The sequence below is a fragment of the Vibrio sp. HS-50-1 genome, from assembly GCF_024747315.1.
Taxonomy (GTDB): Bacteria; Pseudomonadota; Gammaproteobacteria; order Enterobacterales; family Vibrionaceae; genus Vibrio; species Vibrio diabolicus.
In genome coordinates this window covers 461371-519041 of sequence record NZ_JAMPZF010000024.1, presented here as the reverse complement: position 1 = coordinate 519041, position 57671 = coordinate 461371, and the positions used below count along the sequence as shown (strand labels likewise).

The 57671-nt window shown below is 44.7% G+C and carries 45 protein-coding genes (1 of these 45 running past the window's edge); 23 read left to right on the top strand and 22 right to left on the bottom strand.

Annotation, left to right across the window (positions count from 1 at the left end; all coding sequences use genetic code 11):
* A protein-coding gene (locus tag NDJ01_RS11985; RefSeq protein WP_047100723.1) for a GGDEF domain-containing protein crosses the window boundary here: on the bottom strand, positions 1–1100 show its 5' portion. Its footprint begins 238 nt before the window's first position; 1100 of the gene's 1338 nt are visible here — the first part of the coding sequence; the start codon lies at positions 1098–1100; its stop codon lies off the left edge, out of view.
* A 336-nt stretch (positions 1101–1436) separates the two neighbouring features.
* Between NDJ01_RS11985 and NDJ01_RS11980 the strand changes: the two genes are divergently transcribed.
* Positions 1437–2261: a DUF2797 domain-containing protein gene (locus tag NDJ01_RS11980; RefSeq protein WP_005377984.1), complete on the top strand. Its 825-nt coding sequence runs from the start codon at positions 1437–1439 to the stop codon at positions 2259–2261.
* Positions 2262–2351: 90 nt separating this feature from the next.
* On the opposite strand, the gene NDJ01_RS11975 is transcribed toward NDJ01_RS11980, so the two are convergent.
* Together NDJ01_RS11975 and NDJ01_RS11970 are read right to left on the bottom strand one after the other, a co-directional pair.
* Positions 2352–3587, bottom strand: coding sequence for a cysteine desulfurase-like protein (locus NDJ01_RS11975; RefSeq protein ID WP_047100724.1), 1236 nt, complete (start codon positions 3585–3587; stop codon positions 2352–2354).
* Positions 3571–4227 carry a 2OG-Fe dioxygenase family protein gene (locus tag NDJ01_RS11970; protein ID WP_005377989.1) on the bottom strand — a complete coding sequence of 219 codons (657 nt, stop codon included), beginning with the start codon at positions 4225–4227 and terminating at the stop codon, positions 3571–3573. The genes NDJ01_RS11975 and NDJ01_RS11970 overlap by 17 nt, the downstream gene beginning before the upstream one ends.
* Positions 4228–4586: 359 nt before the next feature.
* Between NDJ01_RS11970 and trxB the strand changes: the two genes are divergently transcribed.
* The 3 genes from trxB (at position 4587) to NDJ01_RS11955 (ending at position 9151) form a co-directional block, all read left to right on the top strand.
* Positions 4587–5546 (top strand): thioredoxin-disulfide reductase, encoded by a 960-nt coding sequence (trxB, locus tag NDJ01_RS11965; RefSeq protein WP_005377991.1) that lies wholly within the window; start codon positions 4587–4589, stop codon positions 5544–5546.
* Positions 5547–5649: 103 nt separating this feature from the next.
* Entirely contained in the window at positions 5650–7437 is a 1788-nt protein-coding gene (locus NDJ01_RS11960) for a heme ABC transporter permease/ATP-binding protein CydD (RefSeq protein WP_046874822.1), read from the top strand.
* Positions 7430–9151, top strand: a complete 1722-nt coding sequence (locus NDJ01_RS11955) for a heme ABC transporter ATP-binding protein/permease CydC (RefSeq protein WP_258586742.1) — start codon at positions 7430–7432, stop codon at positions 9149–9151. The genes NDJ01_RS11960 and NDJ01_RS11955 overlap by 8 nt, the downstream gene beginning before the upstream one ends.
* 97 nt (positions 9152–9248) lie before the next feature.
* On the opposite strand, the gene NDJ01_RS11950 is transcribed toward NDJ01_RS11955, so the two are convergent.
* From NDJ01_RS11950 to NDJ01_RS11940, 3 genes are all read right to left on the bottom strand, one after another.
* Positions 9249–10580, bottom strand: a complete 1332-nt coding sequence (locus NDJ01_RS11950; protein ID WP_258586741.1) for a D-serine ammonia-lyase — start codon at positions 10578–10580, stop codon at positions 9249–9251.
* Between the two features lie 83 nt (positions 10581–10663).
* Positions 10664–11758 (bottom strand): 3-phosphoserine/phosphohydroxythreonine transaminase, encoded by a 1095-nt coding sequence (gene serC, locus NDJ01_RS11945; RefSeq protein WP_258586740.1) that lies wholly within the window; start codon positions 11756–11758, stop codon positions 10664–10666.
* 138 nt (positions 11759–11896) lie between these two features.
* Positions 11897–13165 carry a DUF945 family protein gene (locus NDJ01_RS11940; protein WP_170891332.1) on the bottom strand — a complete coding sequence of 423 codons (1269 nt, stop codon included), beginning with the start codon at positions 13163–13165 and terminating at the stop codon, positions 11897–11899.
* A gap of 186 nt (positions 13166–13351) precedes the next feature.
* On the opposite strand from NDJ01_RS11940, the gene NDJ01_RS11935 reads away from it, so the two are divergent.
* From NDJ01_RS11935 to NDJ01_RS11925, 3 genes are all read left to right on the top strand, one after another.
* Positions 13352–15292 carry an ATP-binding protein gene (locus NDJ01_RS11935; protein ID WP_053807505.1) on the top strand — a complete coding sequence of 647 codons (1941 nt, stop codon included), beginning with the start codon at positions 13352–13354 and terminating at the stop codon, positions 15290–15292.
* Complete coding sequence (locus tag NDJ01_RS11930) at positions 15289–15786, top strand: response regulator (protein WP_012841921.1); 498 nt, start codon at positions 15289–15291, stop codon at positions 15784–15786. The genes NDJ01_RS11935 and NDJ01_RS11930 overlap by 4 nt, the downstream gene beginning before the upstream one ends.
* A gap of 289 nt (positions 15787–16075) precedes the next feature.
* Positions 16076–16624 (top strand): hypothetical protein, encoded by a 549-nt coding sequence (locus tag NDJ01_RS11925; RefSeq protein WP_005393208.1) that lies wholly within the window; start codon positions 16076–16078, stop codon positions 16622–16624.
* 191 nt (positions 16625–16815) lie between these two features.
* Here NDJ01_RS11925 and NDJ01_RS11920 read toward each other — a convergent pair whose 3' ends face one another.
* On the bottom strand, positions 16816–17403 hold the full coding sequence (locus NDJ01_RS11920) for a TfoX/Sxy family DNA transformation protein (protein WP_005393210.1): 588 nt from the start codon (positions 17401–17403) through the stop codon (positions 16816–16818).
* 369 nt (positions 17404–17772) lie between these two features.
* Here NDJ01_RS11920 and NDJ01_RS11915 point away from each other — a divergent pair, with 369 nt between their 5' ends.
* The 5 genes from NDJ01_RS11915 to NDJ01_RS11895 all read left to right on the top strand — a co-directional run bounded on the left by NDJ01_RS11915 (position 17773) and on the right by NDJ01_RS11895 (position 23482).
* The gene (locus NDJ01_RS11915) at positions 17773–18693 is read left to right on the top strand and encodes an HDOD domain-containing protein (RefSeq protein ID WP_048626253.1); all 921 of its coding nucleotides are present in this window, start codon (positions 17773–17775) and stop codon (positions 18691–18693) included.
* Between the two features lie 152 nt (positions 18694–18845).
* On the top strand, positions 18846–19751 hold the full coding sequence (locus tag NDJ01_RS11910) for a lysine exporter LysO family protein (RefSeq protein WP_145474200.1): 906 nt from the start codon (positions 18846–18848) through the stop codon (positions 19749–19751).
* Positions 19752–19957: 206 nt separating this feature from the next.
* Complete coding sequence (locus tag NDJ01_RS11905) at positions 19958–20470, top strand: hypothetical protein (RefSeq protein ID WP_012841922.1); 513 nt, start codon at positions 19958–19960, stop codon at positions 20468–20470.
* 199 nt (positions 20471–20669) lie between these two features.
* On the top strand, positions 20670–22316 hold the full coding sequence (gene panP, locus NDJ01_RS11900; protein ID WP_145474202.1) for a pyridoxal-dependent aspartate 1-decarboxylase PanP: 1647 nt from the start codon (positions 20670–20672) through the stop codon (positions 22314–22316).
* Positions 22317–22627: 311 nt separating this feature from the next.
* Positions 22628–23482, top strand: a complete 855-nt coding sequence (locus NDJ01_RS11895) for a MurR/RpiR family transcriptional regulator (protein ID WP_005378021.1) — start codon at positions 22628–22630, stop codon at positions 23480–23482.
* Positions 23483–23559: 77 nt separating this feature from the next.
* Here the strand turns inward: NDJ01_RS11895 and NDJ01_RS11890 are convergent, their stop codons facing one another.
* On the bottom strand, positions 23560–24804 hold the full coding sequence (locus NDJ01_RS11890; protein WP_145474204.1) for an iron-containing alcohol dehydrogenase: 1245 nt from the start codon (positions 24802–24804) through the stop codon (positions 23560–23562).
* Positions 24805–25181: 377 nt separating this feature from the next.
* On the opposite strand from NDJ01_RS11890, the gene NDJ01_RS11885 reads away from it, so the two are divergent.
* Together NDJ01_RS11885 and NDJ01_RS11880 are read left to right on the top strand one after the other, a co-directional pair.
* Entirely contained in the window at positions 25182–25448 is a 267-nt protein-coding gene (locus tag NDJ01_RS11885; protein ID WP_005378026.1) for a GrxA family glutaredoxin, read from the top strand.
* A 174-nt stretch (positions 25449–25622) separates the two neighbouring features.
* A complete protein-coding gene (locus tag NDJ01_RS11880; protein WP_145474206.1) occupies positions 25623–27305 on the top strand; it encodes an aspartate:alanine antiporter in 1683 nt (560 codons plus the stop codon).
* A gap of 76 nt (positions 27306–27381) precedes the next feature.
* Here NDJ01_RS11880 and fabV read toward each other — a convergent pair whose 3' ends face one another.
* The 8 genes from fabV to NDJ01_RS11840 form a co-directional block, all read right to left on the bottom strand.
* Positions 27382–28584 carry an enoyl-ACP reductase FabV gene (gene fabV / locus NDJ01_RS11875; RefSeq protein ID WP_006742624.1) on the bottom strand — a complete coding sequence of 401 codons (1203 nt, stop codon included), beginning with the start codon at positions 28582–28584 and terminating at the stop codon, positions 27382–27384.
* A gap of 174 nt (positions 28585–28758) precedes the next feature.
* The gene (locus tag NDJ01_RS11870) at positions 28759–31041 is read right to left on the bottom strand and encodes an acyl-CoA dehydrogenase (RefSeq protein WP_258586739.1); all 2283 of its coding nucleotides are present in this window, start codon (positions 31039–31041) and stop codon (positions 28759–28761) included.
* 71 nt (positions 31042–31112) lie between these two features.
* Complete coding sequence (locus tag NDJ01_RS11865) at positions 31113–31748, bottom strand: TetR/AcrR family transcriptional regulator (protein WP_258586738.1); 636 nt, start codon at positions 31746–31748, stop codon at positions 31113–31115.
* 722 nt (positions 31749–32470) lie between these two features.
* Entirely contained in the window at positions 32471–33622 is a 1152-nt protein-coding gene (gene nhaA, locus NDJ01_RS11860; RefSeq protein WP_006742626.1) for a Na+/H+ antiporter NhaA, read from the bottom strand.
* Positions 33623–33951: 329 nt separating this feature from the next.
* Positions 33952–35076 (bottom strand): lipocalin-like domain-containing protein, encoded by a 1125-nt coding sequence (locus tag NDJ01_RS11855; RefSeq protein WP_046874817.1) that lies wholly within the window; start codon positions 35074–35076, stop codon positions 33952–33954.
* Complete coding sequence (locus tag NDJ01_RS11850; RefSeq protein WP_005393229.1) at positions 35076–37529, bottom strand: ABC transporter permease; 2454 nt, start codon at positions 37527–37529, stop codon at positions 35076–35078. The genes NDJ01_RS11855 and NDJ01_RS11850 overlap by 1 nt, the downstream gene beginning before the upstream one ends.
* Positions 37510–38181, bottom strand: coding sequence for an ABC transporter ATP-binding protein (locus NDJ01_RS11845; RefSeq protein WP_005393230.1), 672 nt, complete (start codon positions 38179–38181; stop codon positions 37510–37512). Before NDJ01_RS11845 ends, NDJ01_RS11850 begins: the two co-directional genes overlap by 20 nt.
* Positions 38182–38368: 187 nt before the next feature.
* Entirely contained in the window at positions 38369–39745 is a 1377-nt protein-coding gene (locus NDJ01_RS11840) for an MATE family efflux transporter (RefSeq protein WP_005393232.1), read from the bottom strand.
* A 95-nt stretch (positions 39746–39840) separates the two neighbouring features.
* On the opposite strand from NDJ01_RS11840, the gene NDJ01_RS11835 reads away from it, so the two are divergent.
* Positions 39841–41319 (top strand): SDR family oxidoreductase, encoded by a 1479-nt coding sequence (locus NDJ01_RS11835; RefSeq protein ID WP_258586737.1) that lies wholly within the window; start codon positions 39841–39843, stop codon positions 41317–41319.
* Here NDJ01_RS11835 and NDJ01_RS11830 read toward each other — a convergent pair.
* Complete coding sequence (locus NDJ01_RS11830) at positions 41276–41860, bottom strand: NapC/NirT family cytochrome c (RefSeq protein ID WP_145474212.1); 585 nt, start codon at positions 41858–41860, stop codon at positions 41276–41278. The two genes, NDJ01_RS11835 and NDJ01_RS11830, sit on opposite strands and share 44 nt — an antisense overlap.
* Before the next feature lie 22 nt (positions 41861–41882).
* Positions 41883–42506: a c-type cytochrome gene (locus NDJ01_RS11825; protein ID WP_145474214.1), complete on the bottom strand. Its 624-nt coding sequence runs from the start codon at positions 42504–42506 to the stop codon at positions 41883–41885.
* 452 nt (positions 42507–42958) lie between these two features.
* On the opposite strand from NDJ01_RS11825, the gene NDJ01_RS11820 reads away from it, so the two are divergent.
* The 3 genes from NDJ01_RS11820 to NDJ01_RS11810 are packed head-to-tail and all read left to right on the top strand — an operon-like array spanning position 42959 to position 48249.
* Positions 42959–45223: an OmcA/MtrC family decaheme c-type cytochrome gene (locus tag NDJ01_RS11820; protein ID WP_145474216.1), complete on the top strand. Its 2265-nt coding sequence runs from the start codon at positions 42959–42961 to the stop codon at positions 45221–45223.
* Positions 45224–45276: 53 nt separating this feature from the next.
* Complete coding sequence (locus tag NDJ01_RS11815; protein WP_145474218.1) at positions 45277–46257, top strand: DmsE family decaheme c-type cytochrome; 981 nt, start codon at positions 45277–45279, stop codon at positions 46255–46257.
* A gap of 9 nt (positions 46258–46266) precedes the next feature.
* Positions 46267–48249 carry an MtrB/PioB family decaheme-associated outer membrane protein gene (locus NDJ01_RS11810; protein ID WP_258586736.1) on the top strand — a complete coding sequence of 661 codons (1983 nt, stop codon included), beginning with the start codon at positions 46267–46269 and terminating at the stop codon, positions 48247–48249.
* A gap of 86 nt (positions 48250–48335) precedes the next feature.
* Here NDJ01_RS11810 and NDJ01_RS11805 read toward each other — a convergent pair whose 3' ends face one another.
* From NDJ01_RS11805 to rsuA, 3 genes are all read right to left on the bottom strand, one after another.
* Positions 48336–48995: a DUF2913 family protein gene (locus tag NDJ01_RS11805; RefSeq protein WP_185090757.1), complete on the bottom strand. Its 660-nt coding sequence runs from the start codon at positions 48993–48995 to the stop codon at positions 48336–48338.
* Positions 48995–50197, bottom strand: coding sequence for a Bcr/CflA family multidrug efflux MFS transporter (locus tag NDJ01_RS11800; protein ID WP_005393240.1), 1203 nt, complete (start codon positions 50195–50197; stop codon positions 48995–48997). The genes NDJ01_RS11805 and NDJ01_RS11800 overlap by 1 nt, the downstream gene beginning before the upstream one ends.
* 427 nt (positions 50198–50624) lie before the next feature.
* On the bottom strand, positions 50625–51326 hold the full coding sequence (rsuA, locus tag NDJ01_RS11795) for a 16S rRNA pseudouridine(516) synthase RsuA (RefSeq protein ID WP_033905117.1): 702 nt from the start codon (positions 51324–51326) through the stop codon (positions 50625–50627).
* 121 nt (positions 51327–51447) lie between these two features.
* Between rsuA and NDJ01_RS11790 the strand changes: the two genes are divergently transcribed.
* From NDJ01_RS11790 to rplY, 5 genes are all read left to right on the top strand, one after another.
* Positions 51448–53199, top strand: coding sequence for a DEAD/DEAH box helicase (locus NDJ01_RS11790; protein WP_012841929.1), 1752 nt, complete (start codon positions 51448–51450; stop codon positions 53197–53199).
* A 95-nt stretch (positions 53200–53294) separates the two neighbouring features.
* On the top strand, positions 53295–53720 hold the full coding sequence (locus tag NDJ01_RS11785; protein ID WP_012841930.1) for a PepSY domain-containing protein: 426 nt from the start codon (positions 53295–53297) through the stop codon (positions 53718–53720).
* A 76-nt stretch (positions 53721–53796) separates the two neighbouring features.
* Positions 53797–54456: a response regulator transcription factor gene (locus tag NDJ01_RS11780; RefSeq protein WP_005378073.1), complete on the top strand. Its 660-nt coding sequence runs from the start codon at positions 53797–53799 to the stop codon at positions 54454–54456.
* Positions 54446–55795, top strand: a complete 1350-nt coding sequence (locus NDJ01_RS11775) for an ATP-binding protein (RefSeq protein WP_031780334.1) — start codon at positions 54446–54448, stop codon at positions 55793–55795. The genes NDJ01_RS11780 and NDJ01_RS11775 overlap by 11 nt, the downstream gene beginning before the upstream one ends.
* 284 nt (positions 55796–56079) lie before the next feature.
* Positions 56080–56358 carry a 50S ribosomal protein L25 gene (gene rplY / locus NDJ01_RS11770; protein ID WP_005393245.1) on the top strand — a complete coding sequence of 93 codons (279 nt, stop codon included), beginning with the start codon at positions 56080–56082 and terminating at the stop codon, positions 56356–56358.
* A 147-nt stretch (positions 56359–56505) separates the two neighbouring features.
* Here rplY and NDJ01_RS11765 read toward each other — a convergent pair whose 3' ends face one another.
* Positions 56506–57021, bottom strand: a complete 516-nt coding sequence (locus NDJ01_RS11765; protein ID WP_031780335.1) for a GNAT family N-acetyltransferase — start codon at positions 57019–57021, stop codon at positions 56506–56508.
* Between the last annotated feature and the right edge of the window lie 650 nt (positions 57022–57671).

Sequence of the window (57671 nt, the reverse complement as noted above, 5' to 3'; positions counted from 1 at the left end):
TCAGGGCAAAATACGACAAACTCTTCGCCGCCCCAACGAACGAGTCGATCGTCTGAGTAAATAGAAGTCGCTACCACCATGACAAATTCGCGCAATATGTCATCCCCCATTTGGTGCCCAAATTTGTCGTTCACCTTTTTAAACTTATCCAAGTCCAAATAGAGAATACTGAAGGTGTTATGCCCCCAGCGAACCTGACGAGATTGTTGTTCCAGCCAGTGTTGCACAGCATATCGGTTCATCGCGCCCGTCAAAGCATCTCGATGCGCTAACTCTGCAAACTCATAGTTTTGAGCTCGCAAAGTATTATTCACCTTTTCCAAATGACGGTGACGCTTTTGCGCTTTTTCATAAGCCACTCTATTTTTTCGTAACTCATGCAGAGAAAAAGCCAGTCCAAGCGCCATCCAAGAGATTAATAATGCATACAACAATGTTTCTTGCGCAAGGTAAGCGCCTTCAAACTCAATTTTATCAATCACAATTCTATGTTTACCAAGTGCCGCACCAGACCCAGTTGCAATATCAATACGTGTGATGTTTGAAAATTCAGGTGCAGAGTGTTCAATCGCGACTCCGTTATCTGCTAACCACCAGGTCATCACCTGAAGATTTTTAATCGGAATTTCGACAATATCGCTCGAACCCGACGGAGAAAACTGCATGCCATTATATTTAATGGTGTACTCGTCGTCCGGCTTGGAATACTCAGAATTATAATTGCGAAGATACAAACGTAGGTCGTGGCTAGGGTTAGCCCCTATTCCTGCCTCTTCATATCGCACCTTCAATCGAATCGTATGGTAGTTGGAAAGGTCAATACCCTGTGTTGGCGTTGCTGAATCGGTATAAACCGAGATTCCGCAATAAGGCCAAGCATACGAGCTCTGCTTTAGTTCACAGCTAAGAACTAGGCTTTGCCGATCGTATGTGATATCTGCCTCACTCGCACCTCCTTCACTGACATCTTTAGTTGCATAGATATTGAAATGCTCAGGTGTAATGGTCAGCTTTCGCGTATCGCCAAGCACACTATAAAGGGCAACCAAACTGATAGTGCAAATAGAAAGAGCAAAGATAAAGTTATGGATCCACTTCATGGGCAAGTGACCTGCTGAGATTATATACAATACGTGAGGTTCAATAATTTCAAAAAATGAAATAAAGGTGATTTATCAAGAAATAAAATCACTTTTTCATTCAATTCTTAGTTTCGACACATAGTAACGGATTTTGAACCGTTATCACGTTTTAAAATTTCTAAAAAATGCAGCCCAACTTCTATTTGCGAAGCATTTCACAGCCATAACTTTTAGAAAATAAAACACGATGCATAATAATTTAGTGCAAGACATTTACTTTAAAGCTCCTGTCAACCCTGCATCTCTTCTCCACTTCAGTATATACTGTGCAAAAACACAATAATGAGTAATGTCATGTCATTAATTGCAACTGGCACGCTAAACAAAATGCGTGCTTCTCTGGACGGTGCCGTCAACTACCGTCTTCCTGTCGGTGAGGAAGAGATCGACTTAACTCCGTTTCTGGGTAAAACGCTCACACTGACTCACACTGGCAATATTTTTTGTTGCTCATGTGGAAAGAAAACGAAAAAGAGTTATTCGCAAGGCCACTGTTTTGTATGCATGAAAAAGCTAGCAAGCTGCGACATGTGTATCATGAAGCCAGAGACCTGCCACTACGATCAAGGGACTTGTCGCGAACCACAATGGGGTGAAGAGAATTGCATGGTGGATCACTTTGTCTACCTGTCCAACACATCCAGCTTAAAAGTTGGTATTACTCGTCATACTCAAATCCCGACTCGTTGGATTGACCAAGGCGCGACTCAGGGCTTGCCAATTTTTAAAGTAAAAACTCGCCATATCTCCGGTTTAATTGAAGTTGAACTGGCGAAACATATCGCAGACAAGACCAATTGGCGCACACTGCTAAAAGGTGACGGTGAACCTATGGCATTGCAGGACCGTTTTGCTGAGCTATTGCCTTTAGTCGAAGAGAAAATTGCCGAGATAAAACAGCAATTCGGCGAAGATGCCATTGAAGTATTAAACGAAAGCATTACCGACCTTAGCTACCCGGTACAACAGCACCCAACGAAGATCACTTCGCATAACTTCGATAAAAACCCGGTTGTTACTGGCACTTTGCAAGGCATCAAAGGTCAATACCTCATCTTTGATACCGGCGTTATTAATGTAAGAAAATTCACTTCCTATGAAGTTGAAGTTAGTGAGTAATCGCTTGCAGAACGCGTTGATTCAAATAAAAATGAAAAAAGCTCGAGTTTGACTCGAGCTTTTGTTTTTCTATTAGGAAGAAATCGTTAGTTATGCGTCAAGGATGCTTTCTAGCACATCGAATAACATATCGACTTCTTCTATTGTGTTGTAATGCATACAACCAATTCGCACTACACCACCCGATTCTTCTAAACCAAGTTGACGAACTAAGCCCAACGCATAAAAGTGACCATTCCATACACAAATGTTATGTTCACCCAGTGTTTTCGCGATGAACTCTGGAGAATATCGGTCAAACGTTAGCGCAAAAGTTGGCGTGCGGAGTTGGCTATCTTCCTTTGCGATACCGAATAGATTGACACCATCTAATGCATTCAAACGCTGCAAGAAACGCTCACTCAAGCGCTGCTCATGTTGTTCATACAGTTGGTAGCTTTGCTCCAATCGTTGGCGAAGAGGTAAACCGACTTCACCAAATTGAGCCAGATACTCAACCGCAGAAACGACACCAGCAAGACCTTCAAAACTTTGCGTTCCTATTTCAAATCGACCAGGGCCTATATTAGTGGCAGGCTCGACTTTGTAAGGGCGAATACTGTGGAGCCACTGATCGGCTATGTAAGCAATACCAACGTGTGGTCCGAAAAACTTGTAAGCTGAGCAAGCTAAAAAGTCACAACCTAACGCTTGAACATCAACCAAATGATGAGGCGCATAATGGACGGCATCCACATAAACTTGTGCCCCAACATTGTGCGCCATGCTGACTACTTGCTGTACATCCACAATAGAGCCCGTCGTGTTCGATGCATAAGTCACAGCGACAAGGCGCGTTTTATCAGAAAGAAGGCGGCTTAAATGCTCCATATCCAGCGTACAATCTTCTTCGTTGATACGAACTTGATGAACCGTAACGCCTTTATCTTCTGCCGCTTGCTGCCAGCTGGATACATTTGAATAGTGATCCAAAGCGGAAACAATGATCTCATCTCCTGCTTGCCAATCTCGACTAATCGCGCGACTAAGCTGAAAGGTTAGTGAGGTCATATTGGCACCGAAGACAATATTGCCAGATGAAGGGGCATTAAGTAGAACCTGAGCCGACTCACGCGCATTTTGCATTACGTCAACGGTCACTTGGCTAGAAAAATAATGCCCGCCTAAGTTAGCGTTGAAACGACCTAAATACCCTACCATGCTGTCTAGTACTGATTGAGGCACTTGTGAGCCACCTGGACCATCAAAAAACGTCACGGGCTTGTCGTTGTGGTATTGAGCCAACGCCGGAAATTGCTCTCTGATCTGATTAAGATTGAAGTTCATTACGCTTATCCGTAGCAGTGAGTACAAATACATCCATATGGCCCGCTTCGTCATCAATAACAGAGCGGATTGGGCACGCGTTATGCCACAGCTTGCTATCAGCCAAGATTGCGACCTCTCCGGTTTCTAGCACTTTACGGAAAAATGGGGCTTGGTTATGGCTGCTGTACAGCATGATGTCGCCACCGATGATGTTATGGCGTCCCACACCAACCATTGCAATGTGATCAAAACCGTCTTGGTGCACACCTTCAGGTGCTACTTGGGTTTCTTCTTCCAGTGCCCTGATACGGATTTGGTGAATTTCTATTTCTTGACCGTTTGGCAGATGATTCGCATTGACAAACAATTCACACATTTCTCGAAAGCCATCGCTGGTAAGAATATCCTTCTCAATTGGCTCGAATTGTCTTACAACATCACCTTGAAATCGGTTGATATCAGAGGATTGAACAAAGCTATTTTTATTTAAGTCGATGACTTTGCCGTTATCAAAACCAACCACAGAATAACGTCGTAGTCGATACTGACCATCTGCATGTTCGGTACGAGGCAGTTCTTCAAACGATGGGGAAAGCTGCTCAATTGCTGCCATGCTGAGCTGTGTTAAATGTAGAGTATTCTCACGTGAATGTAACATCATTTGCTCCTTTAATGAGGCACATTAATTAACATTTAATTTACACACTAGGTTACGCAAATATTCTGCAATTACCAGCTTTTAACGTTGATAGCTTCAACAAAACGACAAAAACAACATAACAAACCAAATTAAACCACAAAAACAGAGTCATGTTTCAGTTTTACGCTTTGACAATATTTGAAACTAGACTTCTCTACTACGAATAGAATTTTATGCTAGAAGTCAACGTTCTCTATCAATATTTAGTGGGTTCTAATCTATAACCAATTATTCGATCACAATCGTTGTTTATGCTTTTAAAGCACTAAGAATTTCCATACAATCGAGGGAAATGTTACGCCCTTTTTGGAGCCATAATGAGCGACGTAAAACACTGTAAATTATTAATTCTTGGTTCTGGTCCTGCAGGATACACAGCTGCCGTCTACGCAGCGCGTGCAAACTTAAACCCTGTGCTTGTGACGGGAATGCAACAAGGTGGTCAGCTAACCACCACAACTGAAGTTGAAAACTGGCCAGGCGATGCTGAGGGACTGACAGGTCCAGCATTGATGGATCGCATGAAAGAACACGCCGAGCGTTTCGAAACTGAAATCGTATTTGATCACATCAATGAAGTAGAGCTATCACAACGCCCATTTCGTTTAAAAGGCGACTCAGGTGAGTACACTTGTGATGCCTTAATCATATCTACCGGCGCATCAGCAAAATACCTTGGCCTTGAGTCTGAAGAAGCATTTAAAGGTCGCGGCGTTTCTGCTTGTGCAACCTGTGACGGTTTCTTCTACCGTAATCAGAAAGTTGCAGTTGTGGGCGGTGGTAACACGGCTGTTGAAGAAGCGCTATACCTTTCTAACATTGCGTCAGAAGTTCACCTGATCCACCGCCGCGATTCATTCCGCGCAGAGAAGATCCTTGTGAAACGTCTGATGGATAAAGTTGAAAGCGGTAATATCGTTCTTCATACCGATCGCACTCTCGATGAAGTACTGGGAGACGATATGGGCGTAACGGGCGTCCGCATTAAAGACGTGAACAGCGGTGCGACAGAAGATATCGATGTAATGGGTGCATTCATCGCAATTGGCCACCAGCCAAACACACAAATCTTTGAAGGCCAAGTAGACATGAAAGATGGCTACATCATCGTTCAATCAGGTCTTGAAGGCAACGCAACACAAACTAGTATCGAAGGTGTATTTGCAGCTGGCGACGTAATGGACCACAACTACCGTCAAGCGATCACCTCTGCAGGTACAGGTTGTATGGCTGCATTAGATGCTGAACGTTTCTTAGACTCACTTGGTGACAAATAACTTTTCACATTTGTGTCATATCCTTAAAGCCCAGCGGTATTCCCGCTGGGTTTTCTTTTGTATACTACCGCCTCATTAAAACAATTATCATTAAGCCTTCACGATGGATAAGAAAAAGCAAAGCAGCTTGAATAAGTGGCTGAAGCAACAAAGTAAGTTAGCCAAGCGCTGGCTTATGATTGCGATAGGCCTAGGCGTACTTTCAAGCGTGTTTTTATTGGCTCAAGCAGCCCTGCTCGCCTCCATTCTGCACCAGTTAATCATTGACCAAGTCGACAAAGCCGACCTCATTTGGCATTTTGTTGGGCTCGGTGGCACGGTTATCGGTCGAGCTGCTTGTACCTGGGGTCGAGAGCTTGCCGGTTACCGTTGCGGGGAGCAAATTCGAGTTTATATTCGCCAACTCATTTTAGATAAAGTTCATAAACTTGGGCCAGCTTACATCAAAGGCAAACCTGCTGGCAGTTGGGCAACGCTCATCTTAGAGCAGGTAGAAGATATGCAAGATTTCTTCTCACGCTACTTGCCTCAAATGTCATTATCGGTACTAGTGCCTTTCATCATTTTGGTTGTCGTATTCCCAGTAAACTGGGCAGCAGGCTTGATCTTCCTGGTCACTGCACCACTAGTGCCTATTTTCATGGCACTGGTTGGGATGAAAGCCGCAGAAGCAAACCGTAAAAACTTTAAAGCAATGCAGCGTTTGTCGGGTCACTTTTATGACCGCTTGCAAGCAATGACGACCATTCGCTTATTCGATAGAACAAAATCTGAAACTGAAACTCTTAAGGGTGCTTCGGAAGTCTTTCGTACTCGTACCATGGACGTTCTGAAAATCGCGTTTCTATCTTCTGCGGTTTTAGAGTTTTTCACTTCCATTTCTATCGCAATTACCGCCGTCTACTTTGGCTTTAGTTATATCGGAGAGCTCGATTTCGGCTACTACGGCACTGGTGTTACGCTGTTTGCTGGTTTGTTCATTCTGATTCTTGCGCCAGAGTTTTATCAGCCATTACGTGATTTGGGCACTTTCTATCATGCGAAACAGCAAGCGGTTGGCGCAGCAGAAAGCATTGTCGAGTTTCTGGATTTAGAAGTCGATCAAGTCAAAGATGGCACCCAAGCGTTAGATAAGAGTAGTCCCATCCATATTGAAGCGGACGAGTTAACCATTTTTAGTCCGGAAGGTAAGCAGCTCGCAGGTCCCCTATCCTTCTCTCTTGAAGCCAACAAAAGTACGGCTTTAGTTGGACCAAGTGGCGCAGGTAAAACAAGCTTGGTCAACACCATCCTCGGTTTCATGCCTTATCAAGGTAGCTTGAAGATTAATGGTTGTGAATTGTCACAACTGGATCTAGCCACATGGCGAGAGGCCGTAAGCTGGATTGGTCAAAACCCGATGCTATTACATGGCAGCATTCGAGATAACGTCACGTTAGGCAAACACAACATTCAAGATGCCGACGTTCATTCTGTTTTGAATGACTCTCATGCTGCTGAATTTGTTGAAATGCATGGGTTGGATTACCCGATATCTGACCGCTCTGGTGGTTTATCTGTCGGCCAAGCCCAGCGTTTAGCGTTGGCTCGCGCTATGCTACAAAATGGTCGTTTTTGGTTATTAGATGAACCGACCGCAAGCTTAGATGCTCGTAGTGAAAAACTCGTCATGGAAGGCATTAACAAGTACGCACATGCCACAACGAATTTGATGATTACTCACCAGTTGGCACCTTTACAAAGCGTATCGCAAATTCTTGTTATGCAGGACGGCCAGATTGTTCAACGTGGTGATTACGACACACTGTCGACAGAAGATGGCTTATTTAAAGACATGTTGGAAGCGAACCTCGCACAACGTGAAACAGACAAGGGGAACTTAGATGCGTGATTTACTCCCTTATCTAAAACTCTATAAGAAACATTGGTTTGGTCTTTCTCTAGGTATGCTATTGGCATTTCTGACCTTAGCTGCATCTATTGGCTTATTAACGCTATCGGGTTGGTTTATTTCAGCCGCAGCGGTGGCAGGCTTGACGGTTGCTCGTGAAACCTTCAACTACATGTTACCAGGTGCCGGGGTACGCGGCGCTGCAATGGCTCGAACCGCAGGTCGATGGGGAGAACGTGTCGTTAGCCACAATGCAACGTTCAAGTTACTTACCGATCTACGTATCTTCTTCTTTAAGAAACTTGCACCACTGATTCCGGGTAGTGTCTCTACGATGCGTGATGCTGATCTGCTCAACCGCCTAGTGGCGGACGTAGATGCGATGGATCACGTTTATCTTCGACTTATCAGCCCTGTCGTGATTGGTATTTTTGGGATACTAAGTTTAACGGCTGTCCTGGCATTTTTTGACTGGCATCTCGCCCTGCTGCTTGGTTCGATTCTTACCGTCATGTTGTTTGTATGGCCGGTGCTGTTCTATAAACTGGGTAAAAACAATGGCGAGAACCTCACTCATCATAAAGCGCAGTTGCGAGTGGCGACTCTGGACTGGCTTCAAGGCTACAGCGAACTGAGTATCTTTGGAGCAGAAGAGCGTTATCGCAATCTCATTCTAGAGAAGCAAAAGCAGCTTTTGTCTAATCAGTTTGTGAACGCGAATTTAACGGGCATGGCTTCAAGCCTGCTTATGCTTGTGAACGGTCTTACACTGGTTGTGATGCTTTGGTTTGCTGCAGACGGCGTAGGAGGTCGTGCTCCTGATCCTTGGATTGCGTTGTTTGCATTTGCAACGATGGCAAGTTTTGAAATTTTGATGCCTATTGCGGGCGCGTTCCAGTACCTGGGTCAAACGTTGACTTCTGCTCGTCGTTTAAATGAAGTAATTTTGGCTGAACCTGACGTTGTCTTCCCTGAGCAATCAAAATATAAAGACACAACGTTAGACATTGAATTCGACAACATTGACTTCACTTACCCTGACGGTCAGCAAAAGGTGCTGAAAGACTTGTCACTCTCACTACCGTTGGGCACTAAAACAGCAATTGTAGGTCAAACAGGTTCAGGTAAATCAACACTAATTCAGCTTCTTTGTCGCTACTGGGATGTTAACCAAGGTGAAGTTCGAATCGGTGGTACAAGACTGCAAGATTGGAGCGAGTCTGACCTGCGAGAAGCAATGACAGTGGTCAGTCAACGCGTTGATGTACTGAATGGAACACTGCGTGACAACTTACTTATGGCAGCTCCAGAAGCAAGTGATGAGCGACTGTCTGAGATTCTTCAAAAAGTCGAACTTGGTGGCCTTCTTGAAGCTCCAGGGTTAGACGCTTGGTTAGGCGACGGTGGTCGTCAGTTATCTGGTGGAGAGAAACGCCGAATCGGTATCGCTCGCGCATTGCTACGTGATGCGCCAATCCTACTCTTGGATGAACCAACTGAAGGTCTCGATAAGCGTACGGAACAGAAAGTGATGGCGCTTTTCAATGAGCACTTTGCTAATAAGACAGTGGTATTCATTACACACCGACTTATAGAATTAGAAAGCATGGATAGCATCTGTTTGATGGAACAAGGTGAGATCATCGAGCAAGGCGATCATCCAACGCTACTCGCTCAGAAAGGTCGTTACTACCAGCTATTACAGTCTCTATAATTCGATATTCAGTGACGAGAAGGGCTCATCAAACGATGAGCCCTTTTGTTATTCCTGTATTGTTAATTGCCTAGTTAAGTACGTATACAGAGCTGATTTACCGACCTGATTTTTTGAGATAAGCCGCCATTTCATCTTCCGGAACCATCCCTCCACCTGTTGCCCAAACAAGATGCGTTGCGTTTCTGAGTTTTTCTTCGTCAAATTGCATTCGAGACTGATAAGCATGATTATACGAGACGTGCACTACCCCAACCATACCTGCTAATGCAGAAGGCTCTAGATTAATGCCTTCTAGTTCACTTAACTCACCCAAGTGGTGATACATACGAGCATCATCAATGGTGTAAAAGCCATCAATTAGCCTTTCCATCGCTCTACCGACAAAGCCCGACGCACGCCCTACTGCCAATCCATCAGCAGCGGTCATGTTGTCGATACCCAAATCTTGTACCGCAATCTCGTCATGCAAGCCGGTATGTACGCCCAACAACATGCACGGAGAGTGCGTTGGCTCTGCGAAAATACAATGAACATGATCACCAAACGCGACTTTCAAACCAAATGCCACGCCACCTGGCCCACCGCCAACACCACAGGGTAGATAAACAAAGAGCGGATGATGCTCATCAACCACGATTCCCAAGTCATCAAACTGCTGCTTTAGACGCTCACCCGCAACAGAGTAACCTAGAAACAACGTCTGCGAGTTTTCATCATCAATAAAGAAGCAGTTAGGGTCTTGCTCAGCTTCTTTACGACCTTGCTCAACGGCAACACCATAGTCTTGCTGGTACTCCACCACTTTGACGCCATGTGACCGGAGCTTATTTTTCTTCCACTCCCGCGCATCAGAAGACATGTGAACCGAGACTGAAAAACCAAGCTTTGCACTCATGATGCCAATGGACATACCGAGGTTACCCGTTGACCCAACCGCAATACTGTACTGCTTAAAAAACTGCCGAAACTCATTGCTGAACAATTTGCTGTAATCATCGGTTTCGCAGAGTAAGCCAGCTTCAAACGCCAACTTTTCTGCATGGGTCAGCACTTCATAAATGCCACCTCTCGCTTTGATAGAACCAGAAATTGGCAGATGACTGTCTTTTTTGAGCATTAAACGGCCCAATATTGGCGTGTCGTATTGCTGCTCCAAACGCACTTTCATCTTAGGAACATCCACCACAGAAGACTCAATGATGCCATGCGAAGCTTCCGTTTCGGGAAACGCTTTCATCAAATAAGGCGCAAATCGTGCTAGCCGTTCACTCGCAGCTTGAATATCTTTCTCATCTAGCCCCACATAGGGCAAACCTTCTGCTAAAGAGGTTATGTTTGGGTTAAACCAGCAAACCTCCTTAAGATCGATAAGTGGCGCCAAGAGTGGGAACTGCTTGATCAGCGCTTCAATATTCGCCTTGGTCATTTTACCTTCCTGGAGTGATGTGAGTTGAGATAAACAAAAGCGCCGCAATTGCGACGCTTTAATGAATAACAGTGAATTTGATTTTATGCGTAGTTTTTCTCAAACTCTTGCATAAAATCGACTAACGCTTGTACACCTTCTAGCGGCATGGCGTTATAAATGGAAGCTCGCATACCACCAACGGCTCGGTGCCCTTTTAGTGATTTCAGCCCTTTGGCATCGGCTAGTTCAAGGAAGGTTGCATCCAGTTCAGGTTTCGCAAGTTGGAATGGCACATTCATCAAAGAACGGTTTGCTGAGTGCACGCCATTACGGTAGAAATCAGACTGATCGATGTAATCATACAGTAGTGCGGCTTTAGCGCGGTTCACTTGCTCGATCGCTTTTACCCCACCCTGCGCCTTCAACCATTTGAAAACTAGGCCAGACAGGTACCATGCAAAGGTTGGTGGCGTGTTGAACATTGATTCTTTCTCAGCCAGAACAGTGTAATCCAAGATACTTGGCAGTACCTGCTTCGCCATACCTAACAAGTCGTCGCGCACGATAGCGATAGCAATGCCTGAAGGACCAATGTTTTTCTGAGCGCCCGCATAAATCACACCGTATTTCGATACATCAATCTCACGAGAAAGAATCGTCGAAGACATGTCAGCGACGATTGGCTTGTCAGTGACAGGAAGATCGTTAATCTCGATACCGTCAATGGTTTCGTTTGGACAGAAATGCACGTAAGCCGCTTCTGGAGCAATTTTCCATTCGTTTGCAGGTAGAACGGCTACTTTTCCGTTGATTTCTGTTTTTGCATCAAATACGTCTGGTTCGCAGTATTTCTTCGCTTCAGCTACCGCACTTTCAGCCCAATAACCGCCGTCGATGTAAGTTGCCGTCTCGACATCACCAAGTAAGTTTAGAGGAACAGCAGCAAATTGAGCACGAGCACCACCTTGGCAGAACAGCACTTTATAGTTGTCCGGAATATTCAGAAGATCACGTAAATCTTGCTCGGCTTCTTCTGCAACTTTGATGAACTCTTTGCTTCGGTGGCTGATTTCCATGACCGAAGTACCAAGGCCTTGCCAATCGATTAGTTCCTGTTGTGCTTGCTGCATAACTGCTTTAGGCAGACCTGCTGGCCCTGCACTGAAGTTAAATACGTTGTCCGTATTTTGTTCCATGATGCTCATTGCTCCTGCTATGTAAATATTACGAAATTAATATCACGTTTTCGCAGCGATAAAAACAAGAAAAGAGGTCTTACGACCTCTTTTTAAAGACTAAGCGTTAAATTGGATTAATTCCGCAACAATACTTGGCTACTGTTGTTGCATCAAGGCAGGCATAAGTAGCGCCACTAATGGGAACTCATGTCCATTTTCGAACTTCAATTTGCCTTCACCGATTTCTGCTTTGAGTTGATAACCGCCCTCTACTTTCTCGATCAACTCCATGATGAGCAGCTCATCAATTCCTTCTTGAATAAATGGGTAGTGCGTCACTAATTCGTCAGAGAAGTAAGTGCTGAGCTCACCAGTAGTCGCCGTCATCAACTTCATTGGGTCTTGAGTAATGTGGTCAGTACCTTCAGGAATGGATAATTGCCACTCGTTATGGAACTTACCGTCACCAAACGCAAGTGAAAGCTCATTCACGGATAAATCAAAGCCTTTGCTAAACAGCGTGTCAACATGCGGCAATAAGCTCGCAATTTCCTGCTCGTCTAACATTGGAGAGCTTTGATAGATAGACATAATTTGGTCAAATGACTGGCTATCCACATCTGCAATTGAGAAATCCAACTTAAAGTTATCGACATCCGTACCATCAGTTAAACGCAGTTTCTTAGCATCTAGGTTCAGCTGACTGTTCAGCTTATCACCAGACTCATTCATCGTAGTGTTGCCGCGGTAACTTGCATTCTCAATCAAAAAGACAGGCGTTAAGTTCGAATCAACCACATCCAGCTTCTCTAGAGAAAAAGATTGCTCACCCAGCCAATAGCCTTTTGCTTGCTTACCTTTACCCTGACCTGTCAATGCATTCAGATGAAGCTCTTCACCGTTTTCAAAATCCACTTGAACAGAAGGAACAGAAACTTGGTAATTGAGATCACCCAATACCGTCACATCCCCTGTCACTTTTGCAGGGCTTGTAGAAACAGAAACACCTTGCGCTTCGTTACGATAATGCCAACTGTCTAGGTCAAGGGTGAATGCCGTATTGCCATTTAGTTGAGTCTGACTATGCATCGTGAGAGGCAAAAAGTCATTGTCCACCAATTTTGAATCTGCTGTTAGGCTTGTTAGACCGTGGCTTACATCACTGGTTACGTCAAACGTCGTTGGCATACCATCACGCTCTAGCTGCGTTTTAAGCTCAGTATCAACAACTGAATAACGAGTCAGCACGACTGAAGACAAATAGCCACGCTGATACTCAACCACCTCGCCTTTAATCATTTCATCATTCATATTGGTAATACCATCTTCAATGATGGACTGACCAATTTGTCCGACAGCCAATGGCCAACACAGCGCTAATGAGATAGCACCACCAATGGCGCCGATTTTTTTAAGATTTTGCATAACGTCACTTATCAGGTATTTTCGGTCAGTCTACCCCAAACCACCTGCGGAGAAAACATTGAGACAAATCAGACTATTGATGCTTATTCTAGTCCATTAATCAGGAATCATACTTGGCTCCCACTCATCATGTCCTTTTATTGTTAAAGTTTGCGTGGCGAAGTTTTAACCGGAGCTAAAACATCTGTGAATCGTTATGCTGTGTTGTGTCTCGACAACAACCCAATCAGTGCTGAACAGTTTCGATTGGAGCTGTCTGCCTTCTCAAGTAAGTTTGATATTTTTTCTGTCGAATCGATAGAAGAGGCTCAAAGCGCTTTAGAGTATCTAGAGGAAAGAGAGCAGACTGTTGCTTTAGTTATAGCGAGCCATCACGCTCATTTTAATGGCGTGGATTTTCTTATTGGTTTAGACCGGATGCCGCATACCGAGCAAGCAAGAAAAATTCTTATTAGCTGCTCTTCTGATATAGAGGCAATTCTCACTGCCGTTAATGAGGGCAGGCTCGACCACTGCCTCACTAAACCTTTGCCAGATCACGTCTTATTTAACACAGTGCAAAAAGAGCTGACCCAATTTATATTGCGAAACGGTAAAGAAGACCTGCTAAGTTACAGTCAGATATTGGATCATCACAGCTTGTTGCGAGCGCACATCAATAATCAGATGAGCCATTATCAAGCGGGCTTTTTACACGACTACCACTCGATGTCTGATGCCGAGTTAGCCGAGCAAGTGATCTCCGCTCTCCAGCAGTTTTTCAAAGATAACGACGAAACAAGAGCGTGCCGTACATACTCACCTGAACACTTATTAACCGTGGAAGGCGAGCCAAATAGCTTTTTGTGGTTTATTACCGATGGTGAAGTGGCTCTGTACAAGCGCGATGAACAAGGCATGCAGCGAGAGGTTGTACGCCATAACAAAGGTAATATTGTCGGAGGCATGTCGTTTGTTACTGGGGAATGTTCTTTCTCGACAGCCCTAACGCTGACAAAAACAGAGGTCATCAAACTCGATCGCAACGTATTCAATAAAGTGATGCAAAGCGACTCAAACTTGCTGCCTCTTTTTACAAACTTGCTTTTACGCCACTTCAACCGCCGATTACAAAGAAGCATCAACACCAAGCTGCAACTTCAAAAAACGCTCGAATCGCTGGAGTCTGCCCACCAGCAACTCATTGAAAGAGAAAAAATGGCGATGCTCGGCCAGTTGGTTGCGGGCGTGGCGCATGAACTAAATAATCCGATAGCAGCGATATTGAGGGGCGTAGAGAATTTAACGCATACGCTTGCACGATTACTTAACGAAGTACCCAGTTCCGATATACAAATCAAAGGCATTGAGTTACTGAGCAAAGCTCAAACCGCAAAACCCGCTTCAACCGCAGAGCTCAGATCACGCGTTAAAGCACTTAATCATGCCCTTCCAGACCGAACACTGGCTAAGAAAGTGGTGAACCTTGGGCTAGAGTCAGATCACGAGTTACTCACTCAACTAACGAAAAAACAGCAAGTGTCTTCTCATGTTCTCGATACTCTTGAGCAATACCACAAAGCAGGTTCCACTCTTCGCTCGATTAACGTCTGTGCTGCGCGAATTGCAGATATGGTGAAAAGCCTTAAAGGTTACGCACGCTCAGATGATGAGACCCAGCACTATGCTGATATTCATGAAGGTATTGAAGATACCTTGGTGATCTTCGAAAACAAACTAAAAATGCATCAGGTTTCCACTGATTATGCGGATTTACCTCCTATCCTTTGTCAACCAATCGCACTCCAACAGGTATGGACGAATTTGGTCTCTAACGCCATTGATGCATTTCCGGAAAAAGGCGTTTTAAAAATACAAACACGTCTTGCAGAAAAAGATCATACACATTACGCCGTTATCTCGTTTGAAGATAATGGGTGTGGCATTCCTGAATCGCAAAGAGATGCCATTTTCGAGCTCAACTTCACGACGAAAAAAGAAGGCAACTTTGGTTTAGGCATTGGGCTGTCCATCTGCCAGCAAATCGTGACAGCACATAAGGGATGGATTGACGTCGAATCAGAGCTCGACAAGTTCACACGAATGACAGTCTGGTTACCAGTCATCGAAAAAGGAGATGAAATATGACCAAGTATTTAATTTTATGTGTCGATGACGAACGAGAAGTCTTGGATAGCGTACTCCAGGATCTCGCTCCCTTTGAGGAACATTTTATTGTCGAGGGAGCGGAATCAGTCACTGAAGCAAGGCAAGTGATCGAGGAGATGGCGGAAGAGGAAGTTCAGCTTGCGCTCATTTTATGCGACCACATTATGCCGGAGCAAACTGGGATTAGCTTCTTAATCGAACTCAGTCAAAATGGTGACACAAAAGCGGCCCGCAAAGTCTTACTTACAGGACAAGCCGGCTTAGAAGACACCGTTGAGGCCGTCAATAACGCAAGTCTGGACTATTACATAGCCAAACCATGGAGAGGTGAAGAGTTGAGAAAAGCAATCGTGTCTCAGCTTACTGCTTTTATGATTGCAAATGATGATAACTTATTATCTTGGACTCAAGTCCTTGATTCTGAGGCGATCCTCAATGCCATGGCTGAACGCAGAGCAAGCTTCGGCGAGTAATATGCGTGGCTCTAGCTTGAATGTCACCAAAGCCAGCTGATCCACGTTATTTCGCGCAATAGCGCGAGTATGGAAAAGCATCACTATTTATCCGATTGATGCTCTTAGACGTTATGTATATGGCGTAGTTTTTGCTTAAACCAACTAACTATTAAGTTAATTGACAAAACATCGACACATTTTTGTTGGTCGTGGACCTTCCTTTTTATTATGATGTCGGACAAATCAGATTACGGTTCAAGTGGTTACTTGAATCCATGGAAATAATGAACAAGGTTTATCGTTAGTTATGCGTAAAACACTATTAGCCGCTGCCTTACTAGTGGCATCAAGCCATGCCCTAGCCGCAAACGACCGCAATGCGCCAGCAACTATGAGCAACTTTAGCTACGACTATTTCGAAGCACGTATTGGCGCAAGTCCTGTGACATTTGGTGCTGGATTCAGCAAATCAATTCACCCTAACGCACATGTTATTGCTCGTATCGACTCTGAGTTTGAAAGTGATTTTGACTCAGCCGCTGGTTTTGGCTTTCATTCGCCACTAAACAACTGGGCTGACCTTACAGGTGAAATGCTAATGCGCGTTGTACAACCTTCAAGCGATAGCAGCACTGACGTAGGTATGGAACTGAACTTAGGTGTTCGTCAATGGTTAGGTCCTCAATTAGAAGTAGGCGGCAAAGTCGGCTACGTATCTATTGATAACGATGACGACTGGACCGGTGCAGCATACGCTCGTTTCCACTCAACTGAGCTTTTCTCTCTAGGTGCTGAAGCGCGTATCAACGACTTTTATGGTGATCAGGTAATGTTCACCACGCGTTTTAAGTTTTAAGATTTGTGCTTTAAGAAAAGAGCAAATTAAAAAACAAAAACCGAGGCCCATGCCTCGGTTTTTTTGTCTAATCTAATGACTAACTCAATGAAGTGGTCAAAAACTTCAATGTCCTTTTTCCGCTTTCAACACTTGCCTTTACGACCCGCTAACTCCATCAAAACGAGTCAATCATCGTGTGTTTAGCTTGCTTACTCACACAGCGCCAATAACTGCTTTTTACGCGGCTCTTGAATCAGTTTCCAATGAACACCGTCAGTTGCACCAGCGAATTTCCAAAGCAACTTAACATCAACGTCATTGCCATAAGCCACTTTAACTTTGTTGAAGACTTTTACAGGTCCAAGTTCTAAAAAGGTTTCTACGTCATCAACACCTGCTTTCTTGACCATTCGCTCAAGAGTTAACTGCATATTTGGCAGATCTCTCAAACGTCTACTGGCAGAAGACTTTTGATATTTTCGTTCCTTAATTGAGTATTCAATTGATTTTTGTACCAGTTCATCGAGCCCTGCATATCCGGATTCAAATAAATCTGTTACGTCATAATAATTTACGGTTGCCGTCGTCTGTTTTTTGACGTGCTTATATTTTTCGCAATTCAGTTGAGTAAACACTTCGTCCAATCCATTACCACCACGTAAGTAGCAGCAATCATTGCTGACAAGCGCAAACATAGCATCATCGGTGAATAAACCGATACCACCGAACATAGAACGTTTTTGATACTCACTAAAGTTGCGTACATATTTAAAAAAAGCTTGGTCTGTCATGTCCATTGACCTCTTTAATCTGAATAAATTACCCCGATTAGCGATGTCACCAGATAAACAGCAGCTTATAGCGAATTATAAATGTCGATTTGTTGGCGATATTTTTGTGAGTTGTGCTCACCAACTTGCTTAATCATACTTAACGTTGAAAAATAAGTTAGGACATAGGTCACATATAAAAAAGTATATATTCGGCATACGTGATTAGTTTCACACTTATTATTCATGTGGTGATATTTTTTTGACGCACGGCATGCCCAAAACACGCCATCATTATGATCTCGCTGGCAATTACGAGCACGTGATACGCATTTAATTGATAAAGAATACGCTGTAAGGGTACACTGTACGAAAGATCTCAAGTACAGCGTCACAATGGAACATTTATCATTTTTTTGGCTGCCAAATAATAAAGATAAGCTTATAAACGCACTGGAATCCGAGTTTGCTCAGCTGGTAGAACAGTCCATCTCAACGGGTAAGATTTCATTACCCCCTATTCCTGATGTCGTGCTTAAAATTCAGCAGTTATGTGTCGAAGAACACACCACTATTTCAGATGTTGCTAACTGTTTGTTAGAAGATCCCGGCTTGGCGGCGGTCGTTCTGCGAGTAGCAAACTCTGTAATTTTCAATCGCAGAAACATTACCTGCAACGACTTAACTACCGCGGTATCTCGCCTTGGTATACTGCGCGTGCGTGATATTGTTACCGCACAAGCGATTGAACAACTTAAACATTCAGTAAATTTAACCAAAGAATGTAATGCCATCTTGGTGAAAAGTGCAGCGGTATCCCGAGAACTCGGTGCCGTCATGGTGATATTGGTTCAATCGTTTCGTAAACACGAGCCAGGTACTTATGGGCACTTGGAGCAAGAAAAAGCATTGCTGGTTGGTCTGCTAGCCGATATCGGTTTGTTTTGTCTAATTAACGAGTACCACCTTTACTTAGATAGAGGCAATTACCTAGATCCTGAAATTGCGTTGCAAATCTTCCAAACTCGTTGTTCAGCAACAAGCAAGCTGGTGCTCGAGCGCTGGGGATTTGACAATGACTTTAGAGAGGTCTCCTCAAACGAGAAGTACGAGCAAACGCGACCGGAAGTAAGTTATTTAGACATTGCAAGAATCGCGCATCACCTATTGATGTTCCGCAATCATGATGAACGCATTGATGAACACGAAGTTGAATTCAACTTAACAGGTGCAGAGGTCTTGTATGAACTCAGCAATATGAGTGATACTGACTTCAATGACCAAATACGTGCAGTGCTAAGTGCTAGCGGCTTGTAATTTATCGTTTTCTCACACCTAATTCGCGATAAACGATTCGCTCAAGGCTGAGCAGCGTTTGGTATTTGGTGAAATATCTCTCTAATTTCAACCGATAAATAATTTGATTTATGTGTGTTGGTATTATCTCAAAAAAGGAATCATAGAGCTTTATGTTCTCAGGGATGCTATTTATTTTCGCTCCACTTGTTGTGGGGTATCTAATTCCTATATCTCGAGCCTCGTTACTGGAGAAGATCAATCAATCAACGTCCTACCTTATTTACGTCATTTTGTCGTTGATGGGACTTAGCCTAGCAGCGCTCGATAACTTAAGTAGCAACTTACAGAGTATTCTCCTCTATGCGAGTACTTTCTTTTTATGTTTAAGTACCTGTAATCTGTTGGCGCTGCCTATTATCGATAGGTTTATTCCTCTCCAGACCAATCAGAATCAAAAGAAGCTGCCGCTATCCTCGATGGCTTTAGAATCAGTAAAGCTGATTGTTGTCGTTGGTGGCGGGCTAGTAGTTGGTCTGCTGTTACCCATCGATTTAAGTTGGGTGGATACAGCGAGCGAATGGATACTCTTCCTGCTCCTATTTTTTATTGGTATTCAGCTTCGCAATAGTGGTCTTACTCTTCGCCAAATTCTATTAAATAAACAGGGTATGGCCATTGCGGCAGTTGTGATCGCAACATGTATGCTTGGTGGCGTTATTGCAGCGATACTTTTGGACCTTCCTATCTATCAAGCCCTCGCGATGGCTTCAGGCTTTGGCTGGTATTCACTCGCAGGAATTTTGATGGGAGACGCTTTTGGCCCCGTGTTTGGGGGGGCATCTTTCCTGATCGAATTGATGAGAGAGCTGGTCGCGCTGGTAGCCATTCCTCTCTTTATTCGTAGCTATCCGTGCACAGCAATTGGTTATGCAGGGGCAACAGCAATGGACTTTACCCTACCTGTTATTCAGACTACAGGTGGTGTGCGTTGTGTCCCAGTTGCCATCGTTAGTGGGTTTATTTTGAGTTTACTGGTACCAGTTATGATGCTTTTCTTTGTATCACTTGCTAGCTAGATCTCAGGTTTTCGCTTTAACATCCATTACAATACGGCAAAAATTCAAATACCCAGTTAACGTCAAAGTGATCAAGATTTTGGCAATAATCCGCTTTCTTTTTATCAATTAGCCCAATGATTTATCACGACTAAAGAGAAAGAAGGGTGAAACATCAACTTATGTGCCTTGCGTTAATAAAGGGATAACAACCAGAAGGAAGAAGAATGAAACGCTTTGTCGTTGCAGCGCTCCTCGCTACAAGCTCAACTTTTACGTTTGCCGCAGATCAACAATGTCTTGCAAGCAAATACGACGGCTATGTTGATGCCTCACTACAGTGGTATCAAGATCTTGTTGATTTGACGGTTACCCAGTATCCAGATCTAAAAGAAGTTAGCCAGTGGTTCTTGGACGGCCGTAAACATCACTTTGAATTAAACCGTGAAGCGGTTCACTATTTTCTAGAGAACGATCCTAGCCGTGTTGCAACAGAACAGCCAATCGAAGCATGGCTAAAATTGGAACAACACGACGTTAAGCAGCTAGCAAGCCGAAGTGATAAGTTAGGTGAAGTCGCAAAACAAACGTTTAGTGACCGTCAATCGACTAACCATCCAAAAAACTACGAACTCCGTTCAGCATTCGCCGACCTGCTTAGCCATCCACAACAAATTGATACCGCGCTTAATAAGTACAATCAGTCAATAGAGAAGATTGAAAAGCAGAAGTGTGATTAATTAATCGTTGAGGATGCTCGAAAACGCCGAGTGTTTTAACACATTAAAATCAACGATTTTTTAATGCGAAGATTGTAGCCCTCACCTAAAATTTTCATTTCAGCAACATGGGTTTCAACAATTAAAACGGGACTTTGCGCCCGTTTTAGTTTAGATTGTGCCGCTCGCATTACCAAAATAACTACAAAGATTCTTTGCTATGGTTAAGGAACAAAAAACCGCTGACGTTAGCTTTGAGAGCTTGCTAAAGATCTTCACTGTCCCAGAAGGTCCTGACTCAACGTTAACCAAAATTGACGAGAGCCTCTCGCGAAATCTAAATCAATTTCTTCGTGAACACATCGTGGCAGAAGAAAAGCCTTTACGCGAAATCGAAAAAGACTTTTCTTCTGCTCAGATTCCTGAGCAGCCAGAGTTCGTGTCAGATCATACAGAACACTTACTCGACACTTTGGTGTCGCACTCCGTTCACACTTCTTCACCAAGCTTCATTGGTCATATGACATCGGCGCTGCCTTATTTCTTGATGCCACTGTCAAAGATCATGATCGCCTTAAACCAAAACCTGGTAAAGATAGAGACTTCTAAAGCCTTTACCCCGCTTGAACGTCAAGTTTTGGGCATGCTACATCGCTTGATCTATGGTCAGAGCGATACGTTTTACGATCAGTGGATGCATAGCGCAAACCACTCATTGGGCGCATTTTGCTCCGGCGGTACCATTGCCAATATCACTGCACTTTGGGTAGCACGTAACAAGGCGTTAAGAGCCAATGGTTCATTTAAAGGCGTTGAGAAAGAAGGCCTATTTAAAGCCATGAAGCATTATGGCTACGATGGCTTAGCGGTATTGGTGTCTGAGCGTGGTCACTACTCCCTTAAGAAAGCAGCCGATGTACTAGGTTTAGGTCAAGAAGGCTTGGTTGCGGTTAAAACGGATGCCAACAACCGTATTATTGTCGACGACCTTAAAGCGAAAATTGTTGAACTAGAGAAACAAAACATCAAGTCTATTGCTGTTATTGGTGTAGCTGGTACAACAGAGACAGGTAATGTCGACCCGCTACCTGAAATCGCAGAAGTCTGCCAAGCTCACGGTTGTCATTTTCATGTGGATGCCGCATGGGGTGGCGCAACACTTATGTCTAATCACCACCGTCACCTTCTTAACGGTGTGGAAATGGCAGACTCAGTAACCATTGATGCGCACAAGCAACTCTACATCCCGATGGGCGCTGGTATGGTTCTGTTCAAAGACCCTGACGCAATGAAATCCATAGAGCATCACGCTCAATATATCTTGCGTAAAGGCTCAAAAGACCTAGGCAGTCATACATTAGAAGGCTCTCGTTCAGGCATGGCAATGTTGGTCTATGCCGCAATGCACATCATCAGCCGCCCTGGCTATGAGCTGCTGATAGACCAAAGCATTGAAAAAGCTCGCTACTTTGCGGATTTAATCAAGCAGCAAGATGATTTCGAGTTGGTTTCTGAACCAGAGCTTTGTCTGCTCACATACCGCTACTTGCCGCCATTCATCCGTGAGGCATTAGCAAAAGCGGAAGGTTCACAAAAAGAACAACTGAATGAACTGATTAATGAATTAACACAGTTTATTCAAAAGCGTCAGCGCGAAACGGGCAAATCGTTTGTTTCACGTACAAGACTGAACCCAGACCAATGGCAGCGCATGAACACGATTGTGTTCCGAGTGGTTTTGGCTAATCCGCTGACGACCAAAGAGATTTTGAGTTCGGTGCTTGATGAACAGCGTGAAATCGCCAAGCAAGCACCAAATTTGATGGAAAGAATTCAGCAGGTGGTCACTAATATCCAATCGTCTTAATGGCCCGAGAGAGTTACATCAATTTGAAATTTTTTTTCGTTTTGATGTAACTCAAACATCATTCTCGTGCGACTGGCGCAACAAAACATCGATTACACATCCAATTCTGTAGTTTTTACAACATTTTGTTTGAGGCCTGTCAAATTCTCACTAAATAGTATCCGTTATTGGTTTAGACTGATTGAAGATCAGGTTTATACTGATTCTATGGCGCTGGTTGTTTTCGTTAACGCCCCACTCTACTCTGGAATCTTCGTGTTTCCTTTCGTTAACAGAGCCAGCGAGTTGTTCTCTATACCCTCGTGAACACTATGAATACATTAGAAAAAATTCAAAAAAACCTGGAGAATTTCAGTAAGTCAGAGCGCAAAGTTGCGGAAGTAATTATGGCGTCTCCACAAACTGCAATTCATTCAAGCATTGCAACGTTGGCTAAAATGGCTGATGTTAGTGAGCCCACTGTAAACCGCTTCTGTCGTCGTCTGGACACCAAGGGCTTTCCAGATTTTAAGCTTCACTTGGCACAGAGCCTAGCCAACGGTACCCCTTACGTTAACCGTAACGTGGAAGAAGACGATGGCCCAGACGCGTACACCCATAAGATTTTTGAATCGACCATGGCGTGTTTAGATGTCGCGAAAAACAGCCTAGATCCAATGCAAGTGAACCGTGCGGTCGATTTGCTAACGCAAGCGAAGCGCATTTCATTCTTTGGCCTTGGTGCTTCATCCTCTGTAGCCCGAGACGCACAAAACAAGTTTATTCGCTTTAACATTCCAATTACTTGTTTTGAAGACATTGTCATGCAGCGCATGAGTTGTATTAACTGCAGTGATAATGATGTTGTGGTTCTTATTTCTCACACAGGTCGAACGAAGAGTCAGGTCGAAATAGCAAACCTTGCTCGTGAAAACGGCGCGACGGTCATTGCGATTACAGCAAAGGACTCACCGCTAGAAAAGGCAAGTTCACTCGCTATTACGCTTGATATTCCTGAAGATACCGACGTCTATATGCCAATGGCGAGTCGAGTTGTACAGATGACGGTGATTGATGTACTTGCAACTGGCTTCACACTTCGCCGTGGTACAGGTTTCCGTGAGAACCTAAAACGCGTAAAAGATGCGTTGAAAGACAGTCGCTATGACAAGCTAAGTCAGTACTAAGTCCTGCTGTTTAGTGAAAGATTTAATAAAGGGGAGCTCTACGCTCCCCTTTTTTCAATGTGCTTTAGATCAATACATCAACCCAAGTCGTTCACACTCGATAAGTCCGTTCTTGATTCAAGCACTTCTACAGAGCTCACGTGTTGTGTGCTCTCTGCCACACACTCTCCACTGCAATCACAGACTTGCTGCAATATGTATATCAAACGTTCCTGATTAAGGGGTAGCGGGTTGCCTTTGATCGCCATCGACTTAAGCGCATCGTTCGCCACTTGTTCAAAAGAAGTTTGGCATACTCCGAATTGGCCAAGTAACGGCAACGCTAACTTATCTAACACCATATTTACCCAAAGAACCCCATCGTGCTCATTCGCGTTCGCACGATCGGTAACCAGTTGGGCAAGTTTACGATAACGATTTATCACATCATTCCTACCAGCGAGCTTCGCGGCGTTAATATTTTCCTGCATCACGTGCGGTGCAAGACGCGCCGTGATCACGCTGTGGGGAGCATCTAACTTACCTCCTAACGCCGACGCAAGCCCATGCGCAGCACCTAATTTGGCATTAGTAATGGCCATGCCACCGAGCAACGCAGCGAATGATAAATCCGAGCGAGCCTTATGATTATCTTGCTTACAAGCAGCAATCACTGAACGGCTTAAACGACGAAGTCCCTCTTCGCACACCATATCTGTAAGAGGGTTTGGCTCACCACACACATACGCTTCCATCAAATGAGTGAACGCATCCATCGCGCCACGCCCGGATGTGTATTGATCGGTTCCATAAGTGAGCGTCGGATCCACAATGGCAACGTCTGCCAGCATATCAGGGCTTCGAAGACTCACTTTCACTTTATCTTGTCCAGACTTCAACACCGCATTTCGAGTCACCTCTGAGCCCGTGCTTGATGTCGTAGGAATTGCAATAAAATGAAGAGGTTTTGCCTTTAATGGTACGTTTCTTCCTACCACTTCGACGTAATCGTAAACATTGCCTTGATTAGGAATAATAGCGGCTAGGGCTTTACCCATATCGATGACACTGCCACCGCCAATAGCAATCACCATATCAGGCTGGAATTTTCTACCGAGTACCGCGGTCTCTTCTACCATTGTGATATAAGGTTCGCCATTGATTGCTACGTGTTGGTAACGCATATTTTGAGCTTTAAGGTAGTTAATGATGGGCGTGGCTCGTTGGGTGTCCTTCCCAGTTACCAGCAAAACACTGTAGCCAAATTGGTTGATAACGGATAATGAAGACTGAAGTGCACCTTCACCAAATATAATCCTTGTTGCAGTCATAAACTGAAACATACACATCCTCCCAAAATAATATACCCAAATAACCTCTTGCCCTCTGATTTAACACTTATGTAAGAGTTGAAGTCATTTGCGTATAGCCAGAGTAGATTGCTATGTTTTTGAATAAAAAAAATTGACCAATTCCACCTTGCCATCATTAACCCCTTAAAATGTATGTTTTTTATGCGTCACTTCACATACTTTAGAGCCATAGAATAAGGGAGCGCGTTTAGTTTTTATTCGATAGATTTCACCTATAGAACCAAGAGGTAATTGCCGCTTTATTTCCGTATCTGGATCGGGCATAGTTACTGCAACAAAAGAGAGCGCACTCAGCCGCTATGTTTTGTACGCTTTCAAAAAAGAATAGATTTAGGAGAAATAAGATTATGTTCGTTGTTATCTTTGGTCGCCCTGCATGTCCTTTCTGTGTTCGTGCAAAAGAACACGCAGAAACGCTAAAAGCGAAGCGTGACGACTTCAACTACCGTTACGTTGATATCCATGCTGAAGGCATTTCTAAAGCAGATCTTGAGAAAACAGTTGGTAAACCAGTTGAAACTGTTCCTCAAATCTTTATCGACCAAGAGCACATCGGTGGCTGCGACGAGTTCGAAGCATACGCGAAAGAGCACCTAGGTCTATTTGACGAATAATAAAGACAGTTTTTAAGAAAGCCGCTTCATGCGGCTTTTTTATTATTTTTCAGTTGGTTATTACCTTACGTCAACTAATGGTAAAACCTAAAAAAATTCACTTATCTTTTTGCTATATTTAGTTACAATTCGCAATTCTTAATCTTTTTGGCACACACTTTACCGAGCCACACAGTGAACATAGACGTCGTATACCTTCTTGAGCAAAACCCTATCCTTCTAATCTTCGTCGTATTAGCCATTGGCCTTGCCATCGGAAAAATCCGATTTGGCAAATTACAACTAGGCAACTCCATAGGCGTTCTAATTACCTCGTTGGTAATGGGTCACCTTGGCTTCTCATTCAATGCAGAAGCATTAACCATTGGCTTCATGCTGTTTATCTATTGCGTTGGCATTGAAGCTGGACCAAACTTTTTTGGCATATTCTTCAGAGATGGTAAGCATTACTTTATTTTAAGTATGACCGTTCTCGTGTCCGCAGTCAGCTTAACGTATGGCTTGAGCCACTATTTCGGCCTCGATTTTGGCTTGTCAGCCGGTATGATGGCTGGCGCGTTGACAGCAACACCAGTACTGGTTGGTGCACAAGACGCTCTAAACTCCGGCCTTGCTACTATACCGCGCAATATGGATTTTTCTTTGGTATTAGAAAATCTATCTGTAGGTTACGCGATGGCTTATCTGGTGGGCTTAATTAGCATGATCATGTTCGCGAAGCTGTTGCCAAAACTGCAGAAGCAGAACCTGTCTGATTCTGCGCAGCAAATTGCTCAAGAACGTGGCCTTGGAAATTCAAGCCAAAGAAAAGTGTACTTACCGATTATTCGTGCTTACCGAGTCGGCCCAGAATTGATTGACTGGACTGACGGCAAGAACTTGCGTGAACTGGGTATTTATCGTCAAACTGGCTGTTACATTGAACGAATCCGCCGCAATGGTATTCTCGCCCATCCAGATGGTGATGCCATTTTGCAAGAGGGTGATGAAATTGCACTGGTTGGTTTCCCTGATAGTCATGCTCGCTTGGATCCTAGCTTCCGCAACGGTAAAGAAGTATTTGATCGTAACTTGCTTGATTTGCGCATCGTTGAAGAAGAAATTGTCGTAAAAAGTGACGCTATCGCAGGCAAGCGTTTATCTGATTTAAACTTATCTGAGTTTGGCTGTTTCTTAAACCGCGTGGTACGGGCGCAAATAGAAATGCCGATGGACTTAGACATTGTGCTCGCTAAAGGGGACGTCCTTCAGGTGAGCGGCGAGAAAAGCCGAGTACATGGACTCGCGGAAAAAATCGGTTTCATCTCGATCCACAGTCAAATGGCCGATTTACTCGCTTTTTGCAGCTTCTTTATTTTGGGTATTCTGTTTGGCCTCATCACGATGACATTCGGCCAGGTTTCGTTCAGCTTGGGTAACGCGGTAGGTCTTTTGTTATCTGGTATTACACTTGGTTTCTTACGAGCAAATCACCCCACTTTCGGCTATGTCCCGCAGGGGGCGCTGAATATGGTCAAAGATTTGGGTTTGATGTTCTTTATGGTGGGAATTGGTCTAAGTGCAGGTGGAAAGATGTTCGAGCACCTAACGCAAGTAGGACCAAAAGTCATTGGTTTGGCATTTATTGTCAGTGTTGTACCTGTAGTTCTGGCTTACTTAGTTGGCGCACACGTACTCAAGATGAACCGTGCCCTGCTCTTCGGTGCCATTATTGGTGCCCGAACTTGTGCCCCAGCTATGGATGTCGTCAACGACTACGCTAAATCCACCATCCCTGCTCTTGGCTATGCGGGTACCTATGCGATTGCTAATATTCTGATGACGTTAGCCGGTACGATCCTGATAATATTAAGTTAATAACTTTGACTGATGAAAGCAAAAAAGGCGCTCAATGAGCGCCTTTTGTATATCGGTTGTCTAATCAGTCATTCGATTAGATTTGGATAAAATCAGCTTCAACCGCTGGATTTACATCCGCTTCGTAATCTACGCCTTCAACACCGAAACCAAATAGTTTCAAGAACTCTTCTTTGTACTCTACGTAGTCAGTCAGTTCTTTTAGGTTCTCAGTCGTAATTTGAGGCCATAGCTCACGACAGTGCTGCTGAATGTCGTCACGAAGTTCCCAGTCATCCAGACGTAGACGGTTCATCTCATCCACTTCTGCTGCGCTACCATCTTCTTTGTACAGACGTTGGCTGAACATACGGTAGATTTGTTCCATACAGCCTTCGTGTACGCCTTCTTCGCGCATTTTCTTGAATACCATTGCAATGTACAGTGGCATAACAGGAATTGCGGAACTTGCCTGAGTTACAACAGATTTAAGTACAGCTACATTTGCACTGCCGCCTGTCGCTGCTAACTTGTCGTTTAGCGCTTTCGCCGCACGATCTAGGTCCATTTTCGCTTTACCTAGTGCGCCATCCCAGTAGATTGGCCAAGTTAGCTCAGTACCAATGTAGCTGTACGCGACTGTCTTACAGCCTTCAGCAAGAACACCAGCATCAGACAGTGCATTGATCCAAAGCTCCCAGTCTTCACCGCCCATAACGGTTACTGTGTCTTTGATTTCTTCTTCTGTTGCAGGCTCGACACTTGCTTCGATGATCACATCTTTGTTGGTATCAACAGCAGTTGATGTGTAAGTTTCACCGATAGGCTTAAGCGCTGAACGAACTAGCTCGCCAGTTTCTGGCATTTTACGTACTGGGGAAGCCAGTGAGTAAACCACCATATCGATCTGACCTAAATCTTCTTTGATCAGTTCGATAGTTTTCTGTTTCGCTTCATTTGAGAAAGCGTCGCCGTTTAGGCTTTTTGCGTACAGGCCTTCTTCACGCGCTAGCTTTTCAAAAGCAGCTGCATTGTAGAAACCTGCCGTACCTGGTTTCTTCTCAGTGCCTTCTTTTTCGAAGAAAACACCGATAGTTGATGCACCGCCACCAAATGCCGCAGCGATACGAGAAGATAGACCGTAGCCACTTGATGCACCGACAACAAGAACGCGCTTAGGTGCGTTTTTGATTGGGCCTTGCGCTTTAGTGTACGCAATTTGTTCTTTTACGTTAGCTTCACAACCAACAGGGTGCGTTGTAGTACAGATAAATCCACGAATTCTAGGTTTGATGATCATATTCAACTTCCTTTAAAAAACCTTGTTAGGATAAAAGTTTCGTCGGGATTTCGCATCTAATTTCTGTAAAAATGCTCTGAAAAGGCAAGTGGTTGGAGCACTATCCCAACATCCACTCTGCAAGAACACAAAAAAGCACCTCATTGAGGTGCTTTTCTTAGTATTAACGGTTTACTATGCCGCCGGGTTCAAATGCGACTTTTTTGGGCAATCGGTTCGTACTTCAGAAAAGTCATGACTAAAGTGGTCAACTTGAATCGCCTTGTAACGCAATTTGTCTGCCGCCATGATTTGGTCAATTTCTTGCTCAGTTAACACGCCAGCTTCAAATGCTTGCTGCAAACGGTCGTGTAAAAGACCTTTACGAGCCACTTTCCCATCCTTCGCCGCCTTCATAAGCTTACGCTCTAATGGTTTGATTTCGTACATTGCGAGGAAGGCATTCTCCATTAAGCCTACGCTGTCGTCGTCGGATTTTCCGATGTAGCAAAGATGCGTGAGTCGATCACGTTGTGCTCCTGGCGTCATCATTGCTTCCGCCAGATTCACACACAGTTCATCGCTTGGCTTATTAAAATGATTACCAAGTGGGAACAATAACCCTTTCAGCACACCGCCAACGTATTTCACAGGGAAGTTGGTGTAAGCCTCATTTAATGACTTAGAAGCGTTATACAAACAGTGTTGAACAGCGTAATGAACGAAGTCTAGATCGCCTTGTTGACGGCCTTCATCTTCATACTTTTTCAAGGCAGCAGATGCCATGTATAGATAGCTTAACCCATCACCCAAACGTGCGGAGATCATTTCTTTACGCTTCAAGTCTCCACCTAAGGTTAACATCGCAAAGTCTGCACTTACTGCAAGTGCACGACTGAGACGAGTAATGTCTTTGTAGTATTGCTGCGTTGGGCCACTCATGTGCGCGTTAACAAATCGAGAACCAGTTAGTGCTGCACCAAATGCACCGAATGTATTACCGAGAGCGTGCTTGATGTGTTTAAAGAGTAAGTTGTCAAATTCTTTCGCACCTTGTTCAGAATCTGGATTCGCCGCGGCTTCCATTTCTTTTAGAACATATGGGTGACATCGAGTCGCACCTTGACCAAAAATCATCAGGTTACGAGTCAGAATATTCGCGCCTTCAACGGTGATAGCAACCGGGATACCAAGGTAATGTTTAGCAAGATAGTTCATTGGGCCATCTTGAATCGCACGACCCGCATGGATATCAAACGAATCATTTAGAATGGTACGCGCGATTTCCGTCATGTGGTACTTGGCAATCGCGGTTACAATCCCAGGTTTTTCTTTCATATCGAGAGAAGTCGTCGTTAGCGTACGCGTCGCTTCTAGTAGGTAAGTAAGACCACCAATGCGCCCCATTGCTTCTGCAACACCTTCAAACTTACCGATCGACATTCCAAACTGTTTACGCACGTAAGCATAAGCACCTGTTGTACGTGTAGTAAGGTGACCAATCGCTGTGCCAAGCGCTGGGAGAGAGATACCACGACCAGCAGAAAGACACTCAACCAGCATACGCCAACCTTTACCTGCGTAATCAGCGCCACCGATCAACCAGTCCATAGGGATGAAGACATCTTCACCACGAGTAGGACCATTCATGAACGCAGACCCCAGAGGATCATGGCGCTCGCCTATCTCGACACCTTCATGGTCAGCGGGAATCAACGCACATGTAATGCCAACCTCTTTCTTGTCACCAAGTAGCCCTTCAGGATCCTGCAGTTTAAATGCTAACCCGAGCACTGTCGCCACTGGCGCAAGCGTGATGTAGCGTTTATTCCAACTAACTCGCACGCCAAGCACTTCTTTGCCTTCATGGGTGCCGTAACAAACTACGCCTTGATCTGGTATACCACCGGCGTCAGATCCCGCTTCGGGCCCTGTTAATGCAAAACAAGGAATGTCGGTACCATCAGCTAAACGAGGCAACCAGTAATCTTTTTGCTCTTGTGTACCGTAGTGCGATAAAAGCTCACCTGGACCAAGAGAGTTCGGTACCATTACCGATACCGCGGTACTAATACTTCGAGTCGCAATACGAGAAACAATGGTTGAGTTCGCTAAAGCGGAAAATTCACGACCACCATACGCTTTTGAAATGATCAGTGAGAAAAATCGCTCTTTACGTAAGTACTCCCATACTTCAGGCGGTAAATCCCTATCTTCTTTGACAATCTTCTGGTCATCAAGCATTTCTAGCAGGGTTTCAAGCTCATTATCCATAAACGACTGCTCTTCTGCTGTCAGTGTCGGCGTTGGATAATGGTGCAATGTAGTGAAGTTAGGCTTGCCTGAAAATAGTTCGGCATCCCACCATACACTACCCGCTTCCATTGCCTCTTTCTCAGTGCTAGAGAGAGGTGGCAATACTTTTTTGAACACTTTAAAAGCTGGGTCACTAATCCATTTTCTTCGTAGAGAGCTCATAGTTCAGATCCTTTTGTTCACGTAACCGCTCTGGGCATAATTTTATTATTGGTTTAACTTTCTTATTTGTCTTATGCCAACTGCTTTGCTGACATTCCTGCTGACAAATATGGAATCAGTAAATCGACGACAGATTTCACATCGACTTCCTTTTCAAACTTACTTTGTGCCAGCTCCGAAAGAGCCTGGCTTGAAGCCATCGTAAATACACAGGTTCCTAACGTGAAGTGCAATCGCCAAAACAACTGTTCTTCACATAGTTCCGGGTTCGCCTTCATTATCGAGAAAGTGAAAAGGTTCAGTACCTCTTCGTATCTGGTGGTAATGAACCAGCGTAGATGACCTTGAACGTCTGTATAACCGCGGCCAATTAACAACATAAACAGCGCAGTACCATTTGGGCGTACATCATTTAATGTACGTAAAGGTAATCGCAATGACTCAAAGACATCGTCCATGTTGTAGCTATCGCGCGTGTTTAACTCAATTAATGAAGTCTTAATGCTCGGCATTAGTGCTTCTAAATACCTATCTAAAACCGCTCTAACCAGCGTTTTTTTATCGCCAAAGTGATAGTTTACCGATGCTAAGTTAACGTTAGCTTTACCTGTTATCGTTCTTAGCGAAGTATCATTAAAGCCATGTTCAGCAAAGAGTCCTTCTGCGACATCGAGTATTTTTTCTTTTGTTGATGTTCTCGGGGCCATTTTAATCACTCGTATTAAACAACTGTTTGAAAATATACTCCCGAAACTTAAGATTAACAAATGATTAACATCACACTTTAACCAATTGGTCTGACCAGAACTTAGAAGGTGTGATCTAATCTTTTGAATTTAAGTCTAATAAGCAAATGATGCTCGCCTGAAGAAAGTGACCAAGTTTCGCAAACCATCGTATTTGAAACGCTAGCAATGTCGTTGGGCTGTCGGAGCGGGAGATACGGGTTTAAAATGCAATTTAGGTTTATAGCTACTATAGAAAAGAGGGCTATCGAGTTTCAAACCGCCATTAAGTTGGTTACGTTGTTCGCCTCTTCTCTTACTTCTTTACGATACAAGCGGGCAGAAAGAATTAAATCGAATTTTTTTGAAAAAAAATGGAACTGTTTGGAAAAGGCTCGGTCTGAATAAATGTAACAACTAGGGCATTTTAAGTTTCACTGGCCGTCAAACTTGTTTCCACCTAATTGTTACGTTGCTGCTTTTTTCTTATTAACTCCTATGTTTGTATCCGCCCAGTCAAATTTTCGGCTGGGCTTTTTTTCGCCCGCAGATCTACAACCTAACTTTTCGATGATTCCGTTCATCTCCATGGTCTAGACATCCGCTCAATACGAAAGTGTCGCTATTAAGTCGCTGATGTACTGAACTATGGGTATAAAAAAGCCTCCCGATTGGGAGGCTTTACAAAATAGCGCATTTTTATCTTACGCTTGCGCTTTCTTAGGCAAAGAAAAGTGCAGTAAGGCATAGCCAAGTAATGCTGCTGTCGTCGAACCCATTAAGATGCCTAGTCGAGCATAGGTATCAAATTCAGGACTTACATTTCCGAACGCTAAAGAGGAAATGAAGATAGACATTGTAAAGCCAATACCACACAACACAGATACCGCAAAGATATGCTTGAAGTTAACCCCTTCAGGTAACTTAGCAACGCCCATTTTTACCGCTGCCCAGCTAAAGGTAAAGATACCTAGAGGCTTACCAACCAGTAGACCCAAAGCAATACCGAGTGGCAGCATTGAAGTTAGACCTGACATCGATACGCCTTCTAACGAAATCCCCGCATTGGCAAATGCGAATAGAGGCAGAATACCAAATGCCACGTATGGGTGAAGCGCGTGCTCCATATGTTTAAGTGGAGAATGTTCGCCCTGCTTTCCCTTTAGTGGGATAGCAAAACCAATCACTACACCTGCCAATGTTGCGTGAACACCAGATTTAAGCACCGCGAACCATAAGATCGCACCGACGATCATGTATGGCGTAAGTTTTGTTACTTCCTTCGCATTCAACATGAATAGGACACCAGTCATGATGAAGCCAACAAGCAACGCCATGGTCGACAGGTCACCGGTGTAAAATAGCGCGATAATAACAACCACACCCAAATCATCGATGATAGCAAGCGCTAGCAAGAACACTTTTAGGCTTACTGGTACACGCTTACCTAATAACGCCATGATACCTAAAGCAAAAGCGATATCTGTCGCCGCTGGAATTGCCCAACCAGAAATCGCCTCAGGATCGTTGGCATTAAAGGCTACGTAAATAAGAGCAGGAGCTAACATACCGCCAACCGCTGCAATCGCAGGGAAAATTGCGGTTTCTTTTGATTTTAACGCACCTTCAAGTAGCTCTCGCTTAACTTCAAGGCCAATGAGTAAGAAGAAAACAGCCATTAGGCCGTCATTAATCCAGTGAGAAACTGACATACCAAATACATAAGTATGCAGTACAGATTGATAAGTTTCGCCCAGCGGTGAGTTAGCAATGGTCATCGCAATTGCCGCTGCAATCACGAGAAGAATACCACCAGCTGATTCCATTTTGAAAAAGTCACGAATGACATCGTTCATGGTTTCGTCCTTATATTTATTATCTTAATAAACGATTAACAAAGAATGATAAGAGTGTATAGCGGTCGAAAACTTTAGAATAATCGCTTCTTCAGAGTATAAACTTCGATTTTTCCGATATGAAGTTTACTATACATCGTATTTTCCAACATAACACTCAATTTTGATCACAGCGCGTACTTGTTGTTATCGCGCCAAATGTTTATCAAGATTATGAGAAAATCAGCATAACATGGCATGTACTGTCATGATAACCCCATACTTTTGAGAAAAATTCAGGAAGTTTCATCCACTAAAAAACCACCCATTGGGGTGGTTTTTATCAGAATTTAATAACCAGTGAGCTGCATAAAGCCCCAAGCCTCGTTGGAGCCAGAAGCTAAGGTAGGGCCTTCCCAATACGGTATAACAAAAGGAAGCCACATATCTGATTTGATAATACGAGTGGTCAAGTTAATTTGATGCTTTGGAATATTAATAATCCACTGCAAAGGCAGCCTTCTTCCATTTGATAAACTGGTCACTTGCATTGGTTTAATACTGATATCATCGTCTGAGAGATTGATGACTTTACCTGAGCGTGTGGACAAGGTGCCAAACACGTGCGGTGTTTGTCCATGGTGGCGATAGCGGCTGACTGTCAGTGCTCGACCATCATCTAAATTGAATACAAACCAATCCCAACCCTGTTGCCCTTCACCAATTAAGCCACTGCCCCACTCTTTCTGAGCCCAAGCAGAGCCAGCAACAGAGAAGCGTTTGCCATTAATGTTCAAACTCCCTTTCACCTTTAAAAATGGCGCACTAAAACTGAAAGAGGCAACAGATTGCAACGCGTGTTTAACCTGAAAACCTTTGTCTCCATTCACGACAAAGGGGCCATTTGTCATAGTATTGAGATCTAAACCAAACGTATCGGTAGTCACATTCAAGTTACCAGGGAAAGGCGTTGCACCAAGTGAACGCCACGTCCAATTATCAATCCATAACCTGAAAGGACGATTAGTCATGCCAGCTTGGCCTATCCCGCCTCTCGCTACACGTTGCTCTTTCCAGACGTGCGAACCATGGCTAACGACAACATGTGAAATGTACAGTTGAGGGTTTTGCCATCCGCTGGTTTCTCGCTCATCCGTCGCGACCCTGAAGTAGCTCCATTGAACATTGTATATTTTCCCTTGTTCATCTTTCAGTTTCGCAAAGTAGTGCCACCATTCATGTTGGTACTCAGGATGAAAGCGAAAGTCTGACGGCAAAGAGACATGCTCGTCAGGTAATACAGGTTCGAAAATCGTTTGATTTTCACGCGTTAGAATAGAATTAAGCTCGCTTTCTTGTGTCGCTGTCGCTTCCAACCAAAAAGTTGAGTAAAAAGCAGCCCCGGTCAAAAAGGCAAACGTAATAACAATGATCGTTGAAACTAACAAGCGTTTTTTAGAGCCCACTTTTTTCATTACAACGCATCCCTTAATGACTTCATTGGCGTACTCTTAATCATTCTAATAACTGGCAATGCGCCAGCAATCATGATGGCAAGCATCGCCCAAGCAATAGTTTGAGCGTATTCCCAAGGGATCGTTTGAAGCTCCAGAGACCAGCCGAATGATTGCTTAATGATAATATCAACGATCAAGTGTGCAAGTGCCAGACCAAGTGGCACCGCAATAATCGCGGAAATGGCCCCGAAGACAAACAACTGTAAACCACCCAATGCGACAAGTTCCTTTCCGGATACACCCATACATCTCAGCAAAGAGAAGTGCCGCTGCCGTGACAACTCGCCCGCCAATGTCGCGAAGAATAAGCCAAACACAGCAATAATCAGCGTGATGTTGCCCAAGGTTCCTGCAATAGCGAAGGTATGATCAAATACCCTCATTGCCTGACTATAAATATTACCATTATCAAACACACGGTCTTGCGGGAGGCGGAATACATTTTCTAAGCGATTTTTCAGGCCCTCCCCATTAACGCTATCTTTTAACACCACGCCAAGGCCAACATTGCCCGTCCCTGCAAATGCATACAGCCAATTCCGGTGCGACATCATCACCTGGTTATACGGGTTTCCATAATCATAATAAACACCAACGACTTGCCAGTCTCCACCCAGTGGTTCCTGCAAGTTAATGAAGTCTCCTGGGCGAATATCCAACTTCAAGGCCATCGATTCACTCACCATCAAGCTCTTGGTCGCGTGCAGTTGATACCAGTAATTCGGGACACCTAGCTTTACCGTCAGTGCATCTAGCTCACCTTCAGAAGAGCCTGTACTCACCACTTGCAAGGCACCATGTTCGGTTGGCATATCTTTTTCCCAACGCCACCAAACCGAGTTGACTTCTGGTTGGTTTTGCAGCCACGCACTCATCCGAGCTGCTGAGTTATTTGTAGGATAGATATAAATATCCGCTGCCAATCGCTGGCTGAGCCATTTATCGGTCGTATCCCTAAAACTACCTACCATCGTTTCTACGCCGATATTTGCCGCCAGTGCCAACATAAACGCCATTGTTGCCACGCCGCGATAACTCATGCTCGCAGCCGCATCGGCAAAAAACCAACGTACACGTACCCAACGCATGGTGTAAGAAAAGCTCTGGAACATATGCCACATAATAAATGGCATAAACAAGGCCACACTAACCAACATCAGCGCAATAATGGCAAAGCCAGTTTCTTGTGTTTTCGGTGCTTGATACACTGCGATTGCCGCGACACAAAACGCACACGCAGCAAGAGCCTGCCAAGAGAACTCACGCCCTGCAAATCGCATTAATGACAGTCGAGAAGATAGACGAATTGGCTGTGACTTCAGCAAGCGAATCAATGGCCACAAACACGATATTAATGCGCCCATCGCTGCCATGATCAGACTATATAAGCTGGACTGCCAAGACCATCCTATTGTTAAGCCTACGTTGGCATCGTACAAATCGCTCAGGCTCGATGAGACTGCAGGGATCAGCTCATTTGCCAAGATCAAACCAAAAAAGTTACCACACGCCCACGCAATAAAGACGAGCAACGACAACTCTAACAACAATGCTTGAGCCAACTGCGTTCCGTTGACCCCCGTCTGTCTCAAAATACCCACCAAACGTTGTCGCTGAATAAATGACAAAGACATCGCTTGATAAAAAATAAACAACCCGACCAAAAATGACAGCATCCCCATCGCGGTGAGGTTCATGTGGAATGCATTAGTTAACGACTCAAGCTCCGTGCGCGTATTCCTAACGAGCGTCATGCCATTAGGTAGCATATTTTTCAGTGCTATTAGCTTTTCCTCTGGCATTTCACCACAAGAAATCGCAGACAAACCTGAGCTCCGCTTGAGCATACGCAGTAATGAGATGTCGGTAACCAGCCGAGTCCCAGAGAGCATTTTGTTTTTATCGACTTGAATCGGTCCGAGACGACTTCCGTCATTCATCTCAATAAAGTCCCCATCCTGCCAACTCATGTAAGCGGCCAAATCTTGACTGACTAGAATGGGATAAGGAGGTTTCATTAATGATAGAACGGGCATCTCACCCAAAGATTTGCCTTGCTGCAATGGAATCATCGCGACAGGATCAATCCCCACCAGCATCAAGCTCATATCGGTTTTAGCATCTAGATGCAGCACGTCAAACGGCGCACATTGGTTAAACCCAGCTCGACGCAACTGGATATAGAAACCTTGAGGGATTTTATTGGCAGAGTGTTTAGTTCGGATTCGGTATGGCAAAGGATTGGAGAAAAGCTTTTCTCCTGTCGCATAACTTTGTTTTGCATGCTGGTTGATAGAAGTAACACCAACAAGAAGGGACACGCCTAAGGTTAACCCTAGCCAGACAAGAATAATTTGTAGTGGGTAACGACGGTAATGACCGAGTAGTGCCTTAACTACGGGCCATAACATGCAGTTGCCCTCCTTGAAGTCGAATCTTACCTTCCATATGGGCCGCCACTTTTTCACTGTGCGTCACTAACAGCAAAGTACACTCCAGCTGGCGAGCGAGACTCGTCAATAAGCGCATTACCGCTTCTGCGTTTCGCTCGTCTAGGCTACCAGTTGGCTCATCAGCGAGTAGGATTTTAGGTTCCATATAGAGTGCGCGAGCAATAGCAGCACGTTGTTGCTGACCACCAGATGCTTCTTCCGGGTAGCGGCCTAGCAGAGGCATTAAATCCAGAGCAGAAAGAATTTGACGCCACAACTCTTTATCTTCTGGCAAACCCTTTAACTGACGACAAAAACGAATGTTATCGGCAATATTGAGCGTAGGAAGCAAGTTGAACTGTTGGAAGATATTACCAATATTGTTGCGGCGATAAAGGGTTCTCAAATGCTCTGGCGCATCATGCATGGCAAAATTTGGAAACTGAACTTCACCAGAGTCTGCAGTATCCAGTCCGGCAATTAAGTTCAGCAAAGTACTTTTACCCGAGCCACTTTCTCCCATCAGAGCGACTTGGTCACCTTGCTGTAATGTTAATTCTGCCCCTTGTAATACAGGGTGAAATTCTCCCCCGTCTACATAGCCTTTACATAGGTCTGACAGTTTTAACATTGATTATGCCGCTCGGATGGTATTTAAAAATTGGGATCAGAATCTACACTAAAATCCTGTTAGTAGAAAGTATTTTGAATGCTTGATCACACTATGAGAGTACAAATGCAACTCGATTCACTTTCTGTTCCTAATTTTGTTGACGTATTGAGCAGATTTTTGCAGCTGCAGAAAGCTCTGTTTACCTCTATTGACCGATAAGGTTTTTCATCCATTTTCGGCTCACCATTCTTGGCAGACAAATCGTCCACTTCACAACTTCCTCGGTCAAAAAGAGTAAGTAAACCCATTGTGGGTCCCAACCGAGCTGAATCGCTGCAAATGCCGCGAGTGGAATCCCGATCACCCACTGCGCAAGAATGTCTTGATACAAACAAAACTTAACGTCACCACCTGCACGTAATACCCCAACAATGACCATCATCGGCACCGAGCGTAGTACGACACCTAAAGCAAGAATCACCATAAACTGTTCAGCTAACTGGCGAGTATCCGCTGTCAGTGCACTAAACGCATTAAGGATCCATTGATTGGACACTATCAATACAACAGCGACCACAAATGCGATAAACACATTCAAAATGACCGTAGCCCAAGCTTGGTAATACACAGGTTCAAAGTTTTTCGCGCCGAGTTGGTTACCCACTAAAACCGCAGCTGCATTCGATAGGCCAATCATCATAGCGAGAGCGATTGACTCAACGGGCGTCATCACCGACAACGCTGCCAAACCTTGCACACCCGCTTGCCCCATGATGGCATGGTAAGCGAACAATCCACCAGCCCATGCCAAAAAGTTAAATGTGGTCGGTAAGGAAAGGCTCAAGAAACGCGTTATTTTGTCTAAAACCAAACCTGCGCGTATATCATCCCAACCAAATGCAATTATGTGTTTCTTCAGCCATAAATAGCCAAATAGACAACCGACTTCGATCGCGCCACTGATAACCGTTGCAATGGCTGCCCCTGTAATCCCTAAAGCAGGAAAACCTAAGTGACCAAAAATTAACACCCAGTTGAGGAAAACATTAGACAGAATGCCTATACCACTAAAAAATGTGCTCAGCCCCGGTTGGTGCATCGCTCTCAACCCCACCGACATACTAGCGACACACGCAACAGCAAACATGCTAACGGATGAAATAATTAGATAGCTGGCCCCTAACTCAATCACTTCTTGTGAGTCTGTAGTCAGTTTCATGACTGGCTGTGGGAAAATAACAAACAAAGCAACAGCAATGGCGGCAAACACCATGGCTATCATCCATGTTAAAGCGGTACTGCGACGTACGCCGACTTTATCGCCTGCCCCCCAATATTGTGCGGTCAGTAATGCACCACCCGTCGTCACTCCAACTAACATGATAGTAGTAACAAACGTCGCGCGCGCCGCTACCCCAACAGCGGCTATTTCAGCTTCACCAAGTTGGCCGAGCATAAGCACATCAACGAGGCTTCGACTAGAAAACATCATGCTTTGCAGTGTAATTGGTAGCGCGATCGCAAATAAGCGACGTAAGAATGCTTTATCTGCATGTATTGAGAGTTGAGAGAGAAAAGTCACAAGCGCTCCAACGACAACTTATTGATAGAATGGGGAAAGTGTCTCATGATTATACTCTGTGGTGTTTATTCCACCAACGATTAAAAGGACAGATAATGAAAAAGGTGTTGGTGCTAGGCGCCTCGGGTTACATTGGTTCTCAACTTCTTCCGTTACTCTTAGATAAAGGTTACGCCGTCACGGCCGCAGCGCGACATATCGATTATTTGGAGTCAAGGACTCGGCCCCATCCTAATTTAACGTTGCGGTATCTGGACCTAGCCGACGCAGAAGCCACGCTCGCTGTGGTGAACGATTTTGACTTGGTATTTTTCCTAGTACACGGAATGGCACAAGGCGATGACTTTGTTGAGTACGAGCTAAACCTTGCTTTGAACTTTAAATACGCGTTGGAGCAAAGCCGTGTCAAACATGTCATTTATTTAAGTGCCATCCAACCGCAAACCGGAAACTCGCGCCATTTAGCCGCACGCAAAGCAACGGGCAAAATTATCCGACAGTCTGGCGTTCCAGTAACTGAATTGCGTGCAGGCGTCATCATTGGCCCCGGCTCCGCGGCTTTCGAGATCATGCGAGATTTTGTCTACAACTTACCTATTTTGATCGCGCCTAAATGGGTCGACTCAAAAGCCAACCCTATTGCCCTACCCAACCTCAATCACTATTTATTGCAGTTGGCCGAAGCATCACCCCCAGAAGAAAGCCAAATTTATGAAGTTGGTGGGCCAGATACGCTCAGCTACCGCGAGCAGTTTAAAGTCATTTGCCGAATCACCAACAAGCCTTATCGGCTGTGGTCGACACCGTTGCTTACCCCCAAAATGGCATCGTACTGGCTCGGCTTGGTCACCTCTGTACCAGCAAACATCGGCAAAGCATTACTCGCGGGGTTAGAGCATGACTACATTGCCGATTCCAAAGCGATTGAAGCACGATTTCCGCAAACGCTGATCAGCTACGAGCAAGCGGTATCCGATACCATTCAAGATGAAGGCACGTTTGTGCGCAGCAATGTTTGGGGCTTTGAGCCAGCGGCACTTCGTCGATGGCAACCGGGGTATGGCTACTACCCTAAACAAGCCGGTGCGAGCATAAAAACTCAAGCCTCCGCTGCGGCATTATGGAAAGTGGCTCAAAAAATCGGGAGTCGTGAAAAAGACTATTACTTTGCCAACATTTTGTGGCGCACACGTGAATGGCTCGACATCTTTTTTGGTGGCGGGAAACCGATTCGCGTTTCTCCTCCGGGGCCGGAGCTCAAAGTCGGCGATTATATAGACTCTTGGAAAGTGATTCGCTGCGAAGAAAATCAGTTCCTCTCACTTTTTTTTGGTATGAAAGGCCCGGGGCTTGGACGTTTAGAAATTACCATCAAAGACCATGGTGATGAACGAGAACTGGATATCACCGCTTGGTGGCACCCGCAGGGATTTCTCGGGCTGCTTTACTGGTTTGCCATGATGCCAGCCCATCTATTCATATTCAAAGGCATGGTCAAAGCCATCGCGAAAGAAGCCGAAAGTATCAGTATTACTCCTCAGGTGGGACAGTCTCTGAAGAATCTAGAGAAATAGGCAGGTGATGAGCAACCCCCGCATGACAATCTATGCACGATTGCTCTCGGCTTTCCATCATTTGATGCCGACGCGCAACGGTTCGTCCTTGCGCTTCGAAATCCATCTTGTCAACGGAATGGCAATATCGACACTGCTTTGATTTATTCTCGATAAACTGCTGTGTGACTTCAGCAGCCAACCTCGGACGATGCTCCGCCTCGAAGTTCTCTAACGTAATTTCTCCAGTCAGTTTGTGATAGATGTCGGCTGTAGCGCCGATTTTCAATGCGATTTTAGCAAAAAACTCCCTAGGGACATGGCAATCACTGCACGTAGCGGCAACCACACCCTGAGCATTTTTGAAGTGTGGAGATGCTTGGTACTCCTCAACTATCGTATCCATCCCAATATGGCAACTGTAACAAAACTCGTTGCGATTGGTGTAATCCATACCAAAGTGAAAAACACTGAGGGCCGCCCCACCAAGGATAAACGCCAATAAGCCACCAATTGGTATGCCGAGCATCCATTTTCTGTTTGGTTTACGCCATAAACTCATTGGTGTTCATCCCAAAGCAGCGCTAGCGATAACTCGCATAGTATTCTACGAGCGCGTTTAAATCATCGGCACTAAGCCCTTTGAACGCCTCATCCATTTTTTTATCAACGGAGCGTTTGCCTTGCTTAAACTGTTGCAACGTAGTGGCGAGATAGCCCTTCTGCTGACCAGCTAAAATCGAAGCTTCATCCAGAGCGTTACTGCCACCATCCGAATGACAGTTCTCGCAACTTTTCGCGTGGATAGCCTTACCTTTCATCGCTAACGCTTGATCAAAAGACTGCTTAGCTGGCACAAACTCGAGCCCAGCATAATGTTTTGCTAACTCTTCAATCTGCGCCTCAGATAAAGATTTAACTATCGACACCATGTCGCCTTTTTTGCTCGTGTCTCCGTATACGTGATTAACCGAAGCTGAGGGTCTGCCTTCAAGGTAACGCAACATCTGGTCAAAAAAGTTGAACTCGGGAATCCCTGCGATGGTAGGAATATTCGTGTCTGAGCTAACACCGTTTGGCCCATGACAAGCTTCACATTCGTATTGTGAAATTAGCTCACTTGGTGACGCTAAACTGTGGGAGGCCAAAACTGAGCTAATGACTAACACCGAGGAAAATTTTAGAGAGAATTTAATTAGTTGGTGCATATTAGACTGACTCCGTAGTAATTATCTTTATTAATCAAAACCAGACAACGAATAAACGATAAGAAAATCAATTTATAAATGCGACTTAAAACCAACGATATCCAAGATAAAAATATTAAGCCGTCAACTATTTAAAGTATCGTAGTTCAATACCCTTACTTTTTCTGCGCTGACCTCTTCAATCGCAGAAAATCCAACCCAAATAATTGATTTAAAATGACAATAAATTCAACCCCAAAATTCACATACAAAAATAGTGGTTTATTTTAATAATATTTCATATTGCGTCTATACTCTTACAAGCCATGTGTTTCGATTTATTCAAGCGATGTAAATATGGATATTTTTTCTTTTGCCTTGAATATGAAATTAATATTTCAATCAATCGTTTATTGAAATATTCAACCATTCCCATGCATTCCCACTTACTTTAGGACGAATCGAGAGGGACTATGAACGGTTTAAAGTCGATCGCTACATTAATATTTTTTATTTTACTGCTCACCGGATGTGGTCCAGACAGCAACAACGATCAGAATACACCACCACCTGCACTTGGTGATTTCAAGATCAGTGTTTCCGAGCCATCATTGGTCACTCAAGAATCCGGAGAAACCAAACTGGTGGTCAATTTTACCGTCAAAGACGGCAGTGGCAGACCTCATGAGCTAGACGAAACGAGAGATTTTCGCATCGCACTTCTCAAAGCAATGCCCTCTCGTGTCGATACACAAAACTCGAACGATCCAGCCTTTGCCTTCAATGGGCGCCATGGCAACACTTATTGGAAGAGTTTCCATCACTCAAGTAATACCGCAAATAACCGTGCCAGCATGGAGAGTGTTTGGGATGGAACACTAGTAAAAACAGACGAGGGATATCGCTACACGTTTGCCATTCCTGACGTTTTGAAAGTGTCCGATCCTTATACTGCCGACTCTTCTAGCAACAATGGTTTTATCGCTTGGGATGCGGATAAACTCCACCGAATCGTCATGGCGTATGGCGAGCAAGGCAACGGTTTTACCTACGTGTTTGAATGGGTGCCGCAAGAAAGTTCAGATGCGGTTGTCTCTCGCAATGTAATAGAAAAAGGCACCTGCGAAAACTGCCATATGGGCGAACCGCTTCATCATGGACCGGGTTATCGCTCAATTGATAACAACATTGCCGTTTGTACCGCTTGCCACAATGACAGTAACCCTGGCGCTGCGCCAGCCAGACGCCCTCTCGCAGCCGTTGTTCATCAATACCACGGTAATGTTTTCAAATTAGGTAGCGACAGAAATAACACCGACACCTACAAACAACCTGTCGACGGGAATGACGCGCTCGTTACCGACATCAATGGTTTAGTCATTGAAGGCAACCCTTTCCCGCAAGATGCCCGCAACTGTACAACCTGCCATTCAACCGATGTTGCGAAAGCATCAGACGCCAACAATTGGTTTGAACACCCAAGCCAAGTTGCCTGTGAGACCTGTCACTTGTACCGAGACAGAGGCGCGCATGATAACCAAGTCGGTACGGCTTGGGTAAGAAACGGCGAGCCACAAAACTCCTGCTCGGGCTGTCACCGACCTTATGACCGAGATGACAATGGTGATCCAATCATCGGCCAAGACGCAAGCCGAAGTGCTAAAACGGTTCACGTAATGCGTTTAGAGAATCTTGCAAAGGCACGTAATTCGCTCGAAATCAACGTTGAAAACGCGCGATTTATTGATGACCAGTTTGAAGTTGAACTAAGAGTGTCGAAAGCGGGCTCAGGTATTGGATCCATCAACGAACTGACCCCTTTCATTAATGAACATGGGCACCTCAATTTGTTGCTGAACTGGGATAACGGCCAAGGCCCGATGGTCGCAAACAACAGTCTCAACGTCGCCGATGATGGCGCACTTGGTGACGGCTGTGAGGCTCAAGGAGAAGGCCTATTCTTGTGTCATAAAGACTTCACTGACGCTGCGATTAAGCCAATCTCCAACTCTACGTTGACGGTTAACATCGCCGACATGCCACTTTGCGCCAACCGTAGAGATGGCGAGCTCGCCGAATGCGTCACGTTTGAAGGCATCGATCTTATCAAATCGCCTTTCGTCATTGCCGCCAATAACGCATCCGGCTCGTTTGATGTGTCTGGTATCAACAAGCAACACAAACTGCCAGTGGGCGCGGACATTTCATCGTGTAACGATTGTCACAAAGAGCTGACTATCCATAAGCTTGGTGAGCATCCACATGCCGCCACCGACTTCCAACAATGTAAAAATTGCCATAACTCAGAACGTTCTGCGTTTTATCCTGGGATGGCGGCTGATCTAAAGTACCACGTGCACTCATTCCACGCCTTTGGCTCCGCTCATAGCGGTGAAGCGCCTTTCCCTGGCGCAGTCAACAACTGTGAGGCCTGCCATACCAATGCTCAATACAACTTACCTAGCCAACAAAATACGCGACCTTCTATGGCGAGTGGTAAGTACTTTAGTCCTGCGTTAGTCGCCTGTGGCGCGTGTCACCTAGAGTCATCTTTAGCTAATGCTGACCCGGATACCGTGGCAGGAGATGCGCCTCTGAACCATATGCTAAATCACGGCGCGGTATTTGGAGCAGACACAGCAGCACAAGCAACGGGCTCCGAACAATGTGCAACTTGCCATGCCATTGGTCAGTCACAAGGGGTAGATAAGGTTCACAAGGTATACGACTACCGTTGAATTCGTCATTGAACACAATGCTTTGACAATTAAGGATAAGAAAAGGAAGAGCTATGAAAGCAATGTTTCTGCGGTGGTTGGTAACTGGGATACTTGGGTTAGGCGTCATCTTCACCGTCAGTTCGGAAGATATCGCCGAGCCAGAACCCAAAGCGGCGACGTTAACTCAAGAAGAAATTGAAACCATATTAGACACCAAGTTTTCCGAGGGGAAATATTCACGCCGCGGGCCAGATGGCTGCCTTCGTTGCCATGACGATACCTCAGACAAACCTGCAACCGGTATTTTCGACAACATCCACGGCAAGTCAGCGAACTTGCATGGTCCAATGAATGATAAACAATGTGAAGCATGCCATGGCCCAGCAAACAATCACGCGCGCAATCCGCGAAAAGGACAAGTTCGTGAGCCGATGATCACCTTTGGGCCAAACTCCCCTGTTCCGGCCGAAAAGCAAAACAGCGTGTGTTTATCTTGCCACCAAGATGCGAAACGCTCGACTTGGCATAGCAGTGAGCACGCTTTTGAAGGTCTGTCTTGTGCAAGCTGTCACCAACTGCATCAAAAAAACGATCCGATGATGGTTGCCGAAATGCAAGCAGACAAATGCACCGATTGCCACTCCCGCACCAAATCGGATATCCACAAACGCAGTCGTCATCCTATCATTGACGGCGTCATGACTTGTTCTAGCTGCCACAATCCACATCAGGCATTAAATGAAGCGAGCCTGAACTGGTCAACCGTCAATAACGCTTGTTACGAGTGTCATGCAGAAAAACGCGGCCCATTCTTATGGGAGCATGAGCCTGTAACTGAAGATTGTACATCCTGCCACACACCTCATGGTTCAGTGAACAAAGCCCTGCTCAATAAACGGCTGCCAATGCTATGTCAGGAATGCCACCGTGTGCCACATGCAAACGTAGTCATTCCTGAAAACGACTTGAGAGTGCGCGGCGGAAGTTGTTTGAACTGCCACAATCAAGTGCATGGCTCTAACCACCCACGTGGTCAAACATTAAGTTATTAGGAGGGAGGCATGAAACTATCTCAACTGTGCATCGCTATTTCCCTTGCTTTTGCTGTGCAAGCGCACGCCAACGATTATTCGTTACAACGTTCTCAACCAGCCGACACTAGCCGCTGGCAGTGCAGTGAATGCAGCAGCGATGGCACGTGGAGTGGAGAAGTCAGCGCTGGCGTCGGTTACCTTAACAACGATGGTTCCTCGCGATTCTATAATTGGAATCCACCCGTTTACGGTACAAACTCTGACAATAAACACTTTAACGCGAGCCTAAACGCCGATATCGAACAATATGAAGACGATGGGTTCTACAATCGAATCGTCGTCGAAGATCTTGGTTTGCAACGCTTCTTACTGCAGTGGGAAATGGGCCAGTACGACGGATTACGTATCCTCGGCAGTTACAGTGAAACGCCGTATTTCTGGAATCAGTCCTCACTCAGTGCGTATCATCCAAGAGAAGATGCACTCGTTAGTGGTGACCTATCGAAATATGAAAACTCAGTGACGCGAGAGACGTTTAAGTTAGAACTCAAGTACACACCACATACGCCATGGAAGCCATATGCATCCATGAAGCACGAACGTAAAGAAGGCACAACTTCGCTCTATTCATCGACCATTCCGGGTTACGCCAACGCGCCGGGATTCATACCCAAAGCCGTCGATCATGAAACCTTAAATACTCAAGTAGGAGTGAGCTACATTGAAGATTTGTGGCTGGTGGATATTGCGTATCGCGGCTCATTTTTCCGCAATGAAAAGTCCGCACTCTATTACGGCGGTGTTACTAACCCTTACGCCAACCACCTTGCGTATGAGCCTGACAACGACTTTCACCAATTTGCTGTCACGGGGAATTATCGGTTGAATCAACAAACGTTCAGTGGCCGCTTACTTTGGTCACAGACGTCTTCTGAAGGCGGGTTAAATCAGTTTCCACAGTCCCCCGTTAACTCCAATACATTCCATGGCGAAACTAACACTTGGCAAATGAGCGCGGATTACCACAACAAACTTTCGCGAGACACTGCTTTCGCCATTTCTGCGGACTATTCAGATAAAGACGATAACTCCGATAGAAACACCATCATCGGATCGACGAGAGAAAAATACGACCACACCAAAACCAAACTGGAAGCAACACTCAAGCATCGTGTTACTTCTGATGTAAAAGTGAATACGGGTTACCATTTTAGACAAGATGAGCGAAGCTATGCCGACCGAAAACGTACCGATGAACAACGCGTTTTTGTTGGGGCCCAGTACCGACCAAATAGACCGTGGCAATTAGGCGGTAAAGTCTCCTACTCTTTTCGCGATGGCTCTGATTGGCAGGACGACAGCAGCGACTCGCCTAATTTGCGCCAATACTATTTAGCCGACAAAGAGAGGATTGAGCTCCGTGGCCACGGCAGTTATGACATGACCGACGATGTCCAATTGCTTGCAGAGCTTTGGTACGGCAACGACGACTATGTTAAACCCGATATAGGTTTAAGCGAAGGAGAAGATTACGGCTACGATATCAGCGTCAACTTCAATTTACTCGACGGACTAAACGGGCATGTTTTTTACAATCAACAGGTCATCCGCTCCGAGCAACAACAAGCAAACTCTGACGTTGTCGGTTGGAATCGCTACACCACCAAACTCAAAGATGACATCACAACCATTGGCTTTGGTGTGAGTAAAGAGCAACTACTAGACGACAAACTTTCTATCTCGTTTGATTACAGCTACAGCCAAGCTGATGGAAAATCTTCAACCACATCTGGTGGCTACCAATATCCTGATAACAAGGCGAACTCGTACCGATTTGAAGTCATCGCTGACTATGAAGTATCTGAAAATCAAAACGTGCAGCTCAACCTCCGTTATGAAGACTACTCAGAAGAGGATTACTTGTTTAATAACGAAACCGAAACGATGGGCGACGTTTTACAAAGCTATGAAGGTTTATATGGCGGCGTCTATTGGAAATATCGCTTTTAAATACAGAGTGACGTGACAAAAAAAGCATCAGACGTTTCAAACACCTGATGCTTTCATATTTCAATTCTACTGCTGTGAGAAGTTGATTAAGCTTGGAAGCTCAACGGAATCTCAGCCAATTGGTTACCTTCGTTTGCAGGAAAGATAAGGTACTCGCCGTGGTATTTCACCATCGATTTGTAGTCCGTCACTTTATGCACCATAAAACCCGCTTGCGCTGCTTTCTCAACAAACTCAGCATGGTTGCCACGTACAAACCAGCTCATTGGTTTGACGAGCAGCTCGCCGTCGAAGCAGCTTTCGCATTGATCTGCACATAGCGCCAAAGAGTTTTGACCCTCCGTGAAGATTTGGATTTTGCCACAACCAACCAATTGTTCAGAGGTAGAAACTTCCCAACCTGCTTGCTCCATCACATCTAAAAATGCTTCGACGTCAGAGTCTTTGATCACTTTTGAATCTTCACCTTCAGGAAAAAACTGAGCGTAAAAAGCGGAAATACGCTTGAAGATAAACAACAAACCAGCGTCATTACCCTTTGAACGACCCGATTTTTGCCAACGTGTTAAGTCATCGCCTACGGCTCGACCGAAACGCTGAGATTTAAGTGCTTTGGTAACCCAGCGCACTAAATAATGGTTATTCGCAACAGGGGCATTGGCTAACTTACCTGAGCGATGCTCTTGATCTAACTCTTCAAGTGCTGAGTTAACTAAGTTTTGAATTTCTTTGGTGTAATTCGACATTACGCCTTTCTTCCTAAAGTCCAATAAAACAGTGCTGAAAGCACAGAACAAGCAAACATCACAATGATCATCGGCCACGCCACATTACCTGGTAGTGATGCCACCAGCGCGCCAACCAATGAGCCGATACCGAATCTTAACGTCCCCGCCAGAGACGATGCTGTACCCGCCATTGATGGGTAGCCACTTAAAAGCAGCGCCATCGCGTTACTACCTATCGTCGACAATGTACCGATAAACAGCACAACAAAAGGTACGATGCCCCATAATCCGAAGTCCATTAACCAACTTACGAATAAACCAATCCCCGCCAAAAGTTGCACGAACAACCCAAAACGAAGCATGGCATGAGAGCCAACTTTCTTCACCAAGCGACCATTAATACTGGTCATGATGATCATCGCAACAATGTTCAAACCGAATAAATAACCAAAGTGGTCTGGTCGAACACCATATAAATCAATGTAAACAAACGAACCCGCAGTCAGGAATGCAAACATTCCGGAAAATGAAAACGCTCCAGAAAGCATCAAACCTATCGCTTCAGGGTTGGAGCATAATCTGGCGTAGTTTCTCATCGTAGTGCGAAAACGAAGCGGCTGACGATTTTCTGGTTTCAACGTCTCTGGGATTTTCCAAAGTACCAGTAGAATTACCACCACAGCGAAAATGGCTAACACCCAAAAGATCGAACGCCAACCAAACCAGATCGCTAGGTGACCACCTATCATAGGCGCAACCAAGGGTGCCATGGTGATCACTAAGGTAACGAAAGACATTGCACGGGCAAAGTCTTCACGGTCAAACATGTCACGCACGACGGCTTGGATAATGACCGCCGCTGCCGCGCCAGCAAAACCTTGCGCTGTTCGCACATAAGTCAATGCATCAATGCCGTTTGTGGTCGCACTCACTACCGCCGCTAATCCAAAGAAAAGCACACCCAAAATCAGTACAGGTCTGCGGCCAAAACTATCGGCAAGCGGCCCATGAATTAACTGGCCAATCGCAAAACCTGCCGTATAAGCCGTCAACGTAATCTGAACCGCGCCAGGCGCAACACCCAAATCTTTCGCGATGGTTGGCATAGCAGGCAAATACATGTCGATCGCCAAAGGCGTCAAAGCACCAATCGCTCCTAATACAAGAAACAATAGAAAACTGATTTGGGATTGCGGAGCGCTTTGAGCTTTTTCTGTCATTCTTTTACCTCTTGTTGGAGCCCTTTCGTCAATACTTTCAGAGCAAAGTGAACGTAACGGACGGTTCTCATATCGCTGATATCTAGAAGCCAAAGGCCTGTTCTATCAACGTTCGAGAATCATAAGGGCAAATATGTACCAAGGTGTGACCTTGACGAACTCGACATAGAAAAGCGTGTGAAAGCGAAGTGTGTTTATGAGAAATAGACACAATGCAATGGAATTGATTCCACCATTTACTCACCACAGCCGAAGGCTTTGCAATAAGAGTATGCATGGCTCAGCTAAATGCAAAGGCATATCACTCAGATGAGTAAGCACACCGGAATTGTCTAGGCACTAATTTTGGTAGGAAAATTAATTTTGAGCCAATTCCTACCAAAAAACTAGTTCCAATTGGGAACTAAAGAATTTCCCATGCCGATAATTAATTCCAAATAGAATCAATTTCTTCCTGCGTGAGGTAGCGATAATCACCAGGTTCTAGTGCCTCATCGAGTTCAATCGAACCAATACGCTCACGATGTAAGTACTCAACTTTATTTCCTAACGCCGCAAACATGCGTTTCACTTGGTGATACTTACCTTCCACAATAGTTAATAATACTTCATTCTCTGCCTCGTTCACGATCTCCAAACGAGCAGGTAATGTTGCTTCTGATTCATTGCGCAAAATAATGCCTTGTTCGAGCTTTTCCGCGTAATCTGGCTGAATAGCATCGACGAGCCAAACACGGTACGTTTTCTCACACTTATGCTTAGGTGAGGTAATACGGTGAGACCACTTACCATCATCCGTAATCAACACCAAGCCAGTTGTGTCGACGTCTAATCGGCCCGCAAAGTGAAGGTTTTCAATTTTAGGCTCATCAAGCAATGCGAATGCAGTTTGGTTGTAGCCATCTTCATGTGAGCAAACAAAGTCAGCAGGCTTATACAACATAATGTAACGAGGACCAGGAGCACCAATAACGCGGTCTTCCCACATTACTTCTGCACCTTCAGGTACTTTAAATGCACCACTTTTTTGAACCTCACCGTCAACGGTGATGTCTCCACTTTTGATGATCTTTGTTGCCTGTTTGCGTGTTGCACCCAGAGCGTCACACAAATATTTATCTAAACGCATGAATACCTCATTGAATTATACCCAAGTAACCTCCAAATCTCGGTTTAAAGGTCACTTGGGTATAAAAGTCAGGTATTATAGCGTTCCTCGTTCGAATAGTTGAGCAATTTCACATATTTTCATGTACACACTTCGCCCTTATCAAGCCGACTCGGTTAAAGCAGTCATTCACTACTTTCGTAAACACTCGACACCAGCAGTGATCGTACTGCCTACTGGTGCCGGAAAAAGCTTGGTGATCGCAGAGCTTGCTCGCCTTGCGAAAGGGAGAGTGTTAGTCCTCGCTCACGTTAAAGAGCTGGTCGAGCAAAACCACGCGAAGTATGAAGGTTATGGTTTAAAAGGTTCCATCTTCTCAGCAGGATTGGGGCGAAAAGAAACTGATCAGCAAGTCGTGTTTGCTTCAGTTCAATCGGTCGTACGTAACTTAGATTCGTTCAAAAACCAGTTTTCTCTGCTCGTTATTGATGAGTGCCATCGTGTGCCGGATGACAAAAACAGCAGCTACCAAAAAGTTATTACTCACTTACGAGAACTGAACCCAGGCATTAAGGTGCTGGGACTAACTGCAACGCCCTATCGTTTAGGAATGGGCTGGATTTATCAGTACCATACCCGAGGTCAAGTACGCACCGAAGAGCCTCGATTCTTCCGCGATTGTATTTTCGAACTGCCGATCCGTTACTTGCTCGACGAAAACTTCCTCACTCCGGCACGAATGATGGACGCGCCTGTTTTGTCTTATGACTTCTCGCAACTGAAACCCGCAAACACCGGACGCTACAAAGAAGCAGAAATGGACATGGTGATCGATAAAGCCAAACGCGCCACTCCGCAAATTGTTGAGCAAATCATGCAATATGCGAGAGAACGTCAAGGTGTCATGATCTTCGCCGCGACTGTCCGACACGCACAAGAGATCCACAGTTTACTGCCTGAAGGCGAAACTGAAATCGTCATTGGTGATACACCTACGCCGGAGCGCGATGCGATCATCCAAGCGTTCAAGAATCGTCAAATAAAATATTTGGTCAATGTTTCGGTACTGACTACCGGGTTTGATGCGCCGCATGTCGATTTAATCGCGATTTTGCGACCAACAGAGTCAGTCAGTCTATACCAGCAGATTGTAGGGCGAGGATTACGCTTATCAGACGGAAAATCAGAATGTTTAGTGCTTGATTACGCAGGCAACAGCTACGATTTATACCAACCTGAAGTCGGTGATCCCAAGCCAGACTCTGACAGTGAAATTATCACGATTCCCTGCCCGGCTTGCGGATTCAATAACAACTTCTGGGGTAAATTGGATAGTAACGGTTTCTTGGTCGAACACTTTGGCAGACGTTGCCAGGGTTACTTTGAAGATGAAGACACAGGCGAGCGTGAACACTGTGGCTACCGTTTTCGTGCCAAATACTGTGGTGAATGTGGTGCCGACAACGATATTGCTGCGCGCATTTGTCATGAGTGTGACGCAACGCTTGTTGATCCAGATAAAAAATTAAAAGAAGCCCTTAATCTGAAAGATGCATTGATATTTGAATGCACAGAAATGGACCTGTCAGTATTCAAGTCCAGTGATGGTAAATCTCAACTCAAGGTGACATATTCTGGCGAACCATACCAAGGCGAAGGCAATGCGTTAGTTCATGAGTTTTGGTCATTGAGTACCAAAAAACAAAAACAAACGTTTAAAGACCAATTTGTGCGCCCTCACTTGGCAGACAAGCATCGCCCTTTTGAAGAGGCTTCACCGACACGTGTTGTTGCCAATCAACATCGTTTCCGTTTGCCTCAGTTTGTTATTGCAAGGAAATCCGGTCGCTTTTGGAAATTGCGAGACAAAATTTTTGAAGACGAGTTGAAATAACCTCTGCAACATTTAGTAAAACTGAACTCGATGATTCACTCTCTGTTCATCTATATCCGATATACTGCGGCTAACGTTCTAGAAAAGGTTTGACTATGTATAAAGCAACGACTTCTCAACATTCTGCGTTACTTTTCGGCCTTATCACGACATTGATGTGTGCACCAAGTTTCGCCAAGCATGACGACTACTATGCCTCACAAAATGGTCACGCCATCGTGCAAGATGTCGAAAAGCCCGGAACACGTATTGAATTCGATGAAGATCAAGATGAGGTCTATCGCGCGGTTCAACAAGGATATATACGACCATTTTCGGACCTTTACGCCGCAGTAGAAAACGACCTATACGGCCGTATCATCAAGGTCGAGCTTGAAGAAGATGATGATGCTTGGGTGTATGAGTTAAAAATCCTGTACAACAATAGCGTCCTGAAAGTTGAGTATGACGCCGCCACGCTGGAAATGCTTGAGATCAAAGGTCGCAGCTTTAACAAAGCGTTAAAGCCACAAAACAACTAAACTGGTCTAATGCGTAATCCCGACGCAATGCGTAGCTTACTTCGATAACACTCCAAACATAATAAGAATCGCCAATATGAAAATACTTGTCGTTGAAGATGACCCTCGTTTAGGCGAGCAAATCATCGAAACATTAGAAAGTACCGGCTGGGTACCAGAATTATCTCAAGATGGCATAGACGCTCTGTATCGCGCGACATCGGAAGAATGGGACGCCATTGTTCTTGATCTAGGACTGCCGAAATTGGATGGCCTTACCGTGCTAAAAGGCATTCGAGATGAAAACATCAATACTCCTGTCGTTATCCTGAGTGCTCGCGATACCCTAACGCAGCGAGTTGAAGGTCTAAACGCAGGTGCAGACGATTACCTAACTAAGCCGTTTGAAATGGTTGAGCTTATCGCTCGTATTCGCGCGCAACTGCGAAGAGCATCAGGTAACGCCTCTCCTGTGATGCAAATTGGCGACTTGAGCTTGGATACGCGCACTTCTAAAGTCATGTGGCAAGGGCAAGCAGTAAGCTTAACGGCGCTGGAGTATAAAGTGGTCGCTTACTTTATGCATAACCCAGAAAAAGTAATTTCTCGCACCGAACTCGTCGAGCACATTTACAAACAAGACTTTGATCGTGACTCCAACACAATCGAAGTTTTTATCGGCCGAATTCGCAAAAAAATCGCGCCAAAGATCATCAAAACTGTCCGAGGGTTGGGATACCAATTAAATGCCGAATAAGAACAGGCTACCGTTGAACGCAATAAAACGACTGAGTATCAAAAGTCGCCTCGTTTTAGCGGCGATCGTTTGGTTGACGGCAATGATCCTCGCAGCTGGTGTGACGATACCGACCCAAGTGTACAACTATATGGTTGACGACACTCGCTCACAGCTGAGCATTTTTATGGATGAAATCGCCGCTCAGTTAGAAGTCGATGAGACTGGGCACCTCTCACTCGCTGCTCTGCTCTCAGATCCTCGATTTAACCGACCTTACAGTGGTTTATATTGGAGTGCCTCTACTGAGACGAGTCTCGAGCGTTCTCGTTCTTTGTGGGACAAAAAAATCGAATACAAAGGTCTGGATAACGATGCTTACGGCGCGAGAGGCGAAAGGCTGATTACCATCGAAAAAGCTCTGTACTTACCGGATTACGATGGGCCTATCCATATCATTATTGGTATTGACGAAGAGCCTATCAAAAGCACCCTGCAAACGCTAATCGGGCAACTCTGGCTTATTTTAGGCTTATTATTCGCAGGGGTTCTTGCCGTCATTTTGCTGCAAATTGCTTGGTCATTGAGTCCGCTTACGAAGTTACAAAAAGAGTTGGCCGAGCTGAAGTCTGGTAACAAAAAGAGTCTAGAAGAAACCTATCCGAAAGAGATTTCTCCTCTTATCTTCGACCTCAACGCTCTGCTTTTCCATTATCAGGAATTGTTAGAACGAGCTAGGAATCATGCAGGCAATCTTTCACACGCGCTAAAAACCCCCCTTTCTGTCCTAAAAAATGAAGTACAGACGTTAGAACCTGATACGCAATCCCGTCTGCGTACTCCGATCAATCAAATACAAGATCATATAGATTACCATCTGGGCCGTGCTCGCATGGCGGGGTCTATGAATATTTTATCAGTGAAATCGAACCCAGCAGAGCGTGTGGATGCTATCTCAATGGCGTTTGATAAAGTGTATGCGAGCCGAGATATCTCCTTAATTAATGAACTTGATTCAGAGCTGAATGTAGCGGTAGAGCAGACCGATCTCGACGAAATGCTGGGTAACTTGCTTGAAAATGCCTATAAGTGGGCCAACAACATGATTCGTGTGCACTCCTCTCAGGATAAAGACAATATACACATCATCATTGAAGATGACGGACCAGGTATCCCTAAAGAGAAACTGAGTCAAGTAATCAAGAGAGGCGTTAGATTGGATGAAGCGACCCCTGGGTCAGGTCTTGGTCTAAATATAGTCAGTGAAATGGCACACAGTTACCGAGGTCAATTAACACTGGAAGCGAGCGCTTTAGGTGGCTTAAAAGCATCTTTAGTCTTGCATCTCAGCCGAACATAAAGCATATAACGCATAAACTTTGTTCTTCGGACCATGATTAGTAAACCGATGAAAATGAAGCCGATGTGAACAAAATCCAAGCAAAGCGTTAAAAGGGATAGCCTTACACCCAGATAAATCATACCTTTTTGTTGATTTGGGGACGATTTGGGTTGCCCATTTATAAGTGGAATGATAGTATCCGCGCTCGCTTGAACAGTTCCTGTTTCAAGCTTTACCACGAACAACAAGGTCGCATTGTTGATTGTGAACATTTGATTTTTACTAATTTGAGAGTAAATACTATGAAATTCGAAGCAGTAGTACGTACTGAACTAGGTAAAGGTGCGAGCCGCCGCCTACGTCACGCTGGCAAATTCCCTGCAGTTGTATACGGCGGTGAAGAAGCAGCAGTAGCTATCGTTCTTAACCACGACGACATCGTAAACCAAATGGACAAGCCTGAATTCTACGAAGGCCTAGTTCTAGTTATCGATGGCAAAGAAGTTAAAGTTAAGCCACAAGACGTTCAACGTCACGCGTTCAAGCCAAAAGTTGAACACATGGACTTCATCCGTATCTAATTCCCTACCAAGGAATTAATCGGATTAAATCCAAACCTTTTGCATTCAAGATAATCGGACTTACCAACCGAGACATCTAAAAAATTTCAAAACCCCGGAGTCTTACCACCTCCGGGGTTTTACTATATGTGGCATATAACAATTGATTTACGAACGGGCAATGTACTTCACTAAAGTGAGATCCGTCAGCGTCATACGGTCAATGATTTCCGCCTCTTCCTCTCCAGTACGCACAAAACCACACTTCTTGTAAAAGTTAAGCCCCTGTTTATTGGTATCCAGTGCTTTCAAGCTTATCTGCATAACGGGCGTAGAGAGTAGACGCGTTTCTAGTTCATCTAACAATGCACTCCCTGCCCCTTGCCCATAATGCAAAGGAGAGACATAGCAACATGTTACCCACGCCGTTTTATCTTCACAGGTGTGGTTAGGTAGTTCGTAACTTAAAAAGCCGACGATTTCCCCTTGTCTCTCAACGACGATCAATTGGGCCAGTTGCTCAGTCATGACTCGCGTCCACATCCTTTCTCGGCGCTCAATCGTAAACTGATCGATGTAGCTCTGTGGCATTAACCCTTTGTATGCTACCTGCCACGAATCAACATGTATCTTGGCGATTTGAGTTGCTTCCTCTCTGACTGCGTTCCTTACTGTGTATCTCATTACTATCCTTTCTTAAAATTCGCCACTTACAAATTCTTTCAACCTTACTCTTTGAATCGAAGCTCAAAGCGAGCAGCCACAGATGCAACGCTTTACATTACTCCATTTCATTTTCATTAATTCAATGATAGTGCACATCGTAATATTCGAGAAAACGCCACGTTATTTACGTTTCACTTTCGCTCATTAGATTGAATCTATTTGTTTTAACATCCGGGTATCGAAAGCGGGATAAACACGGTAAGGTATCGAATAAGAATAAATAAACGATATCTAAGGCATAAGATTTCTAAACGGTCGCAATTATAGTAAAGAGAGAAATACCCTTTCTGGTTGTATTAAACAGAGTAAGCCAAGATCAAACGAGTTTGGGTTTTACAGTGATCATTTTATATACAAAACATTTCCCTCATCATCAGAGCGAAAATTTATAACGATTTGTGTCATGGCTGCTAAGAAAAACATGAACTTGGCAAAATAATCACCAAAATCAGCGCTATACTTCGCAAAAATGCGCATTGATTCACACAAACCACATTCATTCAATTGGCCACTTCACAAAATAACCCCCTCCCTCTAATTTCAATATACTAAAAACTATTTCTGTTTAATTGGAGACGTAGTTTGCAGGCTTATTAATTCATGTCTCC

Coding starts and splice junctions, on each gene's coding strand:
- NDJ01_RS11980 (WP_005377984.1), top strand. CDS start 1,437: ATGTCATTAATTGCAACTGGCACGCTAAACAAAATGCGTGCTTCTCTG.
- NDJ01_RS11975 (WP_047100724.1), bottom strand. CDS start 3,587: ATGAACTTCAATCTTAATCAGATCAGAGAGCAATTTCCGGCGTTGGCT.
- NDJ01_RS11970 (WP_005377989.1), bottom strand. CDS start 4,227: ATGTTACATTCACGTGAGAATACTCTACATTTAACACAGCTCAGCATG.
- trxB (WP_005377991.1), top strand. CDS start 4,587: ATGAGCGACGTAAAACACTGTAAATTATTAATTCTTGGTTCTGGTCCT.
- NDJ01_RS11960 (WP_046874822.1), top strand. CDS start 5,650: ATGGATAAGAAAAAGCAAAGCAGCTTGAATAAGTGGCTGAAGCAACAA.
- NDJ01_RS11955 (WP_258586742.1), top strand. CDS start 7,430: ATGCGTGATTTACTCCCTTATCTAAAACTCTATAAGAAACATTGGTTT.
- NDJ01_RS11950 (WP_258586741.1), bottom strand. CDS start 10,580: ATGACCAAGGCGAATATTGAAGCGCTGATCAAGCAGTTCCCACTCTTG.
- serC (WP_258586740.1), bottom strand. CDS start 11,758: ATGGAACAAAATACGGACAACGTATTTAACTTCAGTGCAGGGCCAGCA.
- NDJ01_RS11940 (WP_170891332.1), bottom strand. CDS start 13,165: ATGCAAAATCTTAAAAAAATCGGCGCCATTGGTGGTGCTATCTCATTA.
- NDJ01_RS11930 (WP_012841921.1), top strand. CDS start 15,289: ATGACCAAGTATTTAATTTTATGTGTCGATGACGAACGAGAAGTCTTG.
- NDJ01_RS11925 (WP_005393208.1), top strand. CDS start 16,076: ATGCGTAAAACACTATTAGCCGCTGCCTTACTAGTGGCATCAAGCCAT.
- NDJ01_RS11920 (WP_005393210.1), bottom strand. CDS start 17,403: ATGGACATGACAGACCAAGCTTTTTTTAAATATGTACGCAACTTTAGT.
- NDJ01_RS11915 (WP_048626253.1), top strand. CDS start 17,773: ATGGAACATTTATCATTTTTTTGGCTGCCAAATAATAAAGATAAGCTT.
- NDJ01_RS11910 (WP_145474200.1), top strand. CDS start 18,846: ATGTTCTCAGGGATGCTATTTATTTTCGCTCCACTTGTTGTGGGGTAT.
- NDJ01_RS11905 (WP_012841922.1), top strand. CDS start 19,958: ATGAAACGCTTTGTCGTTGCAGCGCTCCTCGCTACAAGCTCAACTTTT.
- panP (WP_145474202.1), top strand. CDS start 20,670: ATGGTTAAGGAACAAAAAACCGCTGACGTTAGCTTTGAGAGCTTGCTA.
- NDJ01_RS11895 (WP_005378021.1), top strand. CDS start 22,628: ATGAATACATTAGAAAAAATTCAAAAAAACCTGGAGAATTTCAGTAAG.
- NDJ01_RS11890 (WP_145474204.1), bottom strand. CDS start 24,804: ATGTTTCAGTTTATGACTGCAACAAGGATTATATTTGGTGAAGGTGCA.
- NDJ01_RS11885 (WP_005378026.1), top strand. CDS start 25,182: ATGTTCGTTGTTATCTTTGGTCGCCCTGCATGTCCTTTCTGTGTTCGT.
- fabV (WP_006742624.1), bottom strand. CDS start 28,584: ATGATCATCAAACCTAGAATTCGTGGATTTATCTGTACTACAACGCAC.
- NDJ01_RS11870 (WP_258586739.1), bottom strand. CDS start 31,041: ATGAGCTCTCTACGAAGAAAATGGATTAGTGACCCAGCTTTTAAAGTG.
- NDJ01_RS11865 (WP_258586738.1), bottom strand. CDS start 31,748: ATGGCCCCGAGAACATCAACAAAAGAAAAAATACTCGATGTCGCAGAA.
- nhaA (WP_006742626.1), bottom strand. CDS start 33,622: ATGAACGATGTCATTCGTGACTTTTTCAAAATGGAATCAGCTGGTGGT.
- NDJ01_RS11855 (WP_046874817.1), bottom strand. CDS start 35,076: ATGAAAAAAGTGGGCTCTAAAAAACGCTTGTTAGTTTCAACGATCATT.
- NDJ01_RS11850 (WP_005393229.1), bottom strand. CDS start 37,529: ATGTTATGGCCCGTAGTTAAGGCACTACTCGGTCATTACCGTCGTTAC.
- NDJ01_RS11845 (WP_005393230.1), bottom strand. CDS start 38,181: ATGTTAAAACTGTCAGACCTATGTAAAGGCTATGTAGACGGGGGAGAA.
- NDJ01_RS11835 (WP_258586737.1), top strand. CDS start 39,841: ATGAAAAAGGTGTTGGTGCTAGGCGCCTCGGGTTACATTGGTTCTCAA.
- NDJ01_RS11830 (WP_145474212.1), bottom strand. CDS start 41,860: ATGAGTTTATGGCGTAAACCAAACAGAAAATGGATGCTCGGCATACCA.
- NDJ01_RS11825 (WP_145474214.1), bottom strand. CDS start 42,506: ATGCACCAACTAATTAAATTCTCTCTAAAATTTTCCTCGGTGTTAGTC.
- NDJ01_RS11820 (WP_145474216.1), top strand. CDS start 42,959: ATGAACGGTTTAAAGTCGATCGCTACATTAATATTTTTTATTTTACTG.
- NDJ01_RS11815 (WP_145474218.1), top strand. CDS start 45,277: ATGAAAGCAATGTTTCTGCGGTGGTTGGTAACTGGGATACTTGGGTTA.
- NDJ01_RS11810 (WP_258586736.1), top strand. CDS start 46,267: ATGAAACTATCTCAACTGTGCATCGCTATTTCCCTTGCTTTTGCTGTG.
- NDJ01_RS11805 (WP_185090757.1), bottom strand. CDS start 48,995: ATGTCGAATTACACCAAAGAAATTCAAAACTTAGTTAACTCAGCACTT.
- NDJ01_RS11800 (WP_005393240.1), bottom strand. CDS start 50,197: ATGACAGAAAAAGCTCAAAGCGCTCCGCAATCCCAAATCAGTTTTCTA.
- rsuA (WP_033905117.1), bottom strand. CDS start 51,326: ATGCGTTTAGATAAATATTTGTGTGACGCTCTGGGTGCAACACGCAAA.
- NDJ01_RS11790 (WP_012841929.1), top strand. CDS start 51,448: ATGTACACACTTCGCCCTTATCAAGCCGACTCGGTTAAAGCAGTCATT.
- NDJ01_RS11785 (WP_012841930.1), top strand. CDS start 53,295: ATGTATAAAGCAACGACTTCTCAACATTCTGCGTTACTTTTCGGCCTT.
- NDJ01_RS11780 (WP_005378073.1), top strand. CDS start 53,797: ATGAAAATACTTGTCGTTGAAGATGACCCTCGTTTAGGCGAGCAAATC.
- NDJ01_RS11775 (WP_031780334.1), top strand. CDS start 54,446: ATGCCGAATAAGAACAGGCTACCGTTGAACGCAATAAAACGACTGAGT.
- rplY (WP_005393245.1), top strand. CDS start 56,080: ATGAAATTCGAAGCAGTAGTACGTACTGAACTAGGTAAAGGTGCGAGC.
- NDJ01_RS11765 (WP_031780335.1), bottom strand. CDS start 57,021: ATGAGATACACAGTAAGGAACGCAGTCAGAGAGGAAGCAACTCAAATC.